Raw genomic sequence first — 57,671 nt, forward strand, 5'->3', positions numbered from 1 at the left:
GCCCTTTATCGGAGTTCTAAAAAGTTTACCAGCCTCATTTATTCTATAGTCATCCTTCCCATCCGGATCCACCCTCAACACCGGATTATTCTTACAATAAGTATAAGGACTCCAACTGTAGTGTTTCTCACAGGACGGGTCTACTCCGTTCCACCTCCCCAGCACAGGATCATACCGTCTGGCACCGTAGTCATACCAGTTCAGCCCGCCCGCTGTCTCCAGTTCTTTCCCATTATACTTATACGGCTGGACACTCCGTCGGGAACTCGTAGACATCAATCCCCCGAATGGGTAATAATCATTCACTTCCTCTACGTTACCATCTTCATCCGCAACGACACGCACATTCCCCTGATGGTCCTGAAAATAGAAATGATACTTCCGGTCAGACAAGGAGACATAGCCACCTTCCACTAACAACGTCTTAGCAACACCATTTTCATAGATCAAATTGCCACAGTAGTCCGTAACGGTCGTATCGTTTCCTATCACATATGTGGTGCGGAGCTTCGTGCCGTTCGCAGCATAAAGATAAGAAACGCTGTTACCGTTCCCTAATTCTATACGACTCGGTAAATTTAAACAATTATATTGAATATCAACAACATTCTTATTTAAATCTTTTGTCAGATTACCGTTTGCGGCATAAGCGTAGGCAGACTCCTGCGCAAACAGATTCATTCCTGCGACGAGAAAGATGCACGCCAATGCCAATTTCCGTAATAAATAGTTTATAATCTAATTCTGTTTTGTGTTAATTAATCGAGTTCAGTTTTGTCTATAAGTTTATCAACGTGACAAGAATACAGCGTTCGTATTTAAATATACAAGCGTTTTTCAATAGGTGTCTTAACTAAATTCTTAACCGATAACATTTCCCGTTACCATAAGCGAAAAAATCATTTTCTATTTCTTATTCTCTCTACATTTCTCTCAAAGTTTTTTTCTGACTCATTCCAAATTCTTTCTTTCTCTGCATCATCTGTGATATCCCATTTATCAACCCAAAATCTAAACCTGAACGTATCCGTACCCTTTTTATCATATATGCCGTGATTTAATATTCGCAGATAAATCCCACGATGGTTGCTAACATCAAATCCATAATTACCTATATCATGAAACATTATTTTCTTTTGCATATTCTCTCCGGCTACATCCAAAAGACAATAAGTAGAATTGCAAAACAAATTATAGAGATATCCCCAACTATCTTTTTCCAATGCTATATTTTTAAAAAAACATTCTTGATGAGGAAGACTTTTATAATTGATTATTTTATATTCATTAGGTTCTAAAATAATAGGCAAAGAATCACAAAGCGATAAATACAAGCTATCATGATTATTCACAACAGCATAATGTCTTATCGTTTCCGATGACACAGAAACGGTAGAATCGGTATTGTTTTTGAAATACATCTCTCCATAAATCTCTTTTATCATCGTCCACTCTCGCTCTTCATCCCAAAGCAGTTTCTGTTCCAGACTATCCACGTTACAATGTAAAGAGAAATCATTCAGTTCAACATCATGAGAGATAACTCCCATCTGCACCTTTCCCCCTTTCACATACCCAGAAAAATAAGGCCACAATTCCTTTATATTAAAGTACGTAACCCAACCCGGTTCAAGTAACGAAATATCTATCAGTTTCTTCTTTTCGCCACGTTTGGAAACCACTAATATCCACGTTTCCCCTCCGCCGCCTTCCATATTTAGATTACCGGAATAACCCGTTTGTTCTATCATTACATCTGTAGACATTGGAAATTCATCCAATTCTATGAAACAAAAATACCTGTCCTTATATTGAACAATCTTTGAAGGATAATCCAATCCCCATGCAGGACAATCAGAAGCCTGAATTTGATAAATATGATTGGAATCATTTATTGCCAGTTCATATAATATCACATACTTATTGACTATCAGTCCACTGTCCACCAACAAACCTGCTTGATCTTTCACTGTTTGCTGAATCTTGTTAAGAGTAGGCTGCGCACAGCCTACCATAACAAATAAAAACATCAAATTAAAGAATATATTTCTCATTACTTCATAAATTTATCATTCAACCTTTTCAACAGTTCACTACTTGTACTTATTGTAGAAGTCTCATTCTCAATACGGGATTTTTTACTATTATAAAAGAAAAGTTCTTTTTCATCTCTATTATAAATGGCACCAGTATTGATTTTCAAATTCCTCATATCATTATCAGAAGCTACTTTATTATACGGATGCGAATGCAGATCCACAACTTTATCACCTTTAACCCCCAACTTATCTTGCACATCCGAAAAAACACTACCTTCTCTGCCAGAAGTACCCACAATAGCAGTTTTACTCCCTCCGTCATCGTATATATCCAGTTTCCATTCTGGTTTGGTATTGTCTGCACCAAATTTAAAAACAGCTACCGCATCATCAAGATTTACCGTTGAATGGTAGGATTCTGTTCCCTGATTCTTACCAGCCTTTTGCATAGCATACATTCCTGAAAGTAGCCCCTTGTCATATACAACAATTGATATGTTCTTATCTTTATTCAAAATCAACCTATCATAAGTGGAACCGACTATCGGAGTTCTAAAAAGTTTCCCCCTGCCATTTATCGTATAATCATCCTTCCCATCCGGATCCACCCTCAACACCGGATTATTCTTACAATAAGTATAAGGACTCCAACTGTAGTGTTTCTCACAGGACGGGTCTACTCCGTTCCACCTCCCCAGCACAGGATCATACCGTCTGGCACCGTAGTCATACCAGTTCAGCCCGCCCGCTGTCTCCAGTTCTTTCCCATTATACTTATACGGCTGGACACTCCGTCGGGAACTCGTAGACATCAATCCCCCGAATGGGTAATAATCATTCACTTCCTCTACGTTACCATCTTCATCCGCAACGACACGCACATTCCCCTGATGGTCCTTGATAAAGTAATGATAGCTCGTATCCGACATCGCAATATATCCTACATCGGTCATCAACCGCACCAGCACCCCGTTTTCATAGATCGCATTGCCACAATAATCCGTTGTCAGCGTATCTCCGCCAATAACCTGTACCGTACGCAACTTGGTTCCGTCACCACTGTATACATTGGATATATTGTCTCCATTCCTAAAGACTATCCGACTTGGCAAATTTAAACAATTATATTGAATATCAACAATGTTCTTATTCAAATCTTTTGTCAGATTACCGTTTGCATCATAAGCGTAGGCAGACTCCTGCGCAAACAGATTCATTCCTGCGACGAGCAACATGCACGCCAATACCAATTTCCGTAATAAATTCATAATCCGATTCGTTTTTGTGTTAATTAATTCTGTTTATTTAGTTTTGTCTGTAAGCTTATCGACACTACAAAGATATAACATTCACATTAGAGCATACAAGCATTTTTCAAGTTGTGTCTTAACTAAATTCTTAACCACCGCTATCTGCTGTGTATCAACACATAGCAGTCTATTCCCTCCTGTTGACAACACTCAGGAGATAGCGCCCGGGAAGTTTTATTTTCCCACCGCTGCCACGCAGCGTGGCAATTCCACGCCACACCGCACCGCCAATAGCACCGAAGTTACTTTTCAGAATTATCGCATATTGCTCCGAGGGAGGAATGCCGTAACTCCGGAGATTATCAAGCAACCCCGCATAGTTGCGTGACGTCCCGTCAGCAGGGGGAGAAAGCATGCCGATAGTTTCCTGCGTATAATTCTGCGTACATTTTCTTTGCGTACATTGTTTCTGCTTGACGGAACCGGAACCCTCTCCACCACAGGAACTTGCAGAAGAAATCTCCTCTCTTTCCTTCTTCCTCCCAGCCTTCTCCCCTGCCGTTTCCAGGGGAGAATTGAAGAGGGGGTGTTCTTTGCTGTGCTCTGCTGTGCTATTCTGTGCTATGCTATGTGTACTTGATGTTACATTTTCAGGGATAAATGTTACATTATCATCCCCGGTAATGCTTTCCTCAAGTTCCGTTTTTCCAGACTCGGCAGGTGATTTATCTCCCGCACCTGTCTTGTTATCAGCGACTTCCTCATTGACAAGCAAACAATACGCCGCTTCCAGAGGAGAAACGCTCCGACGGCGGGTGCTGAAAAGATACTGCCGTTGTATCTCGACGGAAGTCAGAATGCGTTCACGTTCAAAAAGGCCGCTATCGAACAGACCGTATTCCACTGCGAGCCGGATAACACGCTCCACATCATCCGCACTCTTCTCATAGAGACCTGCCGAGAGGTCTTCATAAAACAAACGGTCTGCATCCACGTAATACCCCTCTCCGGCATAGATATACGAAAGCACTTCAATCAAAATACCAAGCGACGAGTCGCCCTCACGCTTCATCAGGCGACGGACGGCACGGTCATGGATAAAATCTGTATTCAATGGGAAATAGTCAAGTCCCTTTTTCTTTATTCTTGCCATAATTAATCTGTTTATTTTGTGTAAAGTTTATAAAGAGTGAATTCCTCAAGCTCTCCGCATGGCTTCTTCTCCGTCGGGGAGTGAAAACCATGCAGGCGCCCGTGATATTGGATTCACATTGTTGAATCTTGAAGTGAAAGTCAGTACGCTGTTACAGTAAGGATTCTTCGTCCCGGACTTTCTTCTTTTTACGTTCCATACTCAGATGTACTACCTGAAGGGCATGCAGAATAAGCCGGATACGTGTGCCGCGGTCTTCAATCTGTGTAATGACAGGATAGGGAAGACGGCCGGACAAGTTGATGCAGGGAAGCTTCTTCCCACTGAGGTAGTGCCGACGGCTCAGGGATTTACGGCATTCTTTGCAGTATTTATCCGGGCACTGGGTTGTTTTGTTCATGTAGAAGGACTCCAAGGGAAGTTCACGCTTACAGTTTTTACAAATAACGGTAGCTGTAGACTGTCGTGTCAATAAGGTTTTTGTTTTCATAATGATAATTGCTTTTTTAATTCCGAGAATATGTTTATTGTTTATTGGCGATATATACCCACCATAGTGGACATATATACTTACCGTGGTGAATATATAGCTCCATCATAGTGGATATATATGTCCAGCAAGGTAGCCGTATAGAGGAGATTCAATGGTGGAGAATGAACTTTTTCGCAACCTTTCGTAAACTTTTCATCGTTTCTCATAGATATTACAATTTTAATTTATATTTTTGAAACATATTTGTGATTTACACGCCACAAAGATAAAATAGTTTTCACCAATAAAGCAAATAGTTTTAATATTTAATTTTCAAAAAGTATATAACAAGTTAGAAATGAACAACTAACATATTTATGAATATTTACATCAAAAATAAACGATAACAGAATGGATACAAATTTAGATGTCACAGGCATCATCAAGCGTGCCAAACAGGTGTTAGGCCTGAAAAGAGACAGCGAACTGGCTGAATACTTGGGAGTTTCGAGAGCGACAGTTACTAATTGGGCAGCACGAAACAGCATAGACTTCAAGCTGTTGCTTGACAAGTTCGGCGACAAAGTGGACTACAACTGGCTGCTGTTGGGGAAAGGAAGCCCCGTGCACCAGCCGAGATTCTGCGAAAGCGAACTGGCAAGGGGAGAAGTGGAGATTATACACAATCCGAAAGCAGTGGAACCGGTAGACGACCGGAGCGTGACGTTATACGACATCACTGCAGCGGCAAACCTGAAAACATTGTTCACCAACAAGCAGCAGTACGCGCTGGGGAAGATATTGATTCCGAATATTTCCGTCTGCGACGGGGCGGTGTATGTAAACGGGGACAGCATGTATCCCATACTGAAATCGGGGGACATCATCGGATACAAGGAAATCAGCAGTTTCGAAAACGTCATCTACGGGGAAATATACCTGGTGTCGTTCATGATTGACGGAGACGAGTATCTGGCGGTGAAATACGTCAACCGCTCGGACAAGGAAGGGTGCATCAAGCTGGTGAGTTACAATACGCATCACGAGCCGATGGATATCCCGTTCGCGTCCATCAATGCGATGGCAATCGTGAAGTTCTCGATTCGCAGGCACATGATGATGTAAGGCTCACCACAGATTACATAACGTCAGTTCGATATAAACCTGTACTTTTCGATTCTCCTCCTTCAGGAAGCTACCCTTTATATTATACACATCTATTTTTTTTAAGAAATAGGCACATAAAGAGTTAAATTAATTAAGGCTATTCATGGTAAGCATAGTCATTATTTAATCTTTTTTTTCCTAATAACACCTTTAAATATTCCAATTTGTAAGGATTTAAAGATGTGTATAAAGGGTAGCTTCAGGAAGGAGGAGTCCTCGTAGGGGGAGGTGGTAGGACAAACGAGGTTCTTTCTATCTTGCTGTAGATGATAGACTTATGTATTCACCTCCCACCTCCCCCCCCCCTACGGGGACTCACCCCCTCCGACTCCCCCGTTATCGGGGGAAGAGCAACCTTCCTGAAGGAGGAGAAGCCATGCGGACGAACATCTATCATGTTAAATAGCCCCCGCTATATGAAAGCTTTTTGTCTTAAGAAGTACATAAGAGCCTTTCATATAGCGGGGAATTTTTTGGGAGAAGGGTATATCTTTCACGTTCATGTAATATTCCTTCTATACGGAGCTTGTTGATATAGTTGTTTGGCTTCCTTCTTTATAATACAGCCAATCTGTCCCCTTTTAAAGTGATTTCGTATTTTTTCCCTTTTACGGTATTGAATTTGAGCGTCTTGTCTCCATATCTTACGTTACAGGGGATTCCGGATTTGGACTGGATGGTAGCTTTCTCCAGTTGTCCCTCTTTCCAGGAGATGGAAACCTCAAAATTCCCTTTGGCGCAGATTCCGCTTATCGAGCCGTTTGCCCATGCGTCCGGCAAAGCAGGGAGTAATTGGATGAATCCCATATGGCTCTGCAATAACATCTCGGTTATTCCAGCCGTACTGCCGAAGTTCCCGTCAATCTGGAAAGGTGCGTGGGTGTCCCACAGATTGTCCAGTGTACCGTTTTTCAGCAGGTTGCCGTATAGTTTATACGCATGGTTTCCGTCCTGTAGTCGTGCCCATTGGTTGAGCTTCCAGCCCATGCTCCAACCGGTAGCGCCGTCTCCGCGATGTTCCAGTACCACTCTGGCGGCTTGTGCAAGTTCGGGGGTAGTCACAGGAGAGATAGTGTGTCCCGGATGCAATCCGAACAGGTGGTTGACGTGGCGGTGCTCATCTTTCGGGTCATCTATGTCGGTGGACCATTCCAACAACTGACCGTAGCGTCCTATACGGTAAGGAACGAGTTTAGTCAATACGTTTTCCCATTGCTTGCGTTCCTTGGCGTCCGTTCCGAGCACCTTGCTTGCCTGGATGGCGTCCAGTAATATCTCTCGTACTACGGCATGCGCAAAGGTGACTCCCTCGTCCACCGGGCCGTGTTCGGGAGAGGTGGAAGGAGCGGCGGTGTAAGTCCCGTCGGGCTTGTGCCACAAGTGGTCTACCGCAAACTGTGCGCTGCTTTTGATAAGGTCGTAACCGATTTCCTTTAAGAATTTCGTGTCACGGGTATAATCATAATATTCCCAGATGTGCGTGGCAAGCCACGGACCGGCGGTAGGATTCAGGTTCCATTCCATGGATTTGCTGGATAAGGGAGCCGTAAATCCGAAGATGTTGGCAGAGATGGACGCTGTCCACCCGCGGGCGTTGAAATAGGCTTGTGCTGTCTTTTCACCGGGTTTCACCAGGCTGCGTATAAAGTCTATCAAAGGCCATGTACATTCCGGAAGATTGGTGGGGCACGCAGGCCAGTAGTTCATTTGAATGTTGATGTTATTGTGATAATCTACCCGCCACGGGCCATCGGTATTGTTGTGCCACAGTCCTTGCAGGTTGGCGGGCATGTTGCCGGGGCGTGAGCTGGCTATGAGCAGATAACGTCCGAATTGATAGTATAATTGCTCGAGCTGATAGTCCGGTGTACCTTTCTTATAGTTAGCCAGTCGTTTGTAGGTCGGCAGGTTGGGACTGCCTATTTCCGGATTAATTTCGAAACGTACCCGATTGAACAGCGCGGTATAATCCGCTTCGTGATTACGGTAAAGCTCGTCATAACCTTTTTTCAGGGCATTGTCCATCATTGCCAAAGTCGTTTGTGACGGGTCGTTGCCGACGTAGGCTTTCGGGTCTTTGAAATCCGGGGCAAAGTTCATCTTATAATCGGTGTCTGCGGTAAGCAGGAATACCACTTCGTCGGCATCTTTCACAATAATCCGGTCGTTTTCCGCTTTCAGTGTCCCTCCTTTGTGGACAGCTTTGATTCGGAAGGCGAATTTCATTCCATTGTTATTGAGGACTCCGGTATAGACCAACCCGTCGTTTCCGTCTCTTTCCATATGGCTTTTCGCTTCGCTGTTGGGACAATAGCTAAGCACAAGATTCTGTTTCCCGCCTTTGTCGGCAGTAAACTTCATGACCATAACGCTGTCCGGATAGGATATGAAGTATTTCCGTTGATACCGTATCCCGTCCTTGTCAAATTGCACCACAGCCATCGCCGAATCCAATGACAGGATGCGGCGGTAATTGCTCATATTGATTTCACTGAGCCCAGTTTCCACATAAAGCTCTCCCATAGTGGTAAAAGCGCCGAAGCGGAACGGAGTCTCGTCTTTTTCTTCATAAGCTCCCAGCCCGTTGAAGTTTTCCTGGGTGAGATACCCCGCCTTTTTAGAATCCCCGTCCAAGAAAGCCTGCCGGATTTCTTTCAGTACGCCTGCCGACTGTTTGTTGACGTCCCAATAATATTCGGCGCCCTTAGCAGTATTCGGTCCCCCTTTCCAAAGGGTCTTTTCATTCAGTGTGATGCGTTCTGCGGATATGGACCCCATGATATTCGCTCCCAGACTACCATTCCCGATAGGTAGCGAACGGCTTTCCCATGCTTTGTCCGGATTTGTCCCTGTGCCGGAAGCGTGTAGCCAGATAGCTTGTCCGTCCAGATTGTTGGGAGTATCGAACCATACGGAAAGTCCCTGAGTGTAATCCACCGTTTCAATGGACAATGCGGAAAGCGAAAAAAGAGTGCAAAGGATAAGTGGGTAGAGTTTTTTCATAATATGTGTTGTTTAAAGAAATGTAAGGTACAAAGATACTGGTTTTTTAAGATTTTGGCTAACGGGCTACTTTTAATTTTCGCCAATAGGCTTTTAAAAATTACCAAAAGTGCCTCTCCAATGCAAGGGCAGACACTTTTAGATATTCCGCTGGTCAACATTATAGAGGCCGACAATTTCGTGAACCAGCTCTATTACTTCGGCATGCTCACCGTGAGCGGAACATTTGAAGGCAAGACCAAACTCATCATCCCCAACCAGGTGGTGCGCGATTAGTTTCAAAAATTGTTTCACTGCTTGAAACAATTCGTTTCTCGGTGTGAAACACTTCGTTTCAAGCAGTGAAACAATTTGTTTTCCTATTTGAAACTTTTAGTTTCAAATAGGGTTGAAACTAATTAACGTCAGTACGATACAAGGCTTTTCGCCCTTTCCAATGCTACATTAATGTTCGGACAGATATTATCTTTTCCCAACAATTCATAGAAACCGGATTTCTCCAGTACCTGGTGTACTTTGTCGTTTACTCCGGAAAGGATGACGGTAGTCTTTTCTTTCTGCGACATTTCACAGAGTACGGTCAAGTTATGGATACCCGTAGAGTCAATGAACGGGACTTTTCGCATACGGATGATACGTACCTTCGGGCGCTCACCCAGTTGTGCCATGGTTTCTTCGAACTTGGTAGCGATACCGAAGAAATAAGGACCGTTGATTTCGTACACCTCTACTCCTTTAGGGATGATAAGATTTTCTTCGTGTACGGCAATGTCTGATTCCTTATTCGGGTCAATCTCATCGGTAATTACCGAAATTTCGGTAGTTTCCATTACACGTTTCATAAAGAGCACGCAGGCAATGACTAATCCTACCTCAATGGCAACGGTCAAATCGAAGATAACCGTAAGGAAGAAGGTGATAAGCAGGACAGTGACATCTGATTTCGGGTTTTTCAATAAAGCCTTGAATACACGCCAGCCACTCATATTATAAGAGACAATGACCAGTACTCCGGCAAGACATGCCATCGGGATATATTGTGCCAACGGCATCAGGAAAAGCAGAATCAAGAGCAATACTACTGCATGGATAATTCCGGCTATCGGTGTCTTGCCGCCGTTGTTGATATTCGTCATGGTGCGGGCGATGGCTCCGGTAGCGGGGATACCGCCGAACAGGGGAGCTACGATATTGGCCGCGCCTTGTGCGATAAGTTCCGTATTGGAGTCGTGGCGGTCGCCAATCACACCATCGGCTACAGTGGCAGACAGTAATGATTCGATAGCGCCCAGTACGGCAATAGTGATAGCCACCGGAAACAATTCCCTGATAGCTTCCCAATCCAAAGCAGGCACGACAGCATCGGGCAGTTCGGATTTAATCGTGAAACGGTCGCCTATCGTCTGGATGCAGTCGATTCCACCGAAAGTCTTCATCAGATAAACGGCAGCGGTGACAACGACAATCGCTATCAATGAGCCGGGAATTTTCTTTGAAAACTTGGGAGTAATGGCAATAATAATAATGCTGACGATACTTACAATGGTGTTCCACCAGTTGATGGTATCGAAATGACGGAAATAAATCATCCACTTCCCGACAAAATCTCCCGGAACTTTCTCATCCCCGAAGGACAAACCGAAAATATCGGCAATCTGGGTAGTGAAAATGGTGACGGCGATACCGCTGGTGAATCCGACAATGATAGGATAAGGGATGAACTTGATGACTGCTCCGAGTTTGAATACTCCTAGTAATACAAGAAGAACACCTGCCATAAGCGTGGCTACAATCAGTCCGGCTTCGCCATACTGCTGGATAATGCCATAGATGATGACGATGAATGCTCCGGTCGGTCCGCCAATCTGGACTTTGCTTCCCCCCATCAGGGAGATGATAAATCCGGCAATGATAGCGGTGATAATACCTTTTTCGGGCGATACTCCCGAAGCGATACCGAAGGCGATAGCCAATGGAAGTGCCACGATACCTACGATGATACCGGCCATCAGGTCCGCCATAAACGTTTCTTTTGAGTAATTCTTTAGACAAGAAACCAGTTTGGGTTTAAATTCAAATAGCTTCATTTTTATGAGTTGTTATACGTGTTATCCATCCTTTTTGTAAAGTAGAGGTTGCAAAATTATATAAAATAATCGAAATAAGTATGTTATCCAGCATATTATTTACCTGTTGATAGATTTCATCAATGACCCGATAGTTTTTATTCATAAAGAAAACGTGGCTTATTGCGAACAATTCGCTTATATTTGCGTTGTAAATAGTACGACAAGTTACGTCTGGTATCACCAATTTTAAAAATATATAGATTATGACTAAGAGCATTAAAGGAACTCAGACAGAGAAGAATCTGTTGACTTCATTCGCAGGAGAATCACAGGCAAGAATGCGTTACACTTATTTCGCAAGTGTGGCTAAGAAAGAAGGTTACGAACAAATTTCTGCAATTTTCACAGAAACGGCTGACCAGGAAAAAGAACATGCAAAACGTATGTTTAAATTCCTCGAAGGCGGTATGGTAGAAATTACTGCTAGCTATCCGGCTGGAGTAATCGGCACTACACTCGAAAACCTTCGCGCTGCTGCTGCCGGCGAACACGAAGAATGGTCGCTGGATTACCCTCACTTTGCAGATGTGGCGGAACAGGAAGGATTTCCGATGATTGCTGCTATGTATCGCAATATCTCCATCGCTGAAAAAGGTCACGAAGAAAGATATCTCGCTTTCTTGAACAACATCGAAAATATGACAGTATTCGCTAAAGAAGGCGAAGTGGTATGGCAATGCCGTAACTGCGGTTACATCGAAATCGGTAAGGAAGCTCCTGAAGTTTGCCCGGCATGTCTGCATCCGCAAGCATACTTCGAGGTGAAGAAAGAAAACTACTAATCCAACATCAGTTCGATAGATGTTCGCTCGCATGGCTTCTCGAAGGAGGGGAAGCCATGCGGGTGAACATTTATCGAACTTATTTCTTTGCGTGCGGATAATCTATCGTGTAATGCAATCCGCGGCTCTCCTTACGTTCCATAGCCTGGCGCATAATCAGATAGCCGACATTCACCATATTACGTAATTCGCAAATCTCTCTGGAAGCGACACTGCGTTTGAACAGGCTTTCAGTCTCTTCGTAGATAATATCCAGTCTGTCCCAGGCACGTTTCAGGCGAAGGTCGCTGCGGACAATACCCACGTAAGTACTCATAATCTGATTTACTTCCTTTATGCTTTGAGTGATAAGTACCATTTCTTCCGGCGAACGGGTTCCTTCGTCATTCCATTCGGGAATATCTTCGTTATAAGTGTACTGGTCAATGGCTTGCAGACTATGTTTGGCAGCTGCGTCAGCATATACTACAGCTTCAATCAAAGAGTTTGAAGCCAGACGATTGCCGCCATGCAGTCCCGTGCAAGAGCACTCTCCTACTGCGTAAAGACGTTCGATAGAAGACTGTCCGTTCAAGTCAACGAGGATACCGCCACAAAGATAGTGGGCAGCCGGAGCCACCGGGATATAATCTTTGGTGATGTCGATGCCTAGGCTCAGGCATTTTTCGTAGATATTGGGGAAATGTTTCTTTGTTTCTTCCGGGTCTTTGTGGGTCACGTCCAGATAAACATGGTCGTCTCCGCGATTCTTCATCTCGTTGTCGATGGCACGCGCTACAATGTCACGCGGAGCAAGCGAAAGACGCGGGTCATATTTCTGCATGAATTCCTTGCCGTCCATGGTGCGGAGAACGCCGCCATAGCCGCGCATTGCTTCCGTAATCAGGAAAGAAGGACGGTCGCCCGGATGATAGAGGGCGGTAGGATGGAATTGTACGAATTCCATATCTTTCACCGTACCTTTGGCACGGTAAACCATGGCGATACCGTCTCCGGTAGCCACCAACGGATTGGTGGTAGTCTTGTAGACGGCTCCTACTCCACCGGTAGCCATCAGAGTCACTTTGGCAAGGTAAGTATCTACTTTTCCGGTTTTCGGGTCGAGGATATAAGCGCCGTAACATTTGATATCCGGTGTCTGGCGGGTAACGGTCACTCCCAGATGATGCTGTGTCAGGATTTCAATGGCAAACTGGTTTTCGATTACCGTGATGTTCGGATGCCGCTGCACAGCTTTAATCAGGCTGTCTTGTATTTCTGCTCCCGTGTTATCTTTGTGGTGAAGGATACGGAATTCCGAGTGTCCCCCTTCGCGATGCAAGTCAAATTCGCCCTTCTCGTTTTTGTCGAAGTCCACTCCCCACTTAATCAGTTCTTCAATTTGTGCAGGAGCTTCGCGCACTACTTTCTCCACTGCGGCACGGTCGCTAATCCAGTCGCCGGCGTTCATGGTGTCTTCAATGTGTTTGTCGAAATTGTCTACCAGCAGGTTGGTCACAGACGCTACCCCGCCTTGCGCGAAGTACGTATTAGCTTCTTCCAGCCCGCTTTTACAGATAAGAGCAACTTTACCTTTGTGCGCCACTTTCAGCGCAAAACTCATACCGGCAATTCCGGAGCCGATAACGAGGAAATCGAATTTTCTTACCATAATTTTGTTATTTCTCACCGCAAAGCTACAAAATAAGTTACTTCGTTGTACTTTTCGTTGTCACTAATTCATAAAATTACTACCTTGCAGGCAAAAATCTGACAAAATGAATCGAATTTTTCATGCCCGCATCGCCTGGTACCAGTATTTCCTCTTGGCAGTGCTTACTGTAAATGCCGTCGGCGCTTTGTGGTGTAAATATATCTTGCCGGCTGTGCTGTTTATGCTCATGCTTATTGTAGTGATTGAACAAATCATACATACAGTCTATACGGTGACTGCGGACGGAAATCTCGAAATATCCCGTGGACGCTTTATCCGTAAGAAAGTAATTCCTATTTCCGAAATCACGACTATACAGAAATACCGTTCCATGAAATTCGGGAGTTTCTCGGTGACCGATTATCTACTGATAGAGTATGGAAAAGGCAAGTTTGCTTCCGTGATGCCTGTCAAAGAACGGGAATTTGTGGAACTGATTGAAAAGAAAATGAACTAATAATTTATATACTATGAAATACCAAGTGATTATTATCGGCGGCGGTCCTGCCGGATATACGGCTGCCGAAGCTGCCGGCAAAGCCGGTTTGAGCGTATTGCTTATCGAAAAGAACAGTCTGGGCGGTGTCTGCCTGAACGAAGGGTGCATTCCGACTAAAACCCTGCTCTATTCGGCAAAAACTTATGATAGTGCGAAGCATGCGTCGAAGTATGCGGTAAATGTATCTGAAGTCTCTTTCGACCTGCCCAAGATTATCACCCGCAAGAGCAAGGTAGTGCGTAAACTGGTATTGGGAGTGAAAGCGAAACTGACCTCAAACAACGTTACGATACTATCGGGAGAAGCGCAAATCATAGATAAAAATACGGTCCGCTGCGGTGAAGAGACTTACGCATGCGAGAACTTGATACTTTGCACCGGTTCGGAAACCTTTATTCCCCCTATTCCCGGTGTGGAAACGGTGAACTACTGGACGCATCGGGATGCATTGGATAATAAAGAACTGCCTGCTTCCCTGGCTATCGTCGGTGGTGGAGTGATAGGAATGGAATTCGCTTCTTTCTTCAATAGCCTGGGAGTACAAGTGACGGTAGTCGAGATGCTGGATGAGATTCTCGGTGGAATGGATAAGGAACTTTCCGCTTTGCTGCGTGCGGAATATGCAAAGAGGGGCGTTAAGTTCCTGCTTAGTACGAAAGTTGTCGGTCTGTCACAGACGGAAGAAGGCGCTGTCGTTTCTTATGAGAACGCAGAAGGAAGTGGCAGCGTGGTAGCGGAGAAGCTGCTTATGAGTGTCGGTCGTCGTCCGGTAACGAAAGGTTTCGGACTCGAAAACCTGAATTTGGAGAAGACAGAGCGTGGTGCTGTCAAGGTGAATGAGAAGATGCAGACTTCCGTATCCGGCGTCTATGTCTGTGGTGACCTGACCGGATTCTCTTTACTGGCTCACACAGCCGTTCGTGAAGCGGAAGTGGCGGTACATTCCATTTTGGGAAAAGAAGACGCAATGAGCTATCGTGCCATTCCGGGCGTTGTCTATACCAATCCGGAGATTGCCGGAGTGGGCGAAACGGAAGAGTCGGCCTCAGCCAAAGGCATAACGTATCAAGTTGTAAAGCTCCCGATGGCTTATTCCGGTCGCTTTGTGGCAGAAAACGAAGGAGTGAACGGAGTCTGCAAAGTATTGCTGGATGAACAGGAACGGGTGATTGGAGCGCACGTGTTGGGCAATCCGGCTTCGGAGATTATTACGCTCGCAGGAACTGCCATTGAACTCGGATTGACTGCGGCGCAATGGAAGAGGATTGTTTTCCCTCATCCTACGGTGGGTGAGATATTCCGGGAAGCGTTGTAGAGTGGAAGAATGATAACAAAGTTATTTTGAGTGCGGCTATTTAACCCATTTAAGGTATAAGAAAGGACTGTCCATTTTGAGGGACAGTCCTTTCTTATCATAATTATTTGATGATTGGATTGACAAATGCCAATATGCAAATATATCAATATGTGAAAATAAATGCTATAGCAATGCTTTTATCATTGCCGAGAGCTCTTCCACCGTCTCCTCATTGGAACCGGAGAAGCCGACAGGTTTAAACCGGATATTTCCTTCCTTGTCTATAATGAACTTAGCCGGAATTCCTTTGGCTTTGTAGCTCTCTATAATAGGAAATTTATTCGTGTTCGGGTCTTTTACGTCAAATACTACATTAAAAGTATATCCTTTATCATTCATATATTTACGTACGGTTTCCTGAGGATTCTTTTTACTTTCGAGCGTATTGATGAAAAGAAATGCCACCTCTTTATTGTTTGCAAAACGGTTGATTGTTTCCTGCATGGCGGGGAAAGATGCTTTGCAGGGACCGCACCATGTAGCCCAAAAGTCAAGCACTACTACTTTCCCTTTCAGGCTTGCCAGTGAAACTTCCTTTCCGTCCATGTTGTGAAGCGTAAAGAGTGGAGCAGGTTCATTCACCATATTCTGTGCAAGCTTTTCCTGTAAAGTATTGTGGAATTCCGATTTCAATTCATCCAAATATTGCTCGAATCCTTTTTCTTTACCGTTTTTCCGGGTATATGCTTGTTTCAGCCAGGCTATTTGCTGCGGAGTAGCTTTTCCTATGCGGACAAAGTTTTCCAGTATAGGGGTTGCTTCACTGAATTTCTTTTCAAATATGAGCGTTGTGGCGTAGCAGTCATTGATAGAATAATTCTGCTTATTACTGGATTCGTATATTTGTTTGGCGTGAGGAATCGCTTCTTGTATGCGGTTGTCTTTTATCAATGCTTCTACATAAGCAGTGAGAATTTGGTTGAGTTTGTGCTTCTCCTCTTTGGGAAGTGTATCTTCATCTTTTCCTTCGGTAGTCATCTTGATAGCTCTATTCAGCAATTCTGCTGCCATTTCAAAGCTGCCATTCTCCAAACGATTGAATCCGGAGATAGCCAATACATCACGTTTGAATGGCGAATCTGGAATATTAGCCATATAGCCTTCGGCTTTTTCCCGGTTACCTTCCGCATAAAATGCCTCTATGGTAAATGACATCATCATATTCACCATTGGGTAAGCAAAGTCCGCTTTTTCTTTCTTCACTTGTGCCACGAACTTCTTCAGCATTTCTTCTTTTTGCGCTGCGGTATCAGCGTTCCTTAATGCCATCATAGCGGCTGTCGCTTTTTCTTTTGTCAGTGTGCCGGCTTCCTCTTTATTCAATAATCTCAGTAGTTGCTGATATAGCTTGGGGTCTGAAGGACGTTTGGCGAAAGCATCCACAATCTTTCCCTGTTGGTCGATAATGACGATGCGGGGAACGGAACGGATTCCGTAATGTTTCGCTACTTCCGACTTGAACCCGTCGGGTACGTTGAGTTGCAAAGTCGCTCCGTTTTGATCTTTCACAAGTTCTTTCCACGCTTTGAGCAACTGTTCTCCGGTGTCGAGTGACAAAGTGAAGAATTGAATGTTTTCTCCTTTCATCTTTTTCGCCAGTTTCTCCATATAGGGCATTTCAGCTTTGCAAGGGATGCAGCCGCTGAACCAAAAATCGAGTACTAGCACTTTTCCTGCGTAGTCGGCGGAAGAGTAAGCCTTTCCATCAATATCATTGGCTGTAAATACAGGTGCCGTATTTCCACGGGTGATGTTGCTGTATCGTGCTTTTATTCCGTCGTATTGTTTTTCCAGTTGGGCTAATTCCCGAAGGAATGTTTCGCTATGCGTAGGTACAGATGCTTTTGCGACAGACAGATATGTCGGAAAATCATCGGAATAACCTGCTTTCAAGATTTGTTTCAGATAACGTATCAGGAAAGCGGATTTCACTTCATTATTGGATATTCTTGCAGTATATTGAGCGAGAAAGTTTGTCGGGTCGGGCTGCCATTCGCCATTCTTTTCTAATATTTCCATTGACTCACGCATCACAGTAAACCATTTGGGATAATATAGCAGTGCAGCATCCTCATACCGGTTTTTTCTTACGTCATCATAATAATTTGTTGGTAAATCCACTTCCTTTTTCATGAACATACGCATCAGCCTCGGACCGTTCAGCAGTTGATTGAGAAACGTATATTGATAGTAGCATTCGTGTATGTGCTTGAATTCATCAGGCAAATTCGATGCTTTTAGTGCATCTATTGACTCTGCCAGCATTTTATGTTGGAATTCCAGCCATTCGTTGGAATATGTAGCTATACTATCAGGGCTTTTGAATATGGAAGAATGCTGTTGAATAAATTGATTGATTGCCGCATTGTCTCCTTCAAAAGATATTTTCCCGTCTTTCTCTTCGATACGGCTTGTTGAACCGGGAGTGACGAATACGGTCGAAATATTGCTGTTGGAGCCCATATAATAGTAATAGGCGGATTTCTCCAGTTGCAGAGCTATCGTCTCTCCCGGCTTCACTTCCTGATAACCATGGATAGTATCACTTTCGCTCTGGAAATAGATTTTCTTTCCGTTGGTTTCTGCTTTGAAAGTGATATGCGCTGCTTTGCTGTCGGAAGATAAAGCAAAACCCTCTGTATATGTGAACATACAGAGAAGTGTTGCTATAAATAAAGTGAATGTTTTCATTATTTGCTGTTTTGTATTAAGTTACTGTTTTGCATGGCAGATACAGGGAACGGGAATGTCAACAGGTGTGAATCAGGTTTGAGAGTATATGTCTTTCCGTCAACCTCCCGTGTCAATGTCTCGTTGAATTCCGTGCAGAAACGGCGCATATCAAAGAAACCGTTACTGGTGAATAATAGTTCACGCTTACGCTCTTCACGGACAATTCTCATTGCATCGGCAGCATCAGTAGCAGTGAAATCGGTATAATATTTGGTGATAATCCGATTCTTGCGTACGTCGTTTACGTATTTCATGGCGTTCTCCTTGTCACTTTTGCGGGCATAACATTCTGCCGCCATCAGATATACTTCGGAAAGTTTGATTCCGGCAGGATTCCATTGGTAGGATCCGCCTAAACTTAACATAATACTTCCGGGTTCGGCAGTAGGCCTGGTGGGGGTTGCTCCTAGATTGAAGGTATATCGTAAGTCGCTCTTTGGTGTATATAGGTCCATGACCGGCTTACGTACCATACTGGGAGAAGGGTCAAACTGTGTCATTCCATTCTGGGAAAGAAGATTTTCGGGATCTTCATATGGATGGGTGAAATACATTGCCGAGACGGACATACGGAACATGGAATACATAGGCATCCCATATTCTATTAAATTTTCCGACCATTTGAAAGTTTGTTCTGCATAATTGACCGCTGCCTGATATTCCGTATTCATGTTCCACAATTTATGGCGTCCTTCCCCTTCCGCTTCCTTGATACAATCCAGTGAAGCTTGAAGTGCTTCGTTAAATTCCCTCTTGAAAAGATGTACTTTAGCTTTCAGGGCATAACCGAAGGATTTGTTGGGGCGGAACGTGTTCATAGCTACGTGCGGAAGATCGGGCAAAGCCTCTTCAATGTCGCGTTGAATCAGGGCATAAGCGTCAGCCACAGTAGATTGTACTCCTACTGCTTCCATATCAAAGTCTTCACGAAGGATGATTCCCCGGTCTTGGGCTGCTGTTTCCGGATTGTAAGGTTTAGCATAAGTATTGATGAGGTAAAAATAAGCATAAGCACGCATAATCTTTGCTTGTGCCATTCCATAGCGTTTATCGTCATCACTTCCTTCAGACTTGTTGATATTTTGGATAATGATATTGAAATTTGATATCTTTTTATAACACATGGTGTACATATCGCTACTTCCGGTGGCTGTCATATAGGAAGCGCGGTCGAAATCTTCATTCCAGTAGAATGCGGCTGAATTGAGCGGAGAGGAATAATTCTCGAGTAGTTCCATATTGTAAGAAGTGGCCTCTCCACATAGATACCATTCCGACTGAATGGGATATCCGTAGACGTCTTCGATTAATCCCAGATAGTCGCTGGTTTGGTTGAGCACGGACTCTCCTTTAGGGACGATGTCCAGATAGTTGTCACAGGCACTTAAGCTAAATGCTGCGACTATGCAGCCTATAATAATATTTCGTTTCATACTGAGTCGTTTTAGAAGTTGATGTTGATACCTAATATGTAACTGGTTGCTTTTTCGTCACTCCGTGTACCGGAATTAGCATTGAAAGCTTCGGGGTCGATATCCCGTTTGTTGGCAGCCCAGTAACAAGGGTTGTTCACTTGAGCACGCAGGCTGATTCCCTTGAATCCCGCTTTACTTATCCATTCTTGGGGTAGCGTGTAGCTCACTCCGATATTACGTATCTTTATGAATGCGGCGCTTGCTGTATTATAGTCGGCATATTTCCAATGGTATTCACGGTCGGTGCTTAATCCGTAAACAGTCATTGAAGGGATATCCGTATTGGTATGTTCAGGGGTCCAGCGGTTGGCGATGTCTTCATGAATGGCACCTTTGTAAGTTTCTGAGCGAAGTCCGCTGTAAAGAGGAGTGGCATCTACCCGTAATGAATGTCCTGCATAGTAGACAATCTTGGTGAAGAAGTTGAGTTGCTTCCAGCGCAGGCTGATGTCAAGTGCCCCATTCCATTTCGGGTCGAGCTGTCCTACACATGTCAGGGCGTCAATTTCGTCCACTGGTTTCAGAGAAACTACGTTTCCTTCAGTGTCATATACAGAGGGATTTCCTTCGTCTGTCAGCCCTGCGTAGCGGTAGGCATAAAGCGAGTTGTAGGTATCGCCCTGAAGATAGAAACTACCCGGGTTGGTCAGCATGCTCTTTGCAGAGGTAGGGATATAACCTACTTTTTTTATCTTGTTACTGTTGTAGGCAGTGGTAAAGGTAGTATTGAACGACCAGTCCCGGCTATTAAGCCAATTATACGAAAGAGAAAGCTCTATACCTTTGTTTCGCATGGCTCCGTTGTTTACTCTTGCAGTTTGGAAACCTGTAGAGGGATCAAGATTGGTATTGGCAAGCAAGTCCGAACTATAACGCTGATAAAAGTCAAAGCTACCGCTCAATCTTTTGAAAAGAGAGAAGTCCAGTCCGATATTGAATGTTGAAGTCTTTTCCCAGCGGAGCAATTTATTGGGTGGCGAAATGATAGTCGTCAGGTTGGATTGGCTATAAGGAGAGACTGCGTAACTTCCTAACAAATAGGGAGATGTGTTTTGGTCTACATTACCTGTGATACCGTAGGTAGCGCGAAGTTTGAGCATATCTACCCATGTGATGTCTTTCATGAACTCTTCATTAGAAATATTCCAACTGGCACCTACCGACCACAACGGGCGATAGCGGTATTTGGGATCGGTTCCGAAGAGGTCGGCCTGCTCAATGCGGACGCTACCATTGAGGGCATAGCGTGTATCGTATGAATAACCTGCATTGAAGTAAGCAGATACATAACGGTGATGTGAGTCGTTTACGAACAGTTGTTCTTGCTTTTGAAAAGGATTGCTGCTCAATTGCCCTATGACACCTTTGTTCAATGCCGCCCAGTCTACTTGTTTGTAGACCAGCTTTTGTTCGTCGTAGCCATATCGCTCGCCTATTGTCTTGCGATATTTGTCTTCACGGATTTCTCCACCTAGCAAGGCGGTAATCTCATGTTTGTCGTTGATAGTCGTTTGATAGTCGAATTGTGCGCGTAAGTTCATATATGACCAGCGTGCATGAGACTCTTCCATTCTTCCGCCTTCGGGGATATAGTAGGTATATCCGCCTTTCGGATTGGTGGCTGCGTGTCTGTTAATCATGTTTCTCATATAATATGAGTCTTCCTCATCTTGGCGTTCAGTATTCTGATCCCGTTTCTCATATTGGAATTTCACACCGAAATTCAATCCTTTGAGCAGTTTGAAATCGGCATGTGTGAAGAGCTTCCAATAGAGGTCATCCGTATCTTGCATATTCTTGGTCGATTCTTCCACGGCGTTGTATCCCATAGGTTTCAGTCCTTCTGTCTGGTTCACTGTTTGGGAGTTGAAATAATTGTGCGGGTAGATATAAGCATAACTGCCGTCTTCGTTGTAGAGAGTTTCGTATGGCATAGCTACTGTTGTCCCTTGATATCCTGCTTGTGAATAGCTGGTGTTGCCGATACCCACATTTGTTCCTACGGTGAGTTTAAACCACTTGGTCAGGTCGAGTTCGTTTTTCATGTAGAAAGTGAACTTATCAAAACTGTTGTTCTTGTTGTAGGTACTTTTATTTTCGTAACGGGCAGAAAAGAAGAAGTTGGATCTGTCACCCGCTTTGGAAAGAGAGAGATTATAGTCCTGTACGAAGTTCATTTGTTGCAGTTCGTCACGATAAGCTTTTCTATAATCATTCTTCCGTAAGAGGTCGAGTGAGGCGTTCAATTGACTTTCTGTGATTTCTCCTTTGGCGAGACGGTAATAGAGACGGTCTACTGTGGATATGTAACTGGGGGCTTTTATATCGTTCAGCAAATCGAAATAATCTAACGGATTTTCTTGATAATTAGGATTATTGGTCAGATAGTCTCTTTCGTAATCAATGATGTCACTGGTAGAAGCATAGTGGCGGTAGTCAAGTGATGGCAACGGATTCAGGTAGAAGTTGGCAGACACGTTGATGTTCGGTTTCTTGCCCGTTCCGCGTTTGGTTGTTACGACAATGACACCGTTCGAAGCGCGTACACCATATAGAGAGGTGGCAGCGGCATCTTTCAGTACGGTAATTGTTTCGATGTCTTCCGGATTCAGTTCGTTAATGCCTACTCCGGTGACAGGTTGTCCGTCCAGTACCAATAGCGGAGTGGTACCGATAGAGGTTGAGAATGTAGAAGTACCACGAATACTCATTTTTCCGTTGTAACTAGTTAGCCCGGGAGTGGCACCTTCCAGTTTGCTGCCCAAATCCGGTGCCTGGATTTTGTCGAGATAATTGCTCTTCACAATCGTGGCCGCTCCGGTCGCCCGTTCGCGCGAGATAGTTTGGAAACCGGTGACGATTACTGCATCCAGTTGTTTCACATCCTCCACCATGACTACTTGCAACAGTTGCTCACCACTGTAAACTACATCATGGGGCTTCATGCCTACAGAAGAAAAGTTCAGTACAGTTCCGTATGTCAGTGGTTTGGAGAACGTAAAGCGTCCGTCAATGTCTGTGATGGTTCCTTGGCTTTTATCTTGTGTGAAGATAGCGACTCCCGGAAGAACGTTCCCGTCGCTATCGGTGACACGTCCGTTCAGGGGTGTTTTGGCTATTGCTTTCTTGGGGATTGCAGTAATGACAATCGTTTTTCCTTTTATGGAATATTGTAGTCCGGTTCCTGTCAGGAGCGTTTTCATTACGTTGTTGATTTCAGCTTCCTGTAGAGATACGGACACATTGACTCCTTTCAATAGAGAGGCATTATAGAAAAACTGGTAGCCATATTGTTTACTCAGTTTCTCCAACACGTTTTCCAACGGTTTCTTACTTACCGTAACGGTGATCTTCTCCGGTTGGCGTGTTTGAGCATATGCCAACGGAGCGGTACAGGACAGGATGAGGGAAATAGCCAACATGAGTCCTTTGGAAATAAGCTTTTCTGTCATAACTATGTGAAATTTATAATATTAGATGCTATTATTCATTCTTTTTCTCTATTGCGTCTATTCTCCTGTCCTGATGGATTTTGAAGTCTAGTTCATTTGTCAGGTGCAGGATATTGAGTATTTCTGCGAGCGGCTGTTTACGTGACAATATGCCGCTATAGCGTATATCTTGTATATCTTCGCTTACATTGATGTCTACATTATACCAGCGGGACAGTTCATTCATGATAGTACCGATTGTCTCGCTATGGAAGACGAACTTATCTTCCGTCCAACCAGTGGTAGCGGATATATCAGCTTGCGCTATGCTGTAATCGCGTGTCGTTTTATGGTAAGTGAACTGTTCGCCTGGAGACAATGTGGCGAGAATCTTCTGTCCTTCGCGTACGTTGACCGAACCTTCAACCAAAGTGATGGATACATTTCCTTCTTCTTCGTAAGCCTTAATATTAAAGGCAGTTCCTGTGACTTGTACGTTCAGCGTGCCGAGCAATACATTGAAAGGTTTTTCCGGATTATGCTTAACTTTGAAGTATGCCTCTCCTCTTAATTCAACCTGGCGTATGTGCTGTTTGAAATGGGTAGGAAAGAGCAGTTCCGAAGCCGCATTCACTTGAATCTCTGTTCCGTCTTCCAGTGTCAGACGATATTCACCGCCTGCAGGTACTGCCAGTTTGTTGAACTGGTTGTCGGGCTTCAGTTCGATAGCGACATTTCTTTTTCCGTCCAGCGTGCTTCCAATCAGTTGGTTGCCTTGGACAGTCAGATTGCTTTCTGCCAGTTCCACCGGCTCGTCATTCTGCGCGATAAGTGAAATCTTGGCAGGTTCGGGTACGGATGCCGCCCATTCAGCAACAGTTTCTTCGCTGTTTCTCATCCATAACCATGTGGCTGCCGTTCCGAGGATTAACAAGAAAGAAGCTGCAATACCTATATTATATATAATACGTCTGCCGATTCTTTTTGTCGGAAGGGTCAGTCGGCTGCTGACTTCTTCCAACGCCTGTCGGGTATCAATGGAGTCGTGGAAGGAGATTTCCTGCGACAGGTTCTCCTGCTTCCGTATTTCTTCGTATAGTTCGGGTGACTCCTCTCTCCACTTCTGAGCCAGCAGTGAGGTCGAGGGCTTGCCGGTGCAGATTTCTTTAGCCAATTCTTCGGCTATCTGCATGCTTTCTTTGAGCTTTTGGTCTGTCATTTATAGAACGAAATTTGTGTTATTCTATAAGTAAAACAACACAAGACGAATGTGGTATGATATAAAATTCAATTTTTTATAAAATAAGTAGCAAAAATCTTAATTCTTCCAGTTCGGCACGTAGTCGGGCGTATGCGTGCATCTTGTGTGTCTTTACGGTAGGAACCGATATCGACAGTAATTCGGCTATCTCCTGGTTGGATTTATTTTGAAGGGAAAGAATGATAATTTCCTGCTCGCGCGGAGTGAGTTCCCTGATTTTCTGCCGTACCATAAAAGATACTTCCTCACGGATAATATTTTCCTGGATGAATTCCTCGCTTTGCATGACCTGTAACTGGCTTTCGGCATAGCGGTCTTTCACATCCTCATGTTTCAGGTGATTGAGGCAGCGGTTGGAGATGGAACGATAGAAAAAGGCCTTGATGGTTACAATGGAAGTGAAATTTTCCCGTTGCTCCCAAAAAGCGATGAAGACATCCTGAACAATGTCGCGTGCCTCTTCCACATCCAGGCGATACCGGCAGGCGAAAGAAAGGAATAGAGTATAGTATTTCTTAAAGAATAAATCAAACTCTTTCTTGTTTTTTACTCTATTTGTTCCGAAGTGGTCGATATTATTTTCTTGAGGTATTATCATTCAGTTATACTGTTCTGTTTTAAAAAAGACTGTATATACACTAGACTTTTTTAGGGCATCCTCTTCTCTACGTGCTACAAAAGTAAATATTTCCTTTTATCAGATAAACTTTTTTGGTGTTTTTTTCTGTTATTTTCTTTTCTGCTGTCATTTGTTTTCCCCGAACACTAACTATTTGTTATCAAGCTCCCTCTTTTGTTTTTTGTCGGATTCCGGGCAAATTCGGTTGGGAAGTGCTATATTTGCGGGGGTGATTCGATTCATAAACCGCTTTTGTATGAAGAAAGTTCTTTTATTAGTCACGTTGTCCGTCTGTCTGTTGCCCTTGTGGGCACAAAGGGATTTTTCGCAGATAGATTCGCTTATTAAAAAGATGCTTCCCGAAGCATCCGAAGTCGGCATATCCGTTTATGACCTGACGGCGAAGAAGCCGTTGTACAACTACCGTGCGGAGAAACTTTCCCGCCCTGCTTCTACCATGAAACTGCTGACGGCTATTACCGCCCTCTCCCGTCCCGATGCGAACGAGCCTTTCCGTACGGAAGTATGGCACGATGGCGTGATAGAGCATGATACACTTCAAGGCAATCTATATGTTGTGGGTGGATTCGACCCCGAATTTGACAGTCAGGCGATGGATTCGTTGATAGAAAAGGTAGTCACTTTCCCTTTTTCCGTGATTAACGGGCAGGTGTATGGTGATGTTTCGATGAAAGACTCCCTCTATTGGGGGCATGGATGGGCGTGGGACGATACCCCTGCGGGCTATCAACCTTATCTGTCCCCGCTCATGTTCTGCAAAGGAACGGTGGAAGTCTCTGTGATTCCCTCTACCCTGCAAGGAGATACGACAAGCGTGTCCTGCAAGCCTGTCTCTTCTTATTATACCCTGGCCAACCGGACAAAGACACGTACTTCTTCTGCCGGAAAGTTCTCTTTCTCAAGAGACTGGCTGACGAACGGGAATAATCTCGTTGTTTCGGGCAATGTCGCTTCCATCCGAAAAGATAATGTCAATATCTATGATTCACCCGCTTTTTTTATGCACACTTTCCTCGAGCGTCTCCGTGCAAAAGGTATCATCGCTCCCCAATCTTATGCATTTGCGGAATTGCCGCGCGACAGCGTTCATGTGGAGCGGATGGCAGGTTGGAATACATCGGTACAAAAAGTCTTGAACCAATTGATGAAAGAGAGCGACAACCTGAATGCGGAAGCATTCCTCTGCCGCCTCGGGGCACAGGCTACGGGAAAGAAGCAGGTGGCTTCCGAAGACGGAATTGTAGAAATCATGAAGTTAATCCGCCGCCTGGGGCACGACCCGAAAGACTATAAGATTGCGGACGGATGCGGGCTATCCAACTATAATTACCTCTCTCCCGCTCTGCTGGTCGATTTCTTGAAATATGCATATTCCCGGACGGGAATCTTTCAGAAACTCTATAAGTCTCTCCCCGTGGGCGGTGTGGACGGCACATTGAAAAACAGGATGAAAAGTGCGCCCGCTTATCGGAATGTTCATGCCAAGACAGGCTCGTTTACTGCCATTAATGCGCTTGCGGGCTATCTGCGAATGAAGGACGGGCACGAAGTGGCGTTTGCCATTATGAATCAGAATGTATTTTCGGCTGCTAAGGCAAGAGCGTTTCAGGATAAGGTTTGTGAGGTGATTATCGGACGGTAGATTCATATTTCTGTTTGGTGGGCTGTCAATGTCCACCAAACAGAAAAGGTTGGCAGCATATAATGCTGTTTTTTTACCGGCTCACAGTTCCACCTCAATGGCGGCAGGATAGATACGCCGGGGGTCGGAGAAAGCAGCGCAACTGTTTGCCATGTTTTTAAGGTCCGGCTTTATTTTCCCCCGAAAAACCTGTTTTCCGTTTACCGTGACAGTAATCTCTTTCTTCAGATTTATGAGCTCATCACAGAGGTAGATGATTACTTTCCCTTTATCGGCAGGTGTATAATGTTTCTTGAACTTCATTTCAATGCCCCATCTGGGATCTTTTTGAACGGTTTCATAAGTGATATTGTCCACATTCAATGTGATGTGGTTGCCTGTGACGGTCATTTCGTAGCGGGTGCGGGCATTGATGTCTTCATTAGGGCGTTCTTTGACGAAGAGGTTGTAGAACCCTTTACGGTGCAGCCCGTCCATTTCGAAATCTTCCCAATAGACGTATTTCGGATAAGGGTTGCGGGTGTATTGTTTCAGCCACGGAGTAGTCGGGCGATAGTCAATCGAATGCCCTTTGCCGGGAATCAGCTCTATCTGATGGGTGTATAGCCCGGGGTGCAGGGTTTGCAGCCGTTCAAATTCTTCCTTCACGTAGCCGGTGAGAATATTTCGGTAAAAGCCGCGGTCATTGGCTCCTGTCCTCAGGGAGAAAGCAATATGGGCGCAGTTCTCGGCGGGGGCATTCTTCAAGGGTTCTCCACCTGCCATGGGGCCTGCTCCGGCAAGGTAATCGGCATAGAAAGAGGCAAGGCGCTGGCTGCCATATCCGCCCTCGGAGATGCCGAAGATATACACTTTGTCCGGATTGATATGGCCGGATACTAACGACTGGCGCAATAGTTTCTCCCAGGCATATTGTTTGGATTTCTGCCACCAGCGGTAGTAGCTTCCTTCGTTGGGGATTTGCGGAATGAAGTAGGCGGACGGTGCGTCGTCGAACATCCGGCATATTGTAAGTCCCGTGTCCCATTCTGCGGCTTTCGGACCCGACCCGTGCGTATAGATAAACAGCGGATAGCCTTCGACGGGTTTCGTTGTGCCCTTCGTACCCCAGTAATAGGGCATCACGGCTTTCGGTTCCAGTTCGGGGGGAAGGTTCCATTGGCTGCGTGTCTTGTCGGACAGGGGTTGTAGCGGAATTAGTTTTTCTTCGTCCAGACGTTCGTTCGCCGTTCGCCATGCGTTCCACACTAATTGGCGGTATTGTTCCACTTTCGCAAGGCTGAATTGTTTCCCTTTTTCGAAAGTGTGATTCTTGTCCGGTGATGTCAGACAAGTGGAGAAATAGTTGAGAAGTGCGGTATTGTCCTTATCCGCATTGTTGGCGGTGGCGGTGTTGCTTCCTGTTGTCAGACAGAAGAACAGTCCGCATAAGGTGGCGTTGCGCATAACATTCATCGTTTTCATAGTGTCATTTTGCTTTTTATATATTGATTTTACTTTGTTTCTGCTGCCTTTGTGGGCGCAAAGAGATTTCTCGGAGATAGATTCGCTTATTCTTGAAATATGCATATTCCCGGAGGGTAACCCCGTGTCAATACATTAATCCAAATAGCCAAAGTGGAATCTCATTGTTGAATCCTATTTCTATATTATCAAGAGCCAGATAACCGTTCTTCACTCCGGTTAGTTGTTTCTGCGTTTTATTTTTGCCGCCAATCTCGAAATTATATGTTTCATTCAAAGTAAAGTCTATTTGGGAAGAATAGGTAACTTTGCATTTTACGATGGTTTGATTGAAAAAGAATGTTTCCCGGACATTTCCTATATCCGTCTTTTCTCCTCCCAATGCATAGGCATAATTAGTATTGCCCAGATATATCTTTTCTGGTTTTGCCAGTTGTTTGATGCCGGAAGCCTCTTTGTCAAGTAGCAGGAGAGCTTGGGCTTTTTGGAGATAGGATAGATAATTCAGCAGGCTGATGCGGCTGACTTCTATCTCTTTGCTGAGCATTGATATATTGGGGATATAGGGCACAAGACCGGCAAGAATGGCAAACAGTTTTTTTATTTTACCAATGGAGTAATAATCTATTTTTTCAGTAGAAGGTAAGTCTACATCCAAAATTGTATTCAAAGTGGCGAGCAGTTTCTCGTGATATAATATTTTATCTTCTTTATAAAAAGGGTAATAGCCGTAAGTCAGGTATTCATTGAATGCCACAAGTGGTTTCAATTGTTTGCTTATGTTCATGGCTATTTCGATATGTCTTGTCAGGATGTCGGGAAGTGTAAGTGCTTCCATTTTATATCCATATTCAAATTGTAGGAATTCACGAAAAGAAAGGCCGTGCAAATGATAGGTGACAGCTCTTCTTGAGAGGTCTGCTTCACCTTTGTGTATTTCCAATAAGGAAGACCCTGTGAATACTATTTTTATATCCGGATAACTGTCATAGATGTTCTTTATTTCCCTTGACCAGGTAGGGTATTTATGTACTTCGTCCAGAAACAAAGCTTTTCCTCCCATTTTCTGAAACTCGTCAGCCAGTTCGAATAAGGAGTGGGTGGTGAACCATATATTGTCTAATGAAACGTAGAGCACTTCGTTGCCATAACCGGGATAATGCTCTTTTATATATTGGAGCATGAGAGTTGTTTTTCCTGTTCCGCGTGCGCCTGTTATGGCTATCAACCGGTTGTCCCAGCGAATTTCATGATACAGGTATCTTATGAAATCCAATGAAACCCGTTCCTTAAGTTGATAGAATGTGGTGAATAATTGTTTCATAGAAATAGTTTGTTGATTCTTCTACAAAAATACAATTGTATTCTCTAATAAACAAAAATAGTTGGATTTTGTTTATTAGAGAATACAATTATATCCGTTTGACCAAGAATCCTGTAACTTCTATGTTCTTTTTTGATGAGCATATTCATACTCTATTATTATTGCAAAATTAATCGACAGCCTTTGCCGGGTTTCTACAGGGCGGCTTCGTTGGATGGCGGGTTTCCAGTTTGGCATATTCCGGATGATTCTTATGGCTTCTTCATCTAAAGCGGGAGATACACCTTTGACTATCTTGGGATTTTTAACGGTTCCTCTTTGGGTGATAGTAAATTCAACGGTGACCTGCCCTTCCTCTCCCTTTAGAAAAGCTTCTTCAGGATATTGTAAAGCTTCGGTAAGATACTTTTCCAATCCTTTCGCTTTGCCGGGAAATTCGGCATTTTGTTCTATAACTGCAAAGTTATATGTGTCATCTTCAAAAACGTCCGTTGTATCGCACATGATGTAGCGGTTTCTGACAATTGTTATTTCGTGAAGATTGTAAGGTTCCGGCTCCATTCGTATAATTAGTCCCGATGATTGATTTTTATCTAATTGCAACTCGGTCTTTTTCATTCCCATATGCGAACAGTAAATAGTTTCTTTGTCTTTTGCCATAATGGCAAACTTCCCTTGTTTGTCTGATATTGTTCCCCTTGGAACGCCCGGTATATAAATATTTACTGCTGATATAGCCTTGCCTTCGGAGTCAATTACTTTTCCGCTGAATTTTTGGAATTCTATTTCTTGGGCAAGAGAAGGCATGATATTGGCGATACATAGCGAAATACATAATAGCAGTCTGTTGATAGTCAGTGTTTTCATGTCTATTTCAATATGAAATAGGTTCGGTTATATCATATTGATTATAAGCCGAACCTATTTGACGTTTTATATTTGCAACATTTTCTTACTTGGCGTATTCAGTCCAGTCCGTATTCTTCATATCACCGCTCTTAGCCAGCTCTGCGTGCATGCCGAGTGCAGCCTGGATAGCGTGCGGGGTCTGCGCCTTGCCACCGGCCATTTTGAGGTAATCCCAAAGCAGCTGTTTGTAGTCAGGATGTGCACAGTTTTCGATGATGGCTTGTGCGCGTTCTTTCGGGCTCTTGCCGCGAAGGTCGGCAACACCTTGTTCGGTGATGACAATGTTGACATCGTGCTCCGTGTGGTCGTGGTGGGATACCATCGGCACGATAGCGCTGATTTTGCCTTCCTTAGCCACCGACGGACAAGTGAAGATAGAGATGTACGCATTGCGTGTGAAGTCTCCCGAGCCACCGATACCGTTCATCATCTTCGTACCGCCGATATGGGTTGAGTTCACGTTGCCGTACAAGTCAACTTCGATAGCTGTATTGATAGAGATAACACCGAGTCGGCGTACGATTTCCGGGCTGTTGGAGATTTCCGACGGGCGGAGCACCAGCTTGTCGCGGAAGAAATCCATATCATTGTAAATACCTTCCAGACAGTCGTTGGTAACAGTCAGCGAGCAGGCACTTCCGAATTTGATGCGTCCTTCGCGAATCAGGCCAATCACGGAGTTCTGAATCACTTCCGTGTACATTTCGAATGGAGGAATCGTCTTGTCGCGTCCCAGTGCGCCGAGCACGGCGTTGGCGATGTTTCCTACGCCCGACTGCAACGGAAGGAAAGAAGGCGGGATGATGCCGCGCTTCATGTCCGCAGCGAGGAAGTCGGCAACGTTCTGTCCGATTTTGTCGGTCAGCGGGTCGGCGTCTGCGAAAGAACGCGCTTCGTCCGGCCAGTTGGTTTCCACCACGCCTACGATTTTCTTCGGGTCTACCTGGATATAAGGCAGTCCGATGCGGTCGCTCGGTGTGTAGATAGGTATCTCGCGGCGGTAAGGCGGGTCGAGCGGTTCGTACACGTCATGCAGTCCCATGCAGGATTTGCTGTGCGCGCTGTTCAACTCTACGATAATCTGGTCGGCAAGACGGCAGATAGTCGGGGAGATACCGCCGGCGGCAGTCAGGTAAATCTTTCCGTCCGGAGTCACTTCGCAGGCTTCGATGATGGCCACGTTCATTTTGCCCATGAATCCGTAGCGCACTTCCTGTGCCATTTGTGAGAGGTGTATGTCGTTGTAGGCAATCTCTCCGTTGTTCACGGCTTTGCGGAAATCAGAGTTCGTGGTATAAGGGGCACGGTAGCGGATAGCTTTTGCACGCGACAACACGCCGTCGCATGATTCTCCGGTAGACGCACCTGTAAAAATACCTACTTGAAATGGATTTCCTTTGGCATGTTCCGCTTCTGCAATCTTTGCGAGTTCAGCTGTAACAGCCTTGGCCGTTCCTGCGGGGGTAAATCCGCTCAGGCCGATGTTGTAGCCATGTTTGATAAGGCTTGCAGCTTCTGCTGCCGAAATAAGGTTGAGTGACATAAATAGTATAATTTCGTGTTAAAATACAGTTGATATTTTATGGTTAATTATTCGCTTTATTGTAAAGGCTCCATGTACGGGTTACGCTACTTTCCCGTGCTTGAAACATGCCTTTGTAATTCCGGTCAGTATTTCCGTTGAAGTATCTCTCCCCATATAATAGCCCGGCGGGCTTCTTCAGCCGAATGGATGGTGAAGTCTTCTTTCTTGTCTGATGATTCGTGAGGAACGTCGTAATGAGCGCCTTGCCTGGTGTTCAGTGCATCCTGTGCGGTGCTGTTCGCTATGGATGCGGCAACGGATACTTCTTCTTTTTTCTTTTTCTTTTTCTTTTTCTGCTTTTGCTTTTGCTTTGGTGCCTGCTTGAAAGCTTGTTGTGAAGACCTTTTCGGAGTATCCGGCTCTATGGGCATAGGTCTGAGCAATTCGTCCAGCGACTTGGGCATACCCCATGTTTCGGGCATGGGAACACTGTCCGGAGCTATTTCGTCGGGCGATGGCGTTGGGGGAACGGGGCGTTTATTGGTAGCTTTTTTCGATTTACTATTCTTATGCACCTCTTGGATTATTCCCATAAGAATGATCGCTGCTATCGCGAGAAATTTCAAAAAATCTTCCATTGTGTTTCATTGCTAATTAGTTATCTGCCAAAGATACGCATAAATTCCGGTTCGGGCTAACTTTTTATTATGAAAAAAGGGCAGCTTCACAGCTCCCCTTAATTTTTTTAACCTAAACCTTAACTATGAAAAAATCTAATGTTTCTTTCATTGCACAAATGTGAAAAATAAATTTAAATTTGCCAAGTGTATCACCGGAAAATGTTTATTCTCTTAACATAAATTACAAGTTAGCATCCTAAACCATAAGTTTTTGCGTTATTTTTCTACCAATTCGCCACTTATTGAAAGCGAAGCCGTATCTTTGTGGTCGAATTTTAAAATTTAGATTTGAATATGAACGAATTAGCGGGAGCGGACTTTAAATCCGCAACTGAAACGACCGAAGACAACAAAAAGTTGTTTATCGAAACTTACGGCTGCCAGATGAACGTGGCCGACAGCGAGGTGATTGCCTCAGTGATGCAAATGGCGGGGTACTCCGTGGCCGAAACGCTTGAGGAAGCCGATGCCGTGTTTATGAACACCTGTTCCATCCGCGACAATGCGGAGCAGAAGATTCTGAACCGCCTGGAGTTTTTCCACTCGCTGAAGAAAAAGAAGAAACACCTGATTGTGGGCGTACTGGGATGTATGGCCGAACGGGTGAAGGATGATTTGATTACGAATCATCATGTCGACCTCGTGGTAGGCCCGGATGCCTATCTCACCCTGCCCGACCTGATTTCCGCCGTAGAAGCCGGCGAGAAGGCAATCAACGTGGAACTTTCCACCACCGAAACCTATCGGGACGTGATTCCCTCACGTATCTGCGGCAATCACATCTCCGGATTCGTATCCATCATGCGTGGCTGCAACAACTTCTGCACCTATTGCATCGTCCCCTACACCCGTGGACGAGAGCGCAGCCGTGACGTGGAAAGCATCCTTAACGAAGTGGCAGACCTCGTGGCGAAAGGTTATAAGGAAGTCACCCTGCTGGGACAGAACGTCAACTCCTACCGTTTCGAGAAGCCGACAGGCGAAGTGGTCACTTTCCCGATGCTGCTCCGCACCGTTGCCGAAGCTGCTCCGGGCGTGCGCATCCGTTTCACCACCTCTCACCCGAAGGATATGAGCGACGAAACGCTGGAAGTAATCGCGCAAGTGCCCAACGTATGCAAGCATATCCACCTGCCTGTGCAGAGCGGCAGTTCCCGCATCCTCAAACTGATGAACCGCAAATATACCCGCGAATGGTACTTGGAACGGGTAGCAGCCATCAAACGCATTATCCCCGACTGCGGACTGACAACGGACATCTTCTCCGGTTTTCATTCTGAAACGGAAGAAGACCACGCCCTTTCCCTCTCCCTGATGGAAGAATGCGGGTACGATGCCGCCTTTATGTTCAAATATTCCGAGCGTCCGGGAACCTATGCTTCGAAACATCTCGAAGACAACGTGCCGGAAGACGTGAAAGTCCGTCGCTTGAATGAAATTATCGCCCTGCAGAACCGTCTGTCTGCCGAATCCAACCAGCGTTGTATCGGCAAGACGTACGAAGTGCTTGTAGAAGGCGTCTCCAAGCGTTCGCGCGAGCAACTGTTCGGGCGTACGGAGCAGAACCGTGTCGTAGTGTTCGACAGAGGCACGCACCGTGTCGGTGACTTTGTCAATGTACGTATTACCGAGGCCAGTTCGGCTACGCTGAAAGGGGAAGAGGTGTAAATTCCGTCGCAGAACTTCACTAAGAGACTTTACCACAGATTCACACAGATTTTTATTCTTGTTTCTGGCACTGCGAAATTGAGCAGGGATTAAATAACGTCAGTTCGATATAAGCTTGTATTATTTCGATTCTCCTCCTTCGGGAAGCCATGCGGACGAAATTATATCGAAATAAAGGCAGGAATAAACGAAAAGTCTGTGTGAATCTGCATCCTCTGTGTGAATCTGTGGTGAGCCTTACATCATCATGTGCCTGCGAATCGAGAATTTCACGATTGCCATCGCATTGATGGACGCGAACGGGATATCCATCGGCTCGTGATGCGTATTGTAACTCACCAGCTTGATGCACCCTTCCTTCTCCGAACGGTTGACGTATTTCACCGCCAGATACTCGTCTCCGTCAATCATGAACGACACCAGGTATATTTCCCCGTAGATGACGTTTTCGAAACTGCTGATTTCCTTGTATCCGATGATGTCCCCCGATTTCAGTATGGGATACATGCTGTCCCCGTTTACATACACCGCCCCGTCGCAGACGGAAATATTCGGAATCAATATCTTCCCCAGTGCGTACTGCTGCTTGTTGGTGAACAATGTTTTCAGGTTTGCCGCTGCGGTGATGTCGTATAACGTCACGCTCCGGTCGTCTACCGGTTCCACTGCTTTAGGATTGTGTATAATCTCCACTTCTCCCCTTGCCAGTTCGCTTTCGCAGAATCTTGGCTGGTGCACGGGACTTCCTTTTCCCAACAGCAGCCAGTTGTAATCCACCTTGTCGCCGAACTTGTCAAGCAACAGCTTGAAATCAATGCTGTTCCGTGCGCTCCAGTTGGTGACTGTCGCTCTCGAAACTCCCAAGTATTCAGCCAGTTCGCTGTCTCTTCTCAGGTTTAACGCCTGTTTGGCACGCTTGATGATGCCTGTGACATCTAAATTTGTATCCATTCTGTTTTTTATTTAAAAGACTAATCCCGGATTTATAAATGTCAGCTATAAAATGGCTGACAAAAAAACGTTATGTTTACTACGTGTTTATAATCAATGACTTATAAAATAGTTAAGATTAAAAACGAAAATCATAGTTTTCTTTATGAAAAAATATTCTATCTTTGTCCCATTGATTCATAGAAAACGTTTCAAAAATATAAATTAAAAACGGATATGCCATGCAAAACTTCAAGAAAAACACCGAAACCATGAAAATTTCTCATCCGCCACCTGCGGAAAGCTTGCTGATAGCTGTAAACAGCTTTTCTATCAGCTATTAATAGTTCTTCTCTCAAGTATTAACAGCCAATTCTCTAACCATTAATACCTGAAACGTCAGATGTTAATACCTGGCAATAGGATAACAAAAGGATAACATATTGTATACGAGTACTCCGTATTCGGATGATTACAGGCTTGACTGATAAAAACTACTATTTATAATTTATAATTGGATAACAAAATGAAAAACTCAGAAGTACAAACACTGTTCGTTTGCGGATGTTGCAAACGCTCTCTTCCGGCAAGTGCCTTTTATATCAATAAGAAAACCGGGCTTCCCGGCAACTACTGTAAGGAATGTCGTAAAACTGTCAGCCGGAACCACCGGAAGAACGAAAAACGCTCCTTGGCATGCGACAGGGAAAGCAATTATCCGGTAATTACCTCTACGGAAGATCCCACGTTGCGGCGGGAACTTATTCTGCATGCCCTTGAAACCGTAGCTGCCAGCATCGAACGGAAAAGGCGGAAAGTCCGCGAATCGGCATTTGAATGTGAATCAGGTGCTGAATCCCGGTCCGGCTCAGTCTTTGAATCGGGCTCAGAATCAAAATCAGAATTACAATCAGAATTGGCCGACTGATTTATAAAAACAATCAATAGTATGGGACGAATAAAACAAGGGCTTGACTATTTCCCTTTGAATACCGATTTTATGCACGACCGTGTCGTGCGCCGTGTGATGAAGCGTGAAGGCGATTCCGCCTTCACAATCCTGCTCTATACCCTGTCTTATCTATATTCTGGCGAGGGTTATTATATCCATGTCGACGATGACTTCTATGACGAACTCTCCGACCAGCTCTTCAGCACGGACAACGATAGTGTCCGCCAGGTGCTTCGTCTGTTTGTGGAGTACGGTTTCTTCGATTCCTCTCTCTACGAACGTTACGGCATCCTGACTTCCGCCGACATCCAGCGGCAGTTCCTTTTTATCACTAAACGCCGCAGCTGCCGTCATATTTCTCCGGACTACTGTCTGCTGCCGGATGAGGAAAACGTACACCCGACCCTCCCGGATGCTGTTGCAGAAACCCCGGATATTGTAACGCAACCCCCCGATACTGTAACAGAATCCCCGGATACTGCAACAAAAAGCACCCTCCTAAAAAGAAAAGAAAAAGAAAGGAAAGAAAACATCCTCCCTAACCCTCCTTTGCCCAAAGGAGGGGATGAGGAAGAAAATGGAGGAGATTTTTCTAACAGACAACCGGCGAAGAAGAAACGTGGGCTGACACAATCGGATATTGACCGGATGCAAGCTCCTGCCGACGGGCATCCGCGCAACCTTTCCGGACTGTTGGACAACCTTCGCCTTTATCGTATCCCTCCCTCCGAACAGTATGCAATCGTGCTGAAAAGTAATTACGGTGAAATCGGAGGCAAGGTTTGGAAAGGTTTCAGCGTCATCCGGGCAAGTGCCGGAAAGATCAAACTGCCCGGTCATTATCTGTTGAGTATCCTGAATAACTGAATGAATAAGGGCTATGATGCCGTTATGTTTTTATAATATGTTGTAAATAAGGAGTATATAATAAATATTCATATTAACGAATTTATTAACGCACATTTTTAAAATCTCTTGCACAGACAGAAATAAGGCCCTATATTTGCATTGTCGATAAGCTTAAAGACACAGACGAACTAGAATTATTAATAACTAAAAAACTATTACAATTATGCCAGTATTATACAAACCCTTCCAGTCAACTCTGGAAGACCAAAAAAGCGGTAAAAAACTCTTCTATCCCCGGGTAGTACGTTCGGGAAACGTGGATTCCGCACAACTTTCGAAAGAAATAGCCGCCTACTCTTCCCTCTCTCCTGGTGACGTGAAAAACACGCTCGACAACCTGGTGACGGTGATGACGCAGCACTTGCAATCTTCGGAAAGCGTAAGCGTCGACGGTCTTGGTACCTTCCGTATGGTGATGGTGGCTCGTGGCAGAGGTGTGGAAACCTCCGGCGAAGTGTCGGCTGCACAGGCTACGCTTACCGTCCGCTTCCAACCGGCGACTACCAGGAACCTCGACCGCACTACGGCTACCCGTTCGATGGTGACCGGTGCGAAGTGTGTCCGCTATGATAAACTTGTTTCCGATGCGGGTAGCGCGGAAGGCGGCAACTCCGGTGGAAGCGACAAGCCCGGTGGAGACGGTAATGAAGGGGACGGAGAAACGCCCGATCCGGCTGCATAAATGATGTCACGGCAGTATGGTATACACAGAATGTAAACGACAGACTTCGTAGGCTTAACTGAACATTTGGCTTATAACTGAACATTTGACTTTAACTAAATTAGAAATCATCCACTAACATGCGAATTATCAACTTAATCGTGGTGCATTGCAGCGCCACGCGGGGGGATTCTACACTCTCACCGGAAGCTTTGGACTTGATGCACCGGCGTCGCGGGTTCAACGGAACAGGCTATCACTATTACATCCGGAAGGATGGAACATTGCACCTCACCCGTCCCCTCGAACGCATTGGAGCCCACGTGAAAGGCTTCAACGCTCACTCGATAGGTATCTGCTATGAAGGCGGTCTGGACTGCCGGGGACGCCCGGCAGATACCCGGACTCCGGCACAGCGCTCCACGCTCCGGCTGCTCGTCGGGCAATTGCAAGAGAGATTCCCCGGTTGCCGGGTGTGCGGACACCGCGACCTCTCGCCGGACTTGAACGGAAACGGTGAGATAGAACCGGAAGAGTGGATTAAACAGTGCCCGTGCTTCGATGTGGCGAAGGAATTCAAGGATTCCGGAGAATCCACGGCACAGGCGGAGGACACGGAAGAACACAGAGTAACACAACACATTAAAGAACAGAAAGGAGGTAAATTATGGCAATGAAGAAATCCGTATGGGATATGATCCTGAAAATGGTTATCGCAGTGGCTTCGGCTTTGGCTGGCGTTTTGGGCGCTAATGCGATGAATCTGTAAGTTTTTATAAGAACGCAGGTTATAACAGATTTGTGTGGATACATATTCTTTATTAATCTGCGTTCTATAGTTTTTTTATTCACAACACGTTGATAATCTATAATATACATATTCAATTAATTATGAAACGAGTTTTTTATATATATTCTATTTTGATAGGTGGGCTTTTGACTATTCAATCTTTTGCACTTTGTGCGCAAGAGTCGATTGCAAGCGCAGAACCTTCCGTTTTACCTAAAGAACAGACTGTGTATTCTCCGCAAGTGGCTGAGATGATTAGGTATGATCGCACTTCAATGCAATTAAATACTGGATGCGTTGATTTGAACATTCCGCTTACCGAATGGAATGATCCGGACTTTGACTTTCCAGTCTCTATCTTTTATGATTCTTCGGGATTCCGCCCAAGGGATACAGACAATTATGTGGGGCGAAACTGGATGCTTGGTATCGGAGGAGTGGTTTATAGAAAGGTGAACGGCATCCCTGACGACATGCTGCATTTTCCGGAACCTGTTGGTAAAGAAAAGCGGATTGATGGTTTTCTTAATGTTTTAGGGAAGCGCTATTTTGATCTTGACCAGATGGAAAAAACTTTTCTGGATAACCCTTATCAATATACCCGTCCCCGAGATATATATTCTAATGAACCGACATTGGTCTTGGATGGTAAAGATACTAACATCGAATCTTCGGCAGATGTCTTTTACTTTTCTTTTGGTAAACATAGTGGCAAGTTTGTAATTAATTACGACGGAACTGTCAGTGCTTGCGGCAACGATGGTGGCAAATATGAGGTAGACTTGCGCGATATGCAGATGATTCGCGTGAAAGAAAATAAATTGGATACCCGGATACATATAAAGACGGACGACGGGTATGTGTACACCTTTGGCGGAGAGGGATATGGATCACTCGAATATAATATCAGTTGGGAAGATCATTTCTCTGCGCAACCTGCTGAAGCTTTCAGCCTGCCTCATGTGATTACCGCTTTTCATCTGACGAGGATTACTGCACCGAACGGTCGTACTTTGGTTATAAAATACCGGGATACAAATCCTGAATATCATGCAGAATCATCCGACTTGCGTGCTCTTACCGCACAAGGCAGTGAGGTAGATGAAAATATACGTATGCAGTATGCTTTCTCCGGGCGTTCCGTTTTTCAGGAATACTCTATGTTGCCGACAGATATACATAAGAGCGGGGTTTTTAAGGCAACGAGAGAGTTGTATACATTGACAAAAACAGCTTTGGTGGATTGCGTTACTACCGGACGGATGCAACTGTATTTTCATTATTCGCCTCGTTCTGGCAGTCCTTATTATGACGACCAGCATAAAGGGAGTTTTCCATCTACTTGTGGAGCAAAACTGGATGAGATAGAAGTCTATGATCATGATGTACACAAAACGGTATCCTTTGATTACACTTACCAGGCGGGTGGAAGAATGTTTCTTGAGCGGGTGAATACGGATAATGGCATTTATTCTTTTAAATATAATAAATCGGGCGTATCGCGTATACCTACTCCTATGACCTCTAACATTGATCATTGGGGATTCTGGCGAGGAACAAAAGAAAATACGGGTATTGTTCCTGCTCTTGAAATGGTAGATGCCGGCTACAGTTCTAATTATCAGGATTACCTGATTGCCAGTGATGACCGTGACGCTACAGGGGAATGCCCTGACTATACGCTTCTAAGCCATGTGTATTACCCGACCGGTGGATTTACTTTTTACGAATATGAGGCTAACCGTTATTCGCATACCCCCCGTCCTGATGCTGGAAGTTCATATTATCCCGGTGGGGTGATGCCTATGGGAGGCGTCCGTTTTGCAGGCGGTGCCCGTGTCCGGGCCATAACGCATTATACCAGTGCGGATACACCGGTGAAGAAAAGCATTTTCACTTACGGTTCGGATACCCAACAAGGAGAATTGACCTACATGCCCTATTACAAATATACACGTACACTTACTACAGCTCCTTATGAATTTGTTGTTGATGGCATCTGCGTAGACAGTGAGGGTATTACGGACATGCCCTATCCTTCAGTGCATATCCGCTATCCGAAGGTGACAGAACATTTTGTATCCCCTTTTGCTCAAACCCTGCAAAAATCGTATTCACGAAAAGTCACTTTTTTTGCCGAACACATCAGGCGTGACTTCGGTTATTATATGAGAGATTATTCTTATCCTTCTTACCCGGGAAGTCCCCGGTTCGTAAATCCGGAAGAGTATTTCCCTACATATACTCTTCAAATTTATAACCGTAATCTTTTGGCCCATCCTAGTTTGGATGTTTCCCGTCAATATGGTAAGGTTGAACGTGAATTCTATTATGACGAGCATGATGTATTGGTAAAAGAGTGTCAATATTATTATAGCTTTCATAATGAGGATAAATATGCGTTACGTACGTATATGCCGTTTTCTCACTTTGGAATGCGTACGGGGCTTTATAGCCATCTGCTCAAGGAACCTCTTTTTGAGTATCTACTGGATAGAAAGATAACGACTGACTATTCTCCTTCCCATTCGCAATCTTATTTGATGAATGTAGAGCTTTACAAATATGATAGGGATGGTTTACTATCCGAGAAAAAGATGATTAAAAACAATGGCGATTCGTTGTTGACCCGGTATGCTCGTCGTAGATTTGATAATCTGTATGGTTTCCAGTTGTTGCCGGTTAGTGAAATTCATTCGTTGTGTACAAAGAACGGAGAAACAGTGCTGCGCAGGGATTCTATGACTTACGAAATCTGTATCAGCGTGATCTCAGATTATTATTTCCGTACTCCTTCGGAACGATATTCGTATGATACTTTCGGACAACTTATCTCGAAGAATAGCTATACAGCGTATGACAGCTATGGCAATCTGCTTTCCGAAACTAAAAATGATGGCAGGCACACAGTGTATATATGGGGGCATACAGGGCGGTATTTATTGGGTTGTATCGAGAATGCTACCTGTGAAGAAGTGGAAACGGCGTTGGGATGTACGCTTGATGAGTACTCCAAGTATTCGGAGGACTCTTCGCAACTGGATGGCCTCCGTTTGCTTCTTCCTCAAGCAAACGTATATACATATGCTTATGCAGGTTCGAGAATCGTCCGTTCCACCGCTCCAAACGGACAAAGTACCTTTTATACCTATGACGGGAAGGAACGTCTGAAGGAAATCTATCGCATCGGTGAGACTGGATGTAAGGAGATTCTGCAACACACCGATTACCATATTGTGAATGAGTAAACTAATGTTTCAAAATAAACACATGATTAAAATATGAAAAACTATAAATGCTTTTTTATTTATTTGTTGTTGACTTTTCTTAGCTGCATGACAACGTATGCTGTGGAAGAAGAGAAGACAGGACGATCTTTTATGGATGCTATCCCGGTCCATTTTTCAAATGGCGGGAATGCATTTACGGATGTACGCGACAGCTACTCGTATGAGTATTGTCCATATGGTTTCCCTTGGGATGGAGAAATCTGCTATACGTACGGCAATGCCGTTTATTATCGTTTGGAGCTTGAGTATATGTCTGATATTGTGATTCATAATTGGGAGTCACCGGAAGTGAATTGTTCTACCGTGTTTCTAGTGTCTCCCATTGATCCTTTTGCGGAACCACATGATGGCTATAGTTGTGATTCCGTATATGACGTGGCTTCGTTTATGGGTGGCGAGGTTCCCGATTTTGATTCGTTGAACGCTCCTCCCGGCACCAGTCGTGTTCTTGGCTATCTTCGTGCGGAGCGTGTACCTCGAGGCATATATTATATCATAGTCGCTGGTAGTAAATATGTGAACGGTTCTATTCCTAACGGTATGCTGCGTACTACTGTTGCTATCAGCCAGTGTCCTTTTATTCCTGATGAAACGGATTACTCCTTTCGATATAATTCTGTTCATACTTTGATTCCTGCTGTTGCCGGCGATACGGTTTCCATGTTCTCGACTATCGGTAGCAGTCACCGGGAAATGCAGTATTATGATGGTTTGGGACGTCCCGTCCAGCATCTTTCCTTTCGTTCCTCTACAGAGGGGAGAAATCTGGTAAGCCGTCAGGAATATGACATACTGGGTCGGGCCTGGAAACAGTGGCTTCCTTTACCTTATGTGGGCAAGGATGACCTGTTGACGTTCGTTCCCGACATAAATTTAGAACACGAATCCGGGATTTTCTATGAAGATAGTCGCGCGTTCGCCTATCAGGTCTACGACGGTTCTCCACTCAATAGGGTAAAAGAATATTATGGTGCCGGCAAATCGTGGCATACGGATGGACGTTCGGTGAAAAATGGTTATCGGATTAATACAGATACGGACTGTTGTTTTAATTTCTATGTTTCGGGAACTCGTGAAGCGCCGGTACTTTCATTTGCCCGGTTTTATCCTGCCAATAACCTTTCTATAAAAGAAACTTTAGATGAGGACGGATGTTACAACTGTAGCTTTACGGATGAGCAGGGACACATTATTTTGGAACGAAGTATAGCCGAAACGGATACGTTGGATACATATTATGTGTATGATGACTATGATAACTTGTGTTTTGTACTCCCACCGATGGCATCGCAGTATTTACCGTCTTTGTTTCAAGCCGATGAGACGATTCAGGATGTTTTGAAACAATACGCATATCAATATCGTTATGACTATCGTAACCGTTGTATCGGAAAGAAACTACCGGGGTGCGACTGGGTGGAAATGATTTACGATGCGGGTGATCGGCTTGTGTTTTCTCAAGATGGCCGGCAAAGAAAATGCGGCGAATGGAGCTTCGTTCTTTCCGATTTATCAGGACGTTCCGTTCTGGCGGGGATTTATTATGGGATGCCGAATGTGCAGGAATGTGCTTTATTGAACGTATATGTTACTTTTGAGCCGACGGACCCTTCTGCCATACATGGATATGTTATTCATGCACCGGAAACAGTTCACTTGGATAGCCTGAAAGTGTTACAAGCTAATTATTATGATACATATGATTATCGGAATAACCTGTCAGGCTTCGTTTCTGCGTTGGATTACACGGCTGATGAAGATTACGGCACGCGTTATGCAGATAAGGACGGAGCTCCATCACATTGCAAGGGGCTGTTGACCGGAAATATGACGTGTATGCTGGGAGATGACCGGGAATTGTATAGTTGTTATTATTACGATTATAACCGCAATTTGGTACAGGAACGTCGTACGACGCTGAATGGTGAGATAACAGTGTCCCGATATTCGTTTAACTTCAGTGGGCAGCCCGTTCGGAGTGCAGAGAATTGTGGTGGTGTTGAATTGAAGAAAGATTACGCTTATGATCTGGCAGGCCGCCTTATTGAGGAAGCGCATATCTCAAAGAACGACACAACACGTTTTATATACAGTTATGATGCATTGGGACGTGTGAAAAGTCTACTTCGTGTGCATGGTACGGATTCTTTGGCAACAGAGAATGATTATAATATTCGCAACTGGCTTACGGCTATCCGCAATCCTCATTTTTCACAGACGTTGTATTATACGGACGGAACCGGTACGCCTTGTTATAACGGTAATATCAGCAGTATGACATGGTCGACAGGGAGTGACTCCCGGCTTTGTGGTTATAAGTTCATGTATGACGGTCTGAATCGTATGACAGATGCTTTGTATGGTGAAGGGAATAATCTTACTATAAATTCTGACCGATTCAATGAGCATATTATGGAATATGACAAGATGGGGAATATTTTAGGGTTGAAACGTTCGGGGCAGACTTCTCTTGATAAATACGGGCTGATTGACAATCTTTCCTTGGTTTATGATGGTAACCAATTGAAGAGTGTAACGGATAATGCGGTTAATTCCGTCTATGGAAACGGTTTTGATTTCAAAGACAGTGCAAATAAGGAAACTGAATACGAATATGATGCTAATGGAAATTTAATAAAAGATTTAAATAAAAAGATAACCGATATTCAATATAATATTCTAAATTTGCCATGTCGGATACAGTTTGAAGATGGTAATAGCATTTCATATCTTTATGATGCCAACGGAGTGAAACTTCGTACAACGCACATAACCGGAAGTGATACTACTATTACAGATTATTGCGGCAATGTGGTCTATGAAAATGGAGTTCCGGAGAAATTGCTGACCGGATATGGTTATGTTTCGCTGAATAATAATAAGTATCATTACTTTATCCAAGACCATCAAGGAAACAACCGTGTGGTTGTAGACGAAGATGGAACGGTAGAGGAAAGAAACGATTATTATCCTTTCGGTGGGTTGATGGCTTCATCTTCCGATTCTGTTCAGCCTTATAAGTATAACGGCAAGGAACTTGACCGAAAAGGCGGACTGGATTGGTATGATTATGGGGCGAGGCAGTATGATGCAGTACTGGGACGTTGGCATGCAATGGATCCGATGGCAGAGAAATATTATGATTGGTCACCGTATGTTTACTGTGCGAATAATCCTATTAATATTATGGACCCTAATGGTTGTGATTGGTATCAGAGTACCAATAATGAGGATGAGTACATTTGGCGTGAAGGACATAAAGATATTGATGGATATACTCGGCTTGGTTCTTCTATGTCATTTCGGATTGGAGAAGATTCTTATCTGAATTTTTATCAGAATGCGGGAATCAAAGCCAATAAAGCTACTAATGCTTTTGAATTGATAGCTTCAAGTGGAAAATTGCAAAATCAGCTTTTAGGTAAAAATAGTCCTTTGTCAGAAGAATCGAAATCGGAATTATTTAATGGATTGAATAGTCGCGCTGTAGATGATATTGCTCGTCCGATAGGAGAGACGATGGTTGAATATGGCGCAGGTGCTTTAATTGGAGGTATACTTGGAAAAACTGTCGGATACATAGGAAAAAAGATGCTTGCAAAAGCTGCAGTTGAAAGTGGAATGCGTGTAGGACAAAATTTTGGTAAATTAGGCACAATTGTCGAAAATCCAGGAATAGGTTTAACAAGCTTTTCTAAACATGGATTGAATCAAGCAATTACAAGAGGGGTAAATCCATCTACGATTTCAAATACAGTTAAGAATCCCGTTGTGGTTTTACAACAAAGTAGAGGAAATTTTTTGTTCTTAACAAGGGAGGCTGTTGTCGTTATGAATAATGCAGGAAGAATTGTTTCGACATACCCAGCTTCGATGTTTGATAATAGTATATTGAATGTATTAAAATAGATTTTAAATATGATAAAAAATGAAGTAATAACAGAGATTCGCACTATTTTAATTAAAGATTGGGATCCTTTAGGCATAGGTGCAAATCTCAATTTAGGTGATGAGTATGACGGATATATTGGTTCTATAATTCATATTCTCATGTACTCGCCTTCTATTGAATCAATAATTTTACTATTAAAAAAAATTGAAAATGAAGATATGGGGATTGAAAATACAAATACTAAATATTTATATCCTATCGCAACTAAATTAATGAAAATAGGAGAGGAATTCCATATTTAAAAGTAATTTTGATATTTTTCTAAAATTCGCAACTATTAGAAAAATGGTAGTGGATTCTCTAATAAACGATTTTGTCTTACCCTGATATAAGTTGACTGAGAAAATAGTCCATTTGTATCAGGGTATTTTATATTTTCTCTATTATGATACCAAGGGAACAAAGTGCCGAACAACGTACATAATAGCAGAAAGGTCAAGCGGATACAAGATATACAGGTGGCATTAGTGGGACGAATTCTATATAATTTTTTTTCAACAAGATATTTTGTTCCGATATAAGCTGTCAAAACTACTCTTATCTTGTATCAGAGACAATTTTCTATTAAAAGTCCTTAACAAAACCCCAATCCATCACTTTTTTATTTTTTTCTTTGCACCAAATTCGGGTATAGTGTTGTCTTGTCATTCGAGGCAGCACTAAATTTTGCTTAGATAGTTAATGGAGAAACTCAGTATAAATGCTTGTCCGGTGTGTGGCAGTACGCACTTGAAACGCATCATGACTTGCACGGATTTTTATGCTTCAGGCGAACAGTTTGAACTGTATTCGTGTGAGGACTGTGGATTTACATTCACACAAGGAGTCTCCGTGGAAGCAGAGATAGGCAAGTATTATGAGACTCCGGACTACAGTGTTTTGGGAAAGATAGAGTATCCAATTTTGCAGAAAAAAGGAGTTGATATTATTTGTCATGTAATACCATAAAATTATGATTACGAAAGAACATCTTGAAATTTACAAGAAATATCATGGTAATGAGGATGCGTTAGCTCATGTAGCAACATTGACAGAGAAAGAATTCATGGATTATAAACATTGGTCTTTGATTGATGGATTCATGCAAGATTTGTTTCTTATAAAAAACAAGAAAGTTTCAATCTCTTTTATTGAAGATGTAAATAAAAGATTAAAAGAGTGTTGTGATACGGAAAATACAGCGCAAATTTTAAAAGAAATGATTCTGTTTTAATTTTGCTTTACACGTGATTTTCGTATTTATGTCCTGATGTAGGCTATAGCTAACCCTTATCCTATATCAGGGCTTTTTTTTGATTCTTCTCTAAGTTTGATTAGAAAAGAATGGCGGTCCGTTGTATAATAAAATAAATTTAATATCTCTCAGATATTGGGAACAATATGGTATAAAATGAAAAGAGTACGCACAAAAATTGGTGATGTGTTTTCTGTGAAGTTTTCAGAAAACGAGAAGAAGCACTTTCAATTGATAGCTTTTGATTTAACATAGTTGAATAGTGATGTAATCAGAGCGTTCAAGAAGGTATATGGAATCGAAGAACAACCCTATGGTTGAAATAGTCAATGGAGAAGTTGAGTTTTACGCCCATTGTGTAACAAAGTCGGGAGTGAAACTTTCCCTATGGAAAAGGTCGGGAGTATTTCGGAAGTAGGAGATATTAAATATATTATTTTTAGAGACATAGATGAATCAGATCACAAAGAAGGCAATCCTTTTCTTGAGGTCTCTCATAAATGGTATGTGTGGCATATCGGAGACGATGACTTTAAAGATATAGGAGAGCGAGGTAAGAATCGAGAAGCGGAGATTGGAATGGCATATAGTGTAGTTCATCGAATAAAGACAGGCAAATACAACTTCTATTATCCTGGTTTTGAATAATTATTCTCCTTAGATCTGTTTTTTTGAATATAAATGACTACTCTAATATAAAGCTTTTGGCTGATATATTAGAGTAGTTTTTTATTTTTAAGGCAAACAGTGCTCGCTGGTGGAGTATGTTTACGACGCCAACGGTAATTTAATTAAGGATTTAAACAAGAAAATCATTGATATTCAATATAATTTTTTAAATTTGCCGTGTCGGGTAGAGTTTGAGAACGGAAACTCTGTCTCTTATCTCTATGATGCGAAAGGCACGAAGCTTCGCACTACGCACGTGATAGGAGACACTACCACGGTGACAGACTATTGTGGCAATGTGGTCTATGAAAATGGTGTTCCTAAATTGTTGTTGACTGAAGCGGGCTATGTTTCTTTGTATGATAATAAATATCATTTCTATCTTCAAGACCATCAAGGAAACAACCGTGTGGTTGTAGACGAAGATGGAACGGTAGAGGAAAGAAACGATTATTATCCTTTCGGTGGGTTGATGGCTTCATCTTCCGATTCTGTTCAGCCTTATAAGTATAACGGAAAGGAACTGGATAGGAAAGGTGGTTTGAATTGGTATGATTATGGGGCGAGACATTATGATGCTACGTTGGGTAGATGGCACGTGGTGGATCCGTTAAGTGAAAAGTTTTATAGATGGAGTCCGTATACTTATTGTTTGAATAATCCGTTGAAATATATAGATTCAGATGGTCGAGATCCGAAGAAGTTGAGTCATTGGATACGATTTGGAAAAGAAACAGCTAAGGCTATTAGTGCTGTAGCAAGTGTAGGACTTCAGGTAGCTGGTGAGGTGGAGTTGAGCGGCAAGAAGGTTGGAGGTGATATGAACCTTATTTCACAAGATGTTGTGGGTTTCAAAGATGGTGTTTTTTTCCATCCATGTGGTAATTTTGATAAAGCGGAAACAAAGCAAGGAGTAGAACTTGGAGTTGGTTTAGTAGGTGTTTCAGTGCAGAAAAAGATAAAAGAGGAGTCTGGCGATCAAGTGTTGGAAGAACAACAAAGTATTTCTTTGGGACTTTTTGAACACACCAATACAGAAACTACTCCTATTGATCAGAATTATCGTAAGGTAGGTAAAACACAAAAAACATCAGCAACAAAAACTGTAGATTTGAGTGTAAAAGCAAAGGGTATAATTGGGATTGAATTTAGTATCGATCTGAACCAATTATGGGATGCATTAGGTAATTTATTATTAGACAAGTAATTAAAATAAATCATTAACATGTTTAACAGATTTGTACCTCTTTTTATTGTCATTGGAATTTTTCTTATTATTTACGCATTTGCGTTAATGTTTATTGGAGATTGGGAAAATGGTATTGGATGTTTTTTCTCTGGGATCGCCGGTTTGATATTATGTAGAATAGTGCTCAAAATAAGAAAATGGTGGAGAGATTGATAATGTCAAATATGTGTATTATATAAAAAGTCAGTTGTTATGAATATAATGAATAAAAGGATTGAAGCTTTCGTTATAGATATTATTGTTTTATTTATAATGAGTTTTTCTGTTTTTCTAATAAGTGTTTGGTTTAATAATAGTATGCTTTGGATGAGTTTTGCTTTAGCTCTAATCTATAGCTTTCTGTTTTGTAAAGACGTGAATGGTGGAAGAAGTATTGGAAAACAAAGGACAGGATTGTGTATTCTTTCAGAGAAGAGTGACTCAGTTCCTTCCAATATAAGATTGATATTACGAAATATGTTCTATATTTTGTGGCCTATAGAAATAATCTTGTTTTTTTGTAACTCTGGAAAAAGGCTTGGTGATTTAGTAATGCAAACTAAAGTTGTTGCGTGCAATAAAGAATCAGATGCAGCCTTTCGACTTACACTTAAATATATCTGTTTTATTTTGGTAATGACTGTTATTTTGTTTGTTTTATTTTATTCTATTGCTAAATTGATATATGAATTTAGTCCGCTAATGCGTCTGTTGTATTCTTGACACCCGTCCTTTCGCATATGTTATGCGGAAGATCGAGTCTGAGGATTATTATCCCGTTAGTCTGCAATATGGCTAACGGGATTTTCCGAGACCATCAAGGAAACAATCGTGTGGTTGTAGACGAAGATGGAACGGTAGAGGAAAGAAACGATTATTATCCTTTCGGTGGGTTGATGGCTTCATCTTCCGATTCTGTTCAGCCTTATAAGTATAACGGCAAGGAGCTGGACAGACATTCTGGACTGGATTGGTATGACTATGGTGCTCGTTGGTATGATGCCGCGTTGGGCAGATGGGGTTCGGTAGACCCGCTGGCGGAGTCTTATAGCGGTTTGAGTCCTTATGATTATTGTGGGAACAATCCATTAAAATACATTGACCCAAATGGTTTATGGATTCAAACGGCTTCCGGTTGGTCGACTAATAATTTAAATGATATAAATAGATTTATTAATATGTTGCAAATTGAAGGTTTTATGCGTGGGTATATAACAACGTCCCAAATAGATATGTTTGTTTATGACGAATATAAAGGGTTAGGTGGACGATTGAGTGATGGAAGCATATTACTATCAGAGGTGACTGCTGTTAGAAATGAGCAAAAAGAATGGGATATTCCTGTATATCAAAAGAATATTCTGATTAATGAAATAGATAGATTTAGTTCTTTTGCTCAAAATGATTATGATAATAATTTATACTCAGCAGGTTATAATGACAATTGGAAACATTTAGTGGGTCCTTCTTTAATTCTTTTGGGACAACCTATCCGTGCATTAAAACCAATAGGAGCTTTAGGGTCAAAACCTGGATCTTCAATAGCATCTTATACATTATCAAAAGCTATACCACAGCGTTTTACAAATGTTTTTGGGAAGAAGATAGGAACAAAAATTGTGAAAAAAGTGGGAACTAATACCATTGGTCGGGCTATAGGACGATTTGTTCCTTATGTTGGCTGGGGGATGACGATTATTGATACTTCATTTAATTTAGGAAAACAATTTGGACCTAGTACTTGGTTTGGAAAAAATGATTATAAATGGTTTGAATAAAATGATGGATGAATATGAAATTTGGGAACAAGTTGTTCGTTTTGCAAAAGAAGAACGATGGGATGGTGAATTTACCTATGCAACAGATTTGGTAAATGACTTAAAACTTAAAGGAGATGATGCTTACGAATTTATTTGTTCATTTAGCGATAGATTTAATGTGAATATTGCGGATTTTAAATTTGAAGAATATTTCTATCCAGAAGGTGATTATGTGCTTCGAGAATTATTAAATATAGTATTATTTCGAAAAATAGAAAATAAGAAGAAAATAACGCTTGGGAATTTAGTAGAAGGTGTAAAAGAAGGGCGATTGATTTAGCTCCTCCTTTAATTTTTTCTCTTCTTTAATGTTTTATTTGCGTTCTTCTTGACAAAGTTGGATAAAAAATGAAGCAATTGAGTCCGTCCGTTACTATTTATCGGGCGGACTATCTCTCTAAAACGGCAACTTGATTAAAGATTTGAATAAAAAGATAGTTGATATTCAATATAATTCGTGAGATTTGCCAAGTCGTATAGAATTTGAAAACGAAGATAGTATTGTTTACTTGTATGATGCAAACGGAACGAAGCTTCGCGCCACACATGTGATAGGAGATGATGCAACTGTTACGGACTATTGCGGCAATGTGGTCTATGAAAATGGAGTACCGGAGAAATTGCTGACCGGATATGGTTATGTTTCGCTGAATAATAATAAGTATCATTACTTTATCCAAGACCATCAAGGAAACAACCGTGTGGTTGTAGACGAAGATGGAACGGTAGAGGAAAGAAACGATTATTATCCTTTCGGTGGGTTGATGGCTTCATCTTCCGATTCTGTTCAGCCTTATAAGTATAACAGCAAGGAACTGGATAGGAAAGGTGGTTTGGATTGGTATGATTATGGTGCGAGGATGTATAACCCATTATTGGGAAGATTTATCGGTCCGGATCCTTTGGCAGAAGCATGGGAACACGTCAATCCATACAATTACTGCTTCAATAATCCTGTCAATCGGATAGATCCAACCGGAATGGCGTCCACATACAACTGGGACAAGGAAAGATATGAGGATGAAAACGGGAATGAAGTTTCGTGGGAGAGCATGCAGCAAGAGTACGGAATAGGAAAGGGTAGCAGAGATAGCAATGGGGATGATAATTCACCTTCTAAACCTCAAGTAGATAGTGTGGTGGAAACTACACCTAAGCTTGATCCTAGCACTTCTAAGGACAATGCAGATGCTTGGGAAAAATTAATAAAACTAAGAGGACCTGTCCTAACTATGTCTACAGAACCTATTATACCTAAAAATTCAAAATTGGCAAAAGCTATATGGTCAAAAAGCCGAAGAGTTTTACAGGCTTCCAATAATACATCTATAGCTTCTTTAATTTTCAGAAAATATTTAGGAAACACTTCTACTGTCAAATGGCTACCCCAAGCAACCTCTTTAGGAGGGCAGTTAGGACGTGTAGCAGGAAAAATCGTAGCTTTTACAATATACGATGGATATAGTATTATCAAAGATTTTATAACCAGTTCATCTGATTCTTTTTTTGAGAATGCTAGAAATAATGTAACAACAATTGGAATGTATAATGAATAATAAAGACTTAATAGATTTTATCCTCAATTATTCTTGGATAAAGAATAGGGAAAAACTTAATACTTCTACCAGATTAGAAGAAGACTTGTATATATATGGTGATGATGCAGAAGAGTTTCTATGTGACTATAGCGATCGATTCTCTGTTGATATTTCGAATTTCAATTTTTCCAAGTATTTCACAAAAGAAGTTTATTTTTATTCTATTTACAAATGGCTTAATAGACATAAAGAAAAAAAGACTTTAACAATAGGAGATTTGGAAAAAGGAATTTCGGCCGGACGTTTAGATGATTATATTTTATCGAAGGAAAAAGCAGAGTAATTACATTAGAAATAGTTATAAAAAAAACTATATTGCCCTGATTAAAGTTGACTAATCACCAATTTATATCAGGGTATGTTTTTTCACCGCAATTTTAGACAAAAAGATTACTGATATTGAGTATAATTGTTTAAATTTACCGGGTCGGATAGAATTTGAGGATGGAAACAGTATCTCTTATCTTTATGATGCCAACGGAGTGAAACTTCGTACAACGCACATGACCGGAAGTGATACTATTATTACAGATTATTGCGGCAATGTGGTCTATGAAAATGGAGTTTTGGTGCGGTTGATGACCTATGTAGGATATATTGTGATGTCGGCGAGCTATCATTACTTTATCGAGGACCATCAGGGGAATGTGCGTGTCGTTGCGGATGAAGGTGTTCTATAATCCTGATGGTACTTATAAAGAAACTACACATAATAACTGGTTTCATAATACCTTTATGGGCCGACAGGAATATATTGATTATGGTGATCGAAAGGTACATCTTTCGGAACCGGAATTCTGGCAATGGCAGAGGACTGGAAGTTATGAAAATGTAAGCCCGGTTACAGATTTTGTTAGTAATTTGGAACTTACCCTGAATGAACCGGCCGCAAATTTTTCCGACGGAGTTGCCAAAAATATGGTATTGTCAGCTTATTCATCTATCAATTCTCCGAAAGTATGGCTGACGGGACGTTCTTGGGCAGGAACTTATGCGACTCCCGATGAAGGAGCCGGCGGATTCATTGATGTGGCCACTCAAAGGTTGCCTGCCGTTCACTTGTTGAAACAATTGCATCCCGGTTCATGGTACCAGTTTAAACATGCCAACCGACATATTCCCATAAAGAGTAAACATGCAGTTTACGATATGGAGATGAAGAGATTTAATGGAAGGATTCGTAATGCGAAAACTTTTGAGAAAATGAATAAAGGTGTAAATAAATTTAAGTATATAGACAATAATATTGAAAAGGAGGATAGATAATGATGATTATAGAAGAAGTTGGTACTTTGATTATGTGGCTGGCGGTTTTTATCGGCTGGTTGATAAAAGGCTGTAAAACCAATCTTTTTAAAGAATGTGCGAAAATAGAAGATTCTACCAAAAGAAATGTGGGAATAATTTTTGTAATATTTCTTGTAGGCCCCGTTTTTTTAGGTGAGTGTCGCGGCGGTTAGTTTTTTCATTTGTTATATCTTTGATATGCAGTTCGTTATGTTTTCTATTGGTTGTATGTTAATGGTTTAATATTAGAAAATATGGAAACAGATAAATTCTCTGTCGTAATGTCGGAAAAGGTTGATATGGAGTTAGTTCGAATAATGACTTCGGAGCGTGCTGATTATCAGCCTGAAGCTGTAATCGCAGCAGCGTCTTCCTTTATCTGCGTGGGTAAAAGCGATAGCCTTTTTTTCCCTTTTCCATTGTTGCTTATTATAGGGTTGGCTCTTATATTGTTTGGTTATCAAACATGTGGTAAAGGGCTTTGTAAGTGGCCACTTCTCGGATGGTTATTTTATCCTTCTTATGTTTTGTGAAATATTCCTTTAGGTTGTGACTTCCGGTATGAATCAACTTTTTGTTTTGATGCATACCGGATTTTTTTGTTTTTAGATTTATAATTATTCTTCCTCTTTCTTATTGTTATTCAATGTGTTACTGGTGGTTAAGAATTTAGTTAAGACACATGTTGAAAAACGCTTGTATATAGAATGTAACCATTGTATCTTTGTAGTGTCGATAAGCTTAAAGACATAACTAAACTAACAGAATTAATTAACACACAAAAAATCACGATTATGCCAGTATTGTATGGTTCATTTCAGTCCGTTCTGAAAGACAAAAACGGAAAACAACTGTTTTATCCCCGTGTGCTTCGCACAGGTAATGTAAGTACTTCACAACTCTCTAAAGAGATAGCGGCTTATTCATCCCTTTCTCCTGGTGACGTGAAGAATACGTTGGACAACCTAGTGACGGTAGTCAGCCAGCATCTCCAGTCATCGGAGAGCGTGACGCTCGACGGTTTCGGCACGTTCCGCCTAGTGATGAAGTCGAATGGCAAAGGCGTCGAGAGTGCCAACGAAGTCTCCGCCTCACAGGCTTCGCTGACAGTCCGCTTTCTTCCCTGCTCCACCCGTCATCTGGATGGCACCATGGCTACCCGTTCGTTGGTGACAGGCGCACGATGCGTACGTTTCGACCGTGCCAATGCTCCGGCTTCGGATGGCGGAAATAGCGGTAACTCCGACGGTGGCGGTTCAGGAGCTGATGGCGGGGAAACACCGGACCCGGATCCGGCAGCATAGACTGCCTGTATATCACAACACGAACACGATTGACTAACTAAACGGAGTTTTTGGGACTTGACTAGTAAACTAATCATCCACTAACATGCGAATTATCAACTTAATCGTGGTGCATTGCAGCGCCACGCGGGGGGATTGTACACTCTCACCGGAAGCTTTGGACTTGATGCACCGGCGTCGCGGGTTCAACGGAACAGGCTATCATTATTACATCCGCAAGGATGGAACGCTGCACCTCACCCGTCCCCTCGAACGCATCGGAGCCCACGTGAAAGGCTTCAACGCTCACTCGATAGGTATCTGCTATGAAGGCGGTCTGGACTGCCGGGGACGCCCGGCAGATACCCGGACTCCGGCACAGCGCTCCACGCTCCGGCTGCTCGTCGGGCAGTTGCAAGAGAGATTTCCCGGCTGCCGGGTGTGCGGACACCGCGACCTCTCGCCGGATCTCAATGGAAACGGTGAGATAGAACCGGAAGAGTGGATTAAACAGTGCCCGTGCTTCGATGTGGCGAAGGAATTCAAGGATTCCGGAGAATCCACGGCACAGGCGGAGAACACGGAAGAGCACAGAGTAACACAACACATTAAAGAACAGAAAGGAGGTAAATTATGGCAATGAAGAAATCCGTATGGGATATGATTCTGAAAATGGTTATCGCAGTGGCTTCGGCTTTGGCTGGCGTTTTGGGCGCTAATGCGATGAATCTGTAAAAGAAAAAGTATGATAATTTCCACTGTGTAGAGCCGAGCGCGCCGGTTTTATACAGTGGATTAATAAGGAAGATTATTTAAGTTGAGAACTATAACACAGAACACAATGACTAAAAGAATTATATTATTATTGATGTTGGTGCTCTTTGGGTGGGAGTCCCAAGCACAAACGACAGAAGGAAGTGGGACTTCATATTGGGACCCGATACAGGTCACATTCTCTTCTGGAAAAGCGACATTTGAGGATGTTCGTGATACGAGTACGGGACCACCCTGGTATTATCAGTGTCGTTATATACCTAGAGATGGTGATACTTATGAATACACTCAAGGAAGAGCGATTTATTACCGGATGGAAACATCGGCGTCAGGAGATGTGATCATTCATAATTGGAATTCCTACCGAGTGGGTTTTAGTACTATTTTTTTATTAAGACCCGTTAAACCCGGCGAAATGGAAGATTGGTCAGAAGGAGACCTCTATTTTAAACGGGTCGCCACGTTTGAAATAGGAGATTGTATGTCTCCTGATTTTAATCCGGAGAAGCTTGGCATACCTGAAGGAGTCTCTTTGGGGCTTGCGTATCTGCATGTGCGGAATTTGCCGGCCGGTACTTATTATATTGTTGTGGCCGGATTTAAAGGCATGAATAGTTCCGTGCCCGATGGTCGGCTGGGAACAACCATTATAACCGATTTGTCATCAATCATTCCCGGCGAACCGGAAATAAAACCGGAGGAACCGAATGACTGTCCTGTACAATACCAGTATGATCAGTCAGGCAATCGAATCAAAACTATTAAAAGACTACAATAATCATGAGAAATATAACACAAAAAATAATTATTCTAGGAATCGCTTTATTGGTAGCTATTTCTACAAGGGCGCAGCAGGAAGCTGTGGCATCAGAAGGAAGAAATTCCGCATGTGATGTAGGTGAAATTCCTGTTCAATATGCCCTTACTCCTACCGGGGCTGTTACATATCAGGTGCCAATGGATATTCACCCTGACCCAGAGGAATTTCATCCCCGTTTGTCGTTTGGTTATAACAGCCAGCAGCGTGAAAGTGCAATGGGATACGGATGGAATATTGGCGGGTTGTCCGGTATTACCCACGTGCCCGGAACAATTTATTATGATGGAAAATCATCCCCTCTTTCCTTGGATGAAGACAAGCTGATGTTGGATGGCATGCGTTTGCTGAAGACCGGCACGGACGCATGGCAAAGCGAACAAGGGTTTATAAAAGTGAAGAAGCAAGCGGATGGCACATTAGTGGCACGTTATCCGGATGGGAATACGGCAAAGTTCGAGACTTCTTCACAAGCCCCTTTCAGTTATGTGATGACTTTGTATACAAACCGTAAAGGTCGGTCTGTAAAATATGTCTATACACAGGCGGATAATTTGCCTTATATCCATAAGGTGCTGTATGGAGAAGTCGAAGGTGCATATAATGATTCCGTAGTGTTTACTTATCGCAACGTGAATGCTGCCATCACTCGTTATACAGACGGAAAACCTTTTAAATACAGTCGTTTGCTGGAGAAGGTGGAATCATTTTATAAAGGTAAACTGTGGCGGCGATATTTGCTTTCTTATCAGAACAGGGGGGTGAACCTGCCAATACAGTTAGAGTGTGAAACGGAAAACGGCAAGCTTAATCCTTTGCAATTCGGATATGGAGACAGAAGGAATATCGAGTCTCTCAGTGGAAGTCTGATTTATTTACAGAGGTATTTCCAGAACTCAGTTCAGGACCCCAATTCTCATAAGTCTCTTGCTTTATCACGCGGAAAATTCAAGAGGACGTCGAAAAGTGACGGTTTGATTTCATATCCGGTGCTCGGTGAGTATACTGAGACACAACGTTTATTGGTCTACAAAGACTTGTCGGACTCAAATGTTTCTCCCGTCGTATTTACAGCCGGAAAAGGTTTCATGCAACTGGAGGCGTTAGATGTGGACGGAGACGGTCTGGAAGAACCGGTAAAAGTAAATTATGATGATGATAAGTTGGTAGTATCGGTGTAT

General features: G+C 43.1%; 49 protein-coding genes and 4 pseudogenes (2 of these 53 cut by a window edge). 33 read left to right on the plus strand and 20 right to left on the minus strand.

Going from position 1 to position 57,671, the window contains the following annotated elements:
- The 6 genes from CLIN57ABFB40_RS13220 to CLIN57ABFB40_RS20465 all read right to left on the minus strand — a co-directional run.
- On the minus strand, positions 1–708 hold the 5' portion of the coding sequence (locus CLIN57ABFB40_RS13220) for an RHS repeat-associated core domain-containing protein (protein ID WP_254871777.1). The gene continues 543 nt to the left of window position 1, outside the view; 708 of the gene's 1,251 nt are visible here — the first part of the coding sequence; its start codon is at positions 706–708; its stop codon lies beyond the left edge, outside the window.
- Between the two features lie 191 nt (positions 709–899).
- Entirely contained in the window at positions 900–2,054 is a 1,155-nt protein-coding gene (locus CLIN57ABFB40_RS13225; protein WP_175630538.1) for an Imm65 family immunity protein, read from the minus strand.
- Positions 2,054–3,307: an RHS repeat-associated core domain-containing protein gene (locus tag CLIN57ABFB40_RS13230; RefSeq protein ID WP_317167732.1), complete on the minus strand. Its 1,254-nt coding sequence runs from the start codon at positions 3,305–3,307 to the stop codon at positions 2,054–2,056. The genes CLIN57ABFB40_RS13225 and CLIN57ABFB40_RS13230 overlap by 1 nt, the downstream gene beginning before the upstream one ends.
- 169 nt (positions 3,308–3,476) lie before the next feature.
- On the minus strand, positions 3,477–4,442 hold the full coding sequence (locus CLIN57ABFB40_RS13235; protein ID WP_175630539.1) for a DUF4373 domain-containing protein: 966 nt from the start codon (positions 4,440–4,442) through the stop codon (positions 3,477–3,479).
- Positions 4,443–4,593: 151 nt separating this feature from the next.
- Positions 4,594–4,932 (minus strand): hypothetical protein, encoded by a 339-nt coding sequence (locus CLIN57ABFB40_RS13240; RefSeq protein ID WP_175630387.1) that lies wholly within the window; start codon positions 4,930–4,932, stop codon positions 4,594–4,596.
- Positions 4,933–5,012: 80 nt separating this feature from the next.
- Positions 5,013–5,141, minus strand: coding sequence for a hypothetical protein (locus tag CLIN57ABFB40_RS20465; RefSeq protein ID WP_262886966.1), 129 nt, complete (start codon positions 5,139–5,141; stop codon positions 5,013–5,015).
- Between the two features lie 184 nt (positions 5,142–5,325).
- Between CLIN57ABFB40_RS20465 and CLIN57ABFB40_RS13245 the strand changes: the two genes are divergently transcribed.
- Complete coding sequence (locus tag CLIN57ABFB40_RS13245) at positions 5,326–6,039, plus strand: S24 family peptidase (protein ID WP_175630540.1); 714 nt, start codon at positions 5,326–5,328, stop codon at positions 6,037–6,039.
- Positions 6,040–6,636: 597 nt separating this feature from the next.
- Here CLIN57ABFB40_RS13245 and CLIN57ABFB40_RS13250 read toward each other — a convergent pair.
- The gene (locus tag CLIN57ABFB40_RS13250) at positions 6,637–9,084 is read right to left on the minus strand and encodes a glycosyl hydrolase family 95 catalytic domain-containing protein (RefSeq protein ID WP_175630541.1); all 2,448 of its coding nucleotides are present in this window, start codon (positions 9,082–9,084) and stop codon (positions 6,637–6,639) included.
- A gap of 120 nt (positions 9,085–9,204) precedes the next feature.
- Between CLIN57ABFB40_RS13250 and CLIN57ABFB40_RS13255 the strand changes: the two genes are divergently transcribed.
- Complete coding sequence (locus CLIN57ABFB40_RS13255) at positions 9,205–9,360, plus strand: hypothetical protein (RefSeq protein ID WP_175630382.1); 156 nt, start codon at positions 9,205–9,207, stop codon at positions 9,358–9,360.
- A 128-nt stretch (positions 9,361–9,488) separates the two neighbouring features.
- Here CLIN57ABFB40_RS13255 and CLIN57ABFB40_RS13260 read toward each other — a convergent pair whose 3' ends face one another.
- A complete protein-coding gene (locus tag CLIN57ABFB40_RS13260; RefSeq protein WP_175630542.1) occupies positions 9,489–11,171 on the minus strand; it encodes a SulP family inorganic anion transporter in 1,683 nt (560 codons plus the stop codon).
- 245 nt (positions 11,172–11,416) lie between these two features.
- Here CLIN57ABFB40_RS13260 and rbr point away from each other — a divergent pair, with 245 nt between their 5' ends.
- On the plus strand, positions 11,417–11,995 hold the full coding sequence (gene rbr / locus CLIN57ABFB40_RS13265) for a rubrerythrin (RefSeq protein WP_175630543.1): 579 nt from the start codon (positions 11,417–11,419) through the stop codon (positions 11,993–11,995).
- A gap of 79 nt (positions 11,996–12,074) precedes the next feature.
- Here rbr and nadB read toward each other — a convergent pair whose 3' ends face one another.
- Positions 12,075–13,646 (minus strand): L-aspartate oxidase, encoded by a 1,572-nt coding sequence (gene nadB / locus CLIN57ABFB40_RS13270; protein WP_175630544.1) that lies wholly within the window; start codon positions 13,644–13,646, stop codon positions 12,075–12,077.
- 106 nt (positions 13,647–13,752) lie between these two features.
- Between nadB and CLIN57ABFB40_RS13275 the strand changes: the two genes are divergently transcribed.
- Together CLIN57ABFB40_RS13275 and lpdA are read left to right on the plus strand one after the other, a co-directional pair.
- On the plus strand, positions 13,753–14,145 hold the full coding sequence (locus tag CLIN57ABFB40_RS13275) for a PH domain-containing protein (protein WP_175630545.1): 393 nt from the start codon (positions 13,753–13,755) through the stop codon (positions 14,143–14,145).
- A 13-nt stretch (positions 14,146–14,158) separates the two neighbouring features.
- The gene (gene lpdA / locus CLIN57ABFB40_RS13280) at positions 14,159–15,502 is read left to right on the plus strand and encodes a dihydrolipoyl dehydrogenase (protein ID WP_175630546.1); all 1,344 of its coding nucleotides are present in this window, start codon (positions 14,159–14,161) and stop codon (positions 15,500–15,502) included.
- A 165-nt stretch (positions 15,503–15,667) separates the two neighbouring features.
- Here lpdA and CLIN57ABFB40_RS13285 read toward each other — a convergent pair whose 3' ends face one another.
- From CLIN57ABFB40_RS13285 to CLIN57ABFB40_RS13305, 5 genes are all read right to left on the minus strand, one after another.
- Positions 15,668–18,196 (minus strand): TlpA family protein disulfide reductase, encoded by a 2,529-nt coding sequence (locus tag CLIN57ABFB40_RS13285; RefSeq protein ID WP_254871778.1) that lies wholly within the window; start codon positions 18,194–18,196, stop codon positions 15,668–15,670.
- Between the two features lie 38 nt (positions 18,197–18,234).
- On the minus strand, positions 18,235–19,710 hold the full coding sequence (locus CLIN57ABFB40_RS13290) for a RagB/SusD family nutrient uptake outer membrane protein (protein ID WP_175630548.1): 1,476 nt from the start codon (positions 19,708–19,710) through the stop codon (positions 18,235–18,237).
- 11 nt (positions 19,711–19,721) lie between these two features.
- Complete coding sequence (locus CLIN57ABFB40_RS13295) at positions 19,722–23,204, minus strand: SusC/RagA family TonB-linked outer membrane protein (RefSeq protein ID WP_175630549.1); 3,483 nt, start codon at positions 23,202–23,204, stop codon at positions 19,722–19,724.
- A gap of 31 nt (positions 23,205–23,235) precedes the next feature.
- On the minus strand, positions 23,236–24,402 hold the full coding sequence (locus tag CLIN57ABFB40_RS13300; protein ID WP_175630550.1) for a FecR family protein: 1,167 nt from the start codon (positions 24,400–24,402) through the stop codon (positions 23,236–23,238).
- Between the two features lie 76 nt (positions 24,403–24,478).
- Positions 24,479–25,042, minus strand: coding sequence for an RNA polymerase sigma-70 factor (locus tag CLIN57ABFB40_RS13305; protein WP_175630551.1), 564 nt, complete (start codon positions 25,040–25,042; stop codon positions 24,479–24,481).
- A gap of 277 nt (positions 25,043–25,319) precedes the next feature.
- On the opposite strand from CLIN57ABFB40_RS13305, the gene dacB reads away from it, so the two are divergent.
- Positions 25,320–26,726: a D-alanyl-D-alanine carboxypeptidase/D-alanyl-D-alanine-endopeptidase gene (gene dacB, locus CLIN57ABFB40_RS13310; protein WP_175630552.1), complete on the plus strand. Its 1,407-nt coding sequence runs from the start codon at positions 25,320–25,322 to the stop codon at positions 26,724–26,726.
- 81 nt (positions 26,727–26,807) lie between these two features.
- On the opposite strand, the gene CLIN57ABFB40_RS13315 is transcribed toward dacB, so the two are convergent.
- The 5 genes from CLIN57ABFB40_RS13315 to CLIN57ABFB40_RS13335 all read right to left on the minus strand — a co-directional run bounded on the left by CLIN57ABFB40_RS13315 (position 26,808) and on the right by CLIN57ABFB40_RS13335 (position 32,586).
- Positions 26,808–28,181 (minus strand): hypothetical protein, encoded by a 1,374-nt coding sequence (locus CLIN57ABFB40_RS13315; RefSeq protein WP_175631221.1) that lies wholly within the window; start codon positions 28,179–28,181, stop codon positions 26,808–26,810.
- A 136-nt stretch (positions 28,182–28,317) separates the two neighbouring features.
- Positions 28,318–29,514: an ATP-binding protein gene (locus CLIN57ABFB40_RS13320; RefSeq protein ID WP_175630553.1), complete on the minus strand. Its 1,197-nt coding sequence runs from the start codon at positions 29,512–29,514 to the stop codon at positions 28,318–28,320.
- Positions 29,515–29,634: 120 nt separating this feature from the next.
- Positions 29,635–30,381 (minus strand): TonB family protein, encoded by a 747-nt coding sequence (locus tag CLIN57ABFB40_RS13325; RefSeq protein ID WP_175630554.1) that lies wholly within the window; start codon positions 30,379–30,381, stop codon positions 29,635–29,637.
- Between the two features lie 85 nt (positions 30,382–30,466).
- Entirely contained in the window at positions 30,467–31,966 is a 1,500-nt protein-coding gene (locus CLIN57ABFB40_RS13330) for an acetyl-CoA hydrolase/transferase family protein (RefSeq protein ID WP_175630555.1), read from the minus strand.
- A gap of 125 nt (positions 31,967–32,091) precedes the next feature.
- Positions 32,092–32,586, minus strand: coding sequence for a ferrichrome ABC transporter substrate-binding protein (locus CLIN57ABFB40_RS13335; protein ID WP_175630556.1), 495 nt, complete (start codon positions 32,584–32,586; stop codon positions 32,092–32,094).
- A gap of 336 nt (positions 32,587–32,922) precedes the next feature.
- On the opposite strand from CLIN57ABFB40_RS13335, the gene miaB reads away from it, so the two are divergent.
- The gene (gene miaB / locus CLIN57ABFB40_RS13340; protein ID WP_175630557.1) at positions 32,923–34,296 is read left to right on the plus strand and encodes a tRNA (N6-isopentenyl adenosine(37)-C2)-methylthiotransferase MiaB; all 1,374 of its coding nucleotides are present in this window, start codon (positions 32,923–32,925) and stop codon (positions 34,294–34,296) included.
- A 237-nt stretch (positions 34,297–34,533) separates the two neighbouring features.
- On the opposite strand, the gene CLIN57ABFB40_RS13345 is transcribed toward miaB, so the two are convergent.
- Positions 34,534–35,247: a S24 family peptidase gene (locus tag CLIN57ABFB40_RS13345; protein ID WP_175630558.1), complete on the minus strand. Its 714-nt coding sequence runs from the start codon at positions 35,245–35,247 to the stop codon at positions 34,534–34,536.
- 505 nt (positions 35,248–35,752) lie between these two features.
- Between CLIN57ABFB40_RS13345 and CLIN57ABFB40_RS13350 the strand changes: the two genes are divergently transcribed.
- The 26 genes and pseudogenes from CLIN57ABFB40_RS13350 to CLIN57ABFB40_RS13470 all read left to right on the plus strand — a co-directional run.
- Entirely contained in the window at positions 35,753–36,154 is a 402-nt protein-coding gene (locus tag CLIN57ABFB40_RS13350; protein ID WP_175630559.1) for a hypothetical protein, read from the plus strand.
- 21 nt (positions 36,155–36,175) lie between these two features.
- Positions 36,176–37,045: a DUF4373 domain-containing protein gene (locus CLIN57ABFB40_RS13355; protein WP_175630560.1), complete on the plus strand. Its 870-nt coding sequence runs from the start codon at positions 36,176–36,178 to the stop codon at positions 37,043–37,045.
- A 205-nt stretch (positions 37,046–37,250) separates the two neighbouring features.
- Complete coding sequence (locus tag CLIN57ABFB40_RS13360) at positions 37,251–37,769, plus strand: HU family DNA-binding protein (protein ID WP_175630561.1); 519 nt, start codon at positions 37,251–37,253, stop codon at positions 37,767–37,769.
- A gap of 119 nt (positions 37,770–37,888) precedes the next feature.
- Positions 37,889–38,425, plus strand: coding sequence for an N-acetylmuramoyl-L-alanine amidase (locus tag CLIN57ABFB40_RS13365; protein ID WP_175630562.1), 537 nt, complete (start codon positions 37,889–37,891; stop codon positions 38,423–38,425).
- Positions 38,416–38,517: a smalltalk protein gene (locus tag CLIN57ABFB40_RS13370; RefSeq protein ID WP_410489606.1), complete on the plus strand. Its 102-nt coding sequence runs from the start codon at positions 38,416–38,418 to the stop codon at positions 38,515–38,517. Before CLIN57ABFB40_RS13365 ends, CLIN57ABFB40_RS13370 begins: the two co-directional genes overlap by 10 nt.
- A 122-nt stretch (positions 38,518–38,639) precedes the next feature.
- The gene (locus tag CLIN57ABFB40_RS13375) at positions 38,640–41,786 is read left to right on the plus strand and encodes a hypothetical protein (protein WP_175630563.1); all 3,147 of its coding nucleotides are present in this window, start codon (positions 38,640–38,642) and stop codon (positions 41,784–41,786) included.
- Between the two features lie 33 nt (positions 41,787–41,819).
- Positions 41,820–45,737, plus strand: a complete 3,918-nt coding sequence (locus CLIN57ABFB40_RS13380) for an RHS repeat-associated core domain-containing protein (RefSeq protein WP_175630564.1) — start codon at positions 41,820–41,822, stop codon at positions 45,735–45,737.
- A 9-nt stretch (positions 45,738–45,746) separates the two neighbouring features.
- A complete protein-coding gene (locus CLIN57ABFB40_RS13385) occupies positions 45,747–46,022 on the plus strand; it encodes a hypothetical protein (RefSeq protein WP_175630565.1) in 276 nt (91 codons plus the stop codon).
- Between the two features lie 439 nt (positions 46,023–46,461).
- Positions 46,462–46,653 (plus strand): annotated as a pseudogene (locus CLIN57ABFB40_RS13390) (methyltransferase); the annotation flags it as partial.
- Positions 46,654–46,732: 79 nt separating this feature from the next.
- The gene (locus CLIN57ABFB40_RS13395) at positions 46,733–46,993 is read left to right on the plus strand and encodes a hypothetical protein (RefSeq protein ID WP_175630566.1); all 261 of its coding nucleotides are present in this window, start codon (positions 46,733–46,735) and stop codon (positions 46,991–46,993) included.
- Positions 46,994–47,401: 408 nt separating this feature from the next.
- A complete protein-coding gene (locus tag CLIN57ABFB40_RS13400) occupies positions 47,402–47,662 on the plus strand; it encodes a hypothetical protein (protein WP_217703302.1) in 261 nt (86 codons plus the stop codon).
- A 112-nt stretch (positions 47,663–47,774) separates the two neighbouring features.
- A pseudogene (locus tag CLIN57ABFB40_RS20320) lies at positions 47,775–48,377 on the plus strand (RHS repeat domain-containing protein); the annotation flags it as partial.
- A gap of 747 nt (positions 48,378–49,124) precedes the next feature.
- Entirely contained in the window at positions 49,125–49,634 is a 510-nt protein-coding gene (locus CLIN57ABFB40_RS13410) for an RDD family protein (protein WP_175630567.1), read from the plus strand.
- A gap of 86 nt (positions 49,635–49,720) precedes the next feature.
- Positions 49,721–50,047, plus strand: a pseudogene (locus tag CLIN57ABFB40_RS20325) (RHS repeat-associated core domain-containing protein); the annotation flags it as partial.
- A 643-nt stretch (positions 50,048–50,690) separates the two neighbouring features.
- Positions 50,691–51,011, plus strand: a complete 321-nt coding sequence (locus CLIN57ABFB40_RS13420) for a DUF1493 family protein (protein WP_254871779.1) — start codon at positions 50,691–50,693, stop codon at positions 51,009–51,011.
- Positions 51,012–51,132: 121 nt separating this feature from the next.
- Positions 51,133–51,711 (plus strand): annotated as a pseudogene (locus CLIN57ABFB40_RS20330) (RHS repeat domain-containing protein); the annotation flags it as partial.
- 568 nt (positions 51,712–52,279) lie between these two features.
- Positions 52,280–52,612, plus strand: a complete 333-nt coding sequence (locus CLIN57ABFB40_RS13430) for a DUF1493 family protein (protein WP_175630569.1) — start codon at positions 52,280–52,282, stop codon at positions 52,610–52,612.
- A 199-nt stretch (positions 52,613–52,811) separates the two neighbouring features.
- Entirely contained in the window at positions 52,812–53,009 is a 198-nt protein-coding gene (locus CLIN57ABFB40_RS20335; RefSeq protein WP_254871780.1) for a hypothetical protein, read from the plus strand.
- Positions 53,010–53,064: 55 nt separating this feature from the next.
- Positions 53,065–53,595, plus strand: coding sequence for a hypothetical protein (locus CLIN57ABFB40_RS20340; protein ID WP_254871781.1), 531 nt, complete (start codon positions 53,065–53,067; stop codon positions 53,593–53,595).
- Positions 53,595–53,789: a hypothetical protein gene (locus CLIN57ABFB40_RS13440; RefSeq protein ID WP_175630570.1), complete on the plus strand. Its 195-nt coding sequence runs from the start codon at positions 53,595–53,597 to the stop codon at positions 53,787–53,789. The genes CLIN57ABFB40_RS20340 and CLIN57ABFB40_RS13440 overlap by 1 nt, the downstream gene beginning before the upstream one ends.
- Positions 53,790–53,870: 81 nt before the next feature.
- Entirely contained in the window at positions 53,871–54,149 is a 279-nt protein-coding gene (locus tag CLIN57ABFB40_RS13445; RefSeq protein ID WP_254871782.1) for a hypothetical protein, read from the plus strand.
- 261 nt (positions 54,150–54,410) lie between these two features.
- On the plus strand, positions 54,411–54,920 hold the full coding sequence (locus tag CLIN57ABFB40_RS13450; RefSeq protein ID WP_175630571.1) for an HU family DNA-binding protein: 510 nt from the start codon (positions 54,411–54,413) through the stop codon (positions 54,918–54,920).
- Positions 54,921–55,005: 85 nt separating this feature from the next.
- A complete protein-coding gene (locus CLIN57ABFB40_RS13455) occupies positions 55,006–55,542 on the plus strand; it encodes an N-acetylmuramoyl-L-alanine amidase (RefSeq protein ID WP_175630572.1) in 537 nt (178 codons plus the stop codon).
- Entirely contained in the window at positions 55,533–55,634 is a 102-nt protein-coding gene (locus CLIN57ABFB40_RS13460) for a smalltalk protein (protein WP_410489606.1), read from the plus strand. Before CLIN57ABFB40_RS13455 ends, CLIN57ABFB40_RS13460 begins: the two co-directional genes overlap by 10 nt.
- Before the next feature lie 106 nt (positions 55,635–55,740).
- Positions 55,741–56,451, plus strand: a complete 711-nt coding sequence (locus CLIN57ABFB40_RS13465) for a hypothetical protein (RefSeq protein ID WP_175630573.1) — start codon at positions 55,741–55,743, stop codon at positions 56,449–56,451.
- 2 nt (positions 56,452–56,453) lie between these two features.
- Positions 56,454–57,671 carry the beginning of an RHS repeat-associated core domain-containing protein gene (locus tag CLIN57ABFB40_RS13470; protein WP_175630574.1) on the plus strand. It continues 4,929 nt past the right edge of the window, so 1,218 of the gene's 6,147 nt are visible here — the first part of the coding sequence; the start codon lies at positions 56,454–56,456; its stop codon lies off the right edge, out of view.

This window comes from Bacteroides acidifaciens, from assembly GCF_903181435.1.
GTDB lineage: Bacteria > Bacteroidota > Bacteroidia > Bacteroidales > Bacteroidaceae > Bacteroides.

Bases quoted from the DNA above. Each gene is read 5' to 3' on its own strand.
- CLIN57ABFB40_RS13355 (WP_175630560.1), top strand. From the start codon at position 36,176: ATGGGACGAATAAAACAAGGGCTTGACTATTTCCCTTTGAATACCGAT.
- CLIN57ABFB40_RS13420 (WP_254871779.1), top strand. From the start codon at position 50,691: ATGATGGATGAATATGAAATTTGGGAACAAGTTGTTCGTTTTGCAAAA.
- CLIN57ABFB40_RS13385 (WP_175630565.1), top strand. From the start codon at position 45,747: ATGATAAAAAATGAAGTAATAACAGAGATTCGCACTATTTTAATTAAA.
- CLIN57ABFB40_RS13430 (WP_175630569.1), top strand. From the start codon at position 52,280: ATGAATAATAAAGACTTAATAGATTTTATCCTCAATTATTCTTGGATA.
- rbr (WP_175630543.1), top strand. From the start codon at position 11,417: ATGACTAAGAGCATTAAAGGAACTCAGACAGAGAAGAATCTGTTGACT.
- CLIN57ABFB40_RS13375 (WP_175630563.1), top strand. From the start codon at position 38,640: ATGAAACGAGTTTTTTATATATATTCTATTTTGATAGGTGGGCTTTTG.
- CLIN57ABFB40_RS13295 (WP_175630549.1), bottom strand. From the start codon at position 23,204: ATGACAGAAAAGCTTATTTCCAAAGGACTCATGTTGGCTATTTCCCTC.
- CLIN57ABFB40_RS20340 (WP_254871781.1), top strand. From the start codon at position 53,065: ATGGGCCGACAGGAATATATTGATTATGGTGATCGAAAGGTACATCTT.
- CLIN57ABFB40_RS13260 (WP_175630542.1), bottom strand. From the start codon at position 11,171: ATGAAGCTATTTGAATTTAAACCCAAACTGGTTTCTTGTCTAAAGAAT.
- lpdA (WP_175630546.1), top strand. From the start codon at position 14,159: ATGAAATACCAAGTGATTATTATCGGCGGCGGTCCTGCCGGATATACG.
- CLIN57ABFB40_RS13235 (WP_175630539.1), bottom strand. From the start codon at position 4,442: ATGGCAAGAATAAAGAAAAAGGGACTTGACTATTTCCCATTGAATACA.
- CLIN57ABFB40_RS13380 (WP_175630564.1), top strand. From the start codon at position 41,820: ATGAAAAACTATAAATGCTTTTTTATTTATTTGTTGTTGACTTTTCTT.
- CLIN57ABFB40_RS13350 (WP_175630559.1), top strand. From the start codon at position 35,753: ATGAAAAACTCAGAAGTACAAACACTGTTCGTTTGCGGATGTTGCAAA.
- CLIN57ABFB40_RS13400 (WP_217703302.1), top strand. From the start codon at position 47,402: ATGGAAAAGGTCGGGAGTATTTCGGAAGTAGGAGATATTAAATATATT.
- CLIN57ABFB40_RS13460 (WP_410489606.1), top strand. From the start codon at position 55,533: ATGGCAATGAAGAAATCCGTATGGGATATGATTCTGAAAATGGTTATC.
- CLIN57ABFB40_RS13395 (WP_175630566.1), top strand. From the start codon at position 46,733: ATGATTACGAAAGAACATCTTGAAATTTACAAGAAATATCATGGTAAT.
- CLIN57ABFB40_RS13315 (WP_175631221.1), bottom strand. From the start codon at position 28,181: ATGAATGTTATGCGCAACGCCACCTTATGCGGACTGTTCTTCTGTCTG.
- nadB (WP_175630544.1), bottom strand. From the start codon at position 13,646: ATGGTAAGAAAATTCGATTTCCTCGTTATCGGCTCCGGAATTGCCGGT.
- CLIN57ABFB40_RS13440 (WP_175630570.1), top strand. From the start codon at position 53,595: ATGATGATTATAGAAGAAGTTGGTACTTTGATTATGTGGCTGGCGGTT.
- CLIN57ABFB40_RS13450 (WP_175630571.1), top strand. From the start codon at position 54,411: ATGCCAGTATTGTATGGTTCATTTCAGTCCGTTCTGAAAGACAAAAAC.
- CLIN57ABFB40_RS13410 (WP_175630567.1), top strand. From the start codon at position 49,125: ATGAATATAATGAATAAAAGGATTGAAGCTTTCGTTATAGATATTATT.
- CLIN57ABFB40_RS13325 (WP_175630554.1), bottom strand. From the start codon at position 30,381: ATGAAAACACTGACTATCAACAGACTGCTATTATGTATTTCGCTATGT.
- CLIN57ABFB40_RS13290 (WP_175630548.1), bottom strand. From the start codon at position 19,710: ATGAAACGAAATATTATTATAGGCTGCATAGTCGCAGCATTTAGCTTA.
- CLIN57ABFB40_RS13330 (WP_175630555.1), bottom strand. From the start codon at position 31,966: ATGTCACTCAACCTTATTTCGGCAGCAGAAGCTGCAAGCCTTATCAAA.
- CLIN57ABFB40_RS13365 (WP_175630562.1), top strand. From the start codon at position 37,889: ATGCGAATTATCAACTTAATCGTGGTGCATTGCAGCGCCACGCGGGGG.
- CLIN57ABFB40_RS13465 (WP_175630573.1), top strand. From the start codon at position 55,741: ATGACTAAAAGAATTATATTATTATTGATGTTGGTGCTCTTTGGGTGG.
- CLIN57ABFB40_RS13445 (WP_254871782.1), top strand. From the start codon at position 53,871: ATGGAAACAGATAAATTCTCTGTCGTAATGTCGGAAAAGGTTGATATG.
- CLIN57ABFB40_RS13240 (WP_175630387.1), bottom strand. From the start codon at position 4,932: ATGAAAACAAAAACCTTATTGACACGACAGTCTACAGCTACCGTTATT.
- CLIN57ABFB40_RS13225 (WP_175630538.1), bottom strand. From the start codon at position 2,054: ATGAGAAATATATTCTTTAATTTGATGTTTTTATTTGTTATGGTAGGC.
- CLIN57ABFB40_RS13230 (WP_317167732.1), bottom strand. From the start codon at position 3,307: ATGAATTTATTACGGAAATTGGTATTGGCGTGCATGTTGCTCGTCGCA.
- CLIN57ABFB40_RS13345 (WP_175630558.1), bottom strand. From the start codon at position 35,247: ATGGATACAAATTTAGATGTCACAGGCATCATCAAGCGTGCCAAACAG.
- CLIN57ABFB40_RS13360 (WP_175630561.1), top strand. From the start codon at position 37,251: ATGCCAGTATTATACAAACCCTTCCAGTCAACTCTGGAAGACCAAAAA.
- CLIN57ABFB40_RS13370 (WP_410489606.1), top strand. From the start codon at position 38,416: ATGGCAATGAAGAAATCCGTATGGGATATGATCCTGAAAATGGTTATC.
- CLIN57ABFB40_RS13300 (WP_175630550.1), bottom strand. From the start codon at position 24,402: ATGACAGACCAAAAGCTCAAAGAAAGCATGCAGATAGCCGAAGAATTG.
- CLIN57ABFB40_RS13255 (WP_175630382.1), top strand. From the start codon at position 9,205: ATGCAAGGGCAGACACTTTTAGATATTCCGCTGGTCAACATTATAGAG.
- CLIN57ABFB40_RS20465 (WP_262886966.1), bottom strand. From the start codon at position 5,141: ATGAGAAACGATGAAAAGTTTACGAAAGGTTGCGAAAAAGTTCATTCT.
- CLIN57ABFB40_RS13335 (WP_175630556.1), bottom strand. From the start codon at position 32,586: ATGGAAGATTTTTTGAAATTTCTCGCGATAGCAGCGATCATTCTTATG.
- CLIN57ABFB40_RS13320 (WP_175630553.1), bottom strand. From the start codon at position 29,514: ATGAAACAATTATTCACCACATTCTATCAACTTAAGGAACGGGTTTCA.
- CLIN57ABFB40_RS13245 (WP_175630540.1), top strand. From the start codon at position 5,326: ATGGATACAAATTTAGATGTCACAGGCATCATCAAGCGTGCCAAACAG.
- CLIN57ABFB40_RS13285 (WP_254871778.1), bottom strand. From the start codon at position 18,196: ATGTTCACATATACAGAGGGTTTTGCTTTATCTTCCGACAGCAAAGCA.
- miaB (WP_175630557.1), top strand. From the start codon at position 32,923: ATGAACGAATTAGCGGGAGCGGACTTTAAATCCGCAACTGAAACGACC.
- dacB (WP_175630552.1), top strand. From the start codon at position 25,320: ATGAAGAAAGTTCTTTTATTAGTCACGTTGTCCGTCTGTCTGTTGCCC.
- CLIN57ABFB40_RS13250 (WP_175630541.1), bottom strand. From the start codon at position 9,084: ATGAAAAAACTCTACCCACTTATCCTTTGCACTCTTTTTTCGCTTTCC.
- CLIN57ABFB40_RS13275 (WP_175630545.1), top strand. From the start codon at position 13,753: ATGAATCGAATTTTTCATGCCCGCATCGCCTGGTACCAGTATTTCCTC.
- CLIN57ABFB40_RS13305 (WP_175630551.1), bottom strand. From the start codon at position 25,042: ATGATAATACCTCAAGAAAATAATATCGACCACTTCGGAACAAATAGA.
- CLIN57ABFB40_RS13455 (WP_175630572.1), top strand. From the start codon at position 55,006: ATGCGAATTATCAACTTAATCGTGGTGCATTGCAGCGCCACGCGGGGG.